At 65.5% G+C, this 57671-nt stretch carries 49 protein-coding genes and 1 pseudogene (2 of these 50 cut by a window edge); 34 read left to right on the forward strand and 16 right to left on the reverse strand.

The annotated features are described in order from the left end of the window. A protein-coding gene (locus ACODTA_RS06750) for a hypothetical protein (RefSeq protein ID WP_489065045.1) crosses the window boundary here: on the forward strand, positions 1 to 388 show its 3' portion. 107 nt of this gene lie to the left of the window's left edge; only the last 388 of its 495 coding nucleotides appear in the window; its start codon lies beyond the left edge, outside the window; the stop codon is at positions 386 to 388. A 457-nt stretch (positions 389 to 845) separates the two neighbouring features. Here the strand turns inward: ACODTA_RS06750 and ACODTA_RS06755 are convergent, their stop codons facing one another. The 3 genes from ACODTA_RS06755 to ACODTA_RS06765 form a co-directional block, all read right to left on the reverse strand. Then, positions 846 to 1523: an RES family NAD+ phosphorylase gene (locus tag ACODTA_RS06755; RefSeq protein ID WP_489065046.1), complete on the reverse strand. Its 678-nt coding sequence runs from the start codon at positions 1521 to 1523 to the stop codon at positions 846 to 848. A 47-nt stretch (positions 1524 to 1570) separates the two neighbouring features. Then, positions 1571 to 1984, reverse strand: a complete 414-nt coding sequence (locus tag ACODTA_RS06760; RefSeq protein ID WP_489065047.1) for an MbcA/ParS/Xre antitoxin family protein — start codon at positions 1982 to 1984, stop codon at positions 1571 to 1573. A gap of 62 nt (positions 1985 to 2046) precedes the next feature. Continuing rightward, positions 2047 to 2208, reverse strand: coding sequence for a hypothetical protein (locus tag ACODTA_RS06765; protein ID WP_489065048.1), 162 nt, complete (start codon positions 2206 to 2208; stop codon positions 2047 to 2049). 247 nt (positions 2209 to 2455) lie between these two features. Here ACODTA_RS06765 and ACODTA_RS06770 point away from each other — a divergent pair, with 247 nt between their 5' ends. Both ACODTA_RS06770 and ACODTA_RS06775 read left to right on the forward strand, forming a co-directional pair. Further along, complete coding sequence (locus tag ACODTA_RS06770; protein WP_489065049.1) at positions 2456 to 2686, forward strand: ribbon-helix-helix domain-containing protein; 231 nt, start codon at positions 2456 to 2458, stop codon at positions 2684 to 2686. Continuing rightward, positions 2683 to 3024 carry a type II toxin-antitoxin system RelE/ParE family toxin gene (locus tag ACODTA_RS06775; protein WP_489065050.1) on the forward strand — a complete coding sequence of 114 codons (342 nt, stop codon included), beginning with the start codon at positions 2683 to 2685 and terminating at the stop codon, positions 3022 to 3024. Before ACODTA_RS06770 ends, ACODTA_RS06775 begins: the two co-directional genes overlap by 4 nt. On the opposite strand, the gene ACODTA_RS06780 is transcribed toward ACODTA_RS06775, so the two are convergent. The 5 genes from ACODTA_RS06780 to ACODTA_RS06800 form a co-directional block, all read right to left on the reverse strand. After that, a complete protein-coding gene (locus ACODTA_RS06780) occupies positions 3021 to 3881 on the reverse strand; it encodes a dienelactone hydrolase family protein (RefSeq protein ID WP_489065051.1) in 861 nt (286 codons plus the stop codon). The genes ACODTA_RS06775 and ACODTA_RS06780 overlap by 4 nt on opposite strands. Before the next feature lie 193 nt (positions 3882 to 4074). Next, the gene (locus tag ACODTA_RS06785) at positions 4075 to 5877 is read right to left on the reverse strand and encodes a gamma-glutamyltransferase (protein ID WP_489065052.1); all 1803 of its coding nucleotides are present in this window, start codon (positions 5875 to 5877) and stop codon (positions 4075 to 4077) included. 25 nt (positions 5878 to 5902) lie between these two features. Continuing rightward, on the reverse strand, positions 5903 to 8359 hold the full coding sequence (locus ACODTA_RS06790) for a S9 family peptidase (RefSeq protein WP_489065053.1): 2457 nt from the start codon (positions 8357 to 8359) through the stop codon (positions 5903 to 5905). Further along, a complete protein-coding gene (locus tag ACODTA_RS06795; protein WP_489065054.1) occupies positions 8359 to 10128 on the reverse strand; it encodes a gamma-glutamyltransferase family protein in 1770 nt (589 codons plus the stop codon). The genes ACODTA_RS06790 and ACODTA_RS06795 overlap by 1 nt, the downstream gene beginning before the upstream one ends. Before the next feature lie 147 nt (positions 10129 to 10275). Further along, positions 10276 to 12528 (reverse strand): TonB-dependent receptor, encoded by a 2253-nt coding sequence (locus ACODTA_RS06800; protein ID WP_489065055.1) that lies wholly within the window; start codon positions 12526 to 12528, stop codon positions 10276 to 10278. A gap of 368 nt (positions 12529 to 12896) precedes the next feature. On the opposite strand from ACODTA_RS06800, the gene ACODTA_RS06805 reads away from it, so the two are divergent. The 8 genes from ACODTA_RS06805 (at position 12897) to ACODTA_RS06840 (ending at position 24742) form a co-directional block, all read left to right on the forward strand. After that, complete coding sequence (locus tag ACODTA_RS06805; RefSeq protein WP_489065056.1) at positions 12897 to 13592, forward strand: TetR/AcrR family transcriptional regulator; 696 nt, start codon at positions 12897 to 12899, stop codon at positions 13590 to 13592. Positions 13593 to 13826: 234 nt separating this feature from the next. Continuing rightward, a complete protein-coding gene (locus tag ACODTA_RS06810) occupies positions 13827 to 15065 on the forward strand; it encodes a serine hydrolase domain-containing protein (RefSeq protein ID WP_489065057.1) in 1239 nt (412 codons plus the stop codon). After that, positions 15062 to 16324: an exo-beta-N-acetylmuramidase NamZ family protein gene (locus ACODTA_RS06815; protein WP_489065058.1), complete on the forward strand. Its 1263-nt coding sequence runs from the start codon at positions 15062 to 15064 to the stop codon at positions 16322 to 16324. The genes ACODTA_RS06810 and ACODTA_RS06815 overlap by 4 nt, the downstream gene beginning before the upstream one ends. A 232-nt stretch (positions 16325 to 16556) precedes the next feature. Next, entirely contained in the window at positions 16557 to 18128 is a 1572-nt protein-coding gene (locus ACODTA_RS06820; protein ID WP_489065059.1) for a sodium:solute symporter family transporter, read from the forward strand. Positions 18129 to 18316: 188 nt separating this feature from the next. Then, positions 18317 to 19768, forward strand: a complete 1452-nt coding sequence (locus ACODTA_RS06825) for a class I SAM-dependent DNA methyltransferase (protein WP_489065060.1) — start codon at positions 18317 to 18319, stop codon at positions 19766 to 19768. After that, positions 19765 to 21684 (forward strand): restriction endonuclease subunit S, encoded by a 1920-nt coding sequence (locus tag ACODTA_RS06830; protein WP_489065061.1) that lies wholly within the window; start codon positions 19765 to 19767, stop codon positions 21682 to 21684. Before ACODTA_RS06825 ends, ACODTA_RS06830 begins: the two co-directional genes overlap by 4 nt. Continuing rightward, a complete protein-coding gene (gene hsdR / locus ACODTA_RS06835) occupies positions 21681 to 24020 on the forward strand; it encodes an EcoAI/FtnUII family type I restriction enzme subunit R (RefSeq protein WP_489065062.1) in 2340 nt (779 codons plus the stop codon). The genes ACODTA_RS06830 and hsdR overlap by 4 nt, the downstream gene beginning before the upstream one ends. Before the next feature lie 155 nt (positions 24021 to 24175). Beyond that, complete coding sequence (locus ACODTA_RS06840) at positions 24176 to 24742, forward strand: T4SS efffector SepA family protein (RefSeq protein ID WP_489065063.1); 567 nt, start codon at positions 24176 to 24178, stop codon at positions 24740 to 24742. A gap of 82 nt (positions 24743 to 24824) precedes the next feature. Here the strand turns inward: ACODTA_RS06840 and ACODTA_RS06845 are convergent, their stop codons facing one another. Beyond that, positions 24825 to 26054 (reverse strand): metal-dependent hydrolase family protein, encoded by a 1230-nt coding sequence (locus ACODTA_RS06845; RefSeq protein ID WP_489065064.1) that lies wholly within the window; start codon positions 26052 to 26054, stop codon positions 24825 to 24827. A gap of 355 nt (positions 26055 to 26409) precedes the next feature. Here ACODTA_RS06845 and ACODTA_RS06850 point away from each other — a divergent pair, with 355 nt between their 5' ends. The 8 genes from ACODTA_RS06850 (at position 26410) to ACODTA_RS06885 (ending at position 36746) form a co-directional block, all read left to right on the forward strand. Further along, positions 26410 to 27654, forward strand: coding sequence for a sarcosine oxidase subunit beta family protein (locus ACODTA_RS06850; RefSeq protein WP_489065065.1), 1245 nt, complete (start codon positions 26410 to 26412; stop codon positions 27652 to 27654). A 10-nt stretch (positions 27655 to 27664) separates the two neighbouring features. Then, positions 27665 to 27946, forward strand: a complete 282-nt coding sequence (locus tag ACODTA_RS06855) for a sarcosine oxidase subunit delta (protein WP_489065066.1) — start codon at positions 27665 to 27667, stop codon at positions 27944 to 27946. Next, entirely contained in the window at positions 27943 to 30864 is a 2922-nt protein-coding gene (locus ACODTA_RS06860) for a sarcosine oxidase subunit alpha family protein (RefSeq protein ID WP_489065067.1), read from the forward strand. The genes ACODTA_RS06855 and ACODTA_RS06860 overlap by 4 nt, the downstream gene beginning before the upstream one ends. Then, on the forward strand, positions 30857 to 31333 hold the full coding sequence (locus ACODTA_RS06865) for a sarcosine oxidase subunit gamma family protein (protein WP_489065068.1): 477 nt from the start codon (positions 30857 to 30859) through the stop codon (positions 31331 to 31333). Before ACODTA_RS06860 ends, ACODTA_RS06865 begins: the two co-directional genes overlap by 8 nt. A 406-nt stretch (positions 31334 to 31739) precedes the next feature. Beyond that, positions 31740 to 32600, forward strand: a complete 861-nt coding sequence (gene purU, locus ACODTA_RS06870; RefSeq protein WP_489065069.1) for a formyltetrahydrofolate deformylase — start codon at positions 31740 to 31742, stop codon at positions 32598 to 32600. A 23-nt stretch (positions 32601 to 32623) separates the two neighbouring features. After that, a complete protein-coding gene (gene folD, locus ACODTA_RS06875; protein ID WP_489065400.1) occupies positions 32624 to 33502 on the forward strand; it encodes a bifunctional methylenetetrahydrofolate dehydrogenase/methenyltetrahydrofolate cyclohydrolase FolD in 879 nt (292 codons plus the stop codon). 137 nt (positions 33503 to 33639) lie between these two features. Further along, positions 33640 to 34944, forward strand: coding sequence for a spinster family MFS transporter (locus tag ACODTA_RS06880; protein WP_489065071.1), 1305 nt, complete (start codon positions 33640 to 33642; stop codon positions 34942 to 34944). Positions 34945 to 34970: 26 nt separating this feature from the next. Further along, the gene (locus ACODTA_RS06885) at positions 34971 to 36746 is read left to right on the forward strand and encodes a DUF885 domain-containing protein (protein ID WP_489065072.1); all 1776 of its coding nucleotides are present in this window, start codon (positions 34971 to 34973) and stop codon (positions 36744 to 36746) included. Between the two features lie 148 nt (positions 36747 to 36894). Here the strand turns inward: ACODTA_RS06885 and ACODTA_RS06890 are convergent, their stop codons facing one another. Together ACODTA_RS06890 and ACODTA_RS06895 are read right to left on the reverse strand one after the other, a co-directional pair. Continuing rightward, on the reverse strand, positions 36895 to 37869 hold the full coding sequence (locus ACODTA_RS06890; RefSeq protein WP_489065073.1) for a hypothetical protein: 975 nt from the start codon (positions 37867 to 37869) through the stop codon (positions 36895 to 36897). Between the two features lie 239 nt (positions 37870 to 38108). Then, the gene (locus ACODTA_RS06895; protein WP_489065075.1) at positions 38109 to 40871 is read right to left on the reverse strand and encodes a TonB-dependent receptor domain-containing protein; all 2763 of its coding nucleotides are present in this window, start codon (positions 40869 to 40871) and stop codon (positions 38109 to 38111) included. A gap of 390 nt (positions 40872 to 41261) precedes the next feature. Here ACODTA_RS06895 and ACODTA_RS06900 point away from each other — a divergent pair, with 390 nt between their 5' ends. From ACODTA_RS06900 to ACODTA_RS06915, 4 genes are all read left to right on the forward strand, one after another. Further along, positions 41262 to 42077, forward strand: a complete 816-nt coding sequence (locus ACODTA_RS06900) for a hypothetical protein (protein ID WP_489065076.1) — start codon at positions 41262 to 41264, stop codon at positions 42075 to 42077. Between the two features lie 70 nt (positions 42078 to 42147). Beyond that, on the forward strand, positions 42148 to 42576 hold the full coding sequence (locus tag ACODTA_RS06905) for a hypothetical protein (protein WP_489065077.1): 429 nt from the start codon (positions 42148 to 42150) through the stop codon (positions 42574 to 42576). A 226-nt stretch (positions 42577 to 42802) separates the two neighbouring features. Continuing rightward, a complete protein-coding gene (locus ACODTA_RS06910; protein WP_489065079.1) occupies positions 42803 to 43240 on the forward strand; it encodes an FxLYD domain-containing protein in 438 nt (145 codons plus the stop codon). Positions 43241 to 43672: 432 nt separating this feature from the next. Beyond that, positions 43673 to 44224: an outer membrane protein gene (locus ACODTA_RS06915; RefSeq protein WP_489065081.1), complete on the forward strand. Its 552-nt coding sequence runs from the start codon at positions 43673 to 43675 to the stop codon at positions 44222 to 44224. A gap of 105 nt (positions 44225 to 44329) precedes the next feature. On the opposite strand, the gene ACODTA_RS06920 is transcribed toward ACODTA_RS06915, so the two are convergent. Continuing rightward, on the reverse strand, positions 44330 to 45274 hold the full coding sequence (locus tag ACODTA_RS06920; protein WP_489065084.1) for a hypothetical protein: 945 nt from the start codon (positions 45272 to 45274) through the stop codon (positions 44330 to 44332). A 7-nt stretch (positions 45275 to 45281) separates the two neighbouring features. On the opposite strand from ACODTA_RS06920, the gene ACODTA_RS06925 reads away from it, so the two are divergent. The 6 genes from ACODTA_RS06925 (at position 45282) to ACODTA_RS06950 (ending at position 49342) form a co-directional block, all read left to right on the forward strand. Continuing rightward, positions 45282 to 45779, forward strand: coding sequence for a hypothetical protein (locus ACODTA_RS06925; protein ID WP_489065086.1), 498 nt, complete (start codon positions 45282 to 45284; stop codon positions 45777 to 45779). Between the two features lie 76 nt (positions 45780 to 45855). Next, a complete protein-coding gene (locus tag ACODTA_RS06930; protein ID WP_489065088.1) occupies positions 45856 to 46350 on the forward strand; it encodes a hypothetical protein in 495 nt (164 codons plus the stop codon). A 120-nt stretch (positions 46351 to 46470) separates the two neighbouring features. Continuing rightward, entirely contained in the window at positions 46471 to 46998 is a 528-nt protein-coding gene (locus ACODTA_RS06935; protein WP_489065090.1) for a DapH/DapD/GlmU-related protein, read from the forward strand. 11 nt (positions 46999 to 47009) lie between these two features. After that, positions 47010 to 47615: a GNAT family N-acetyltransferase gene (locus ACODTA_RS06940; protein ID WP_489065092.1), complete on the forward strand. Its 606-nt coding sequence runs from the start codon at positions 47010 to 47012 to the stop codon at positions 47613 to 47615. Continuing rightward, on the forward strand, positions 47612 to 47980 hold the full coding sequence (locus tag ACODTA_RS06945) for a reverse transcriptase-like protein (RefSeq protein WP_489065094.1): 369 nt from the start codon (positions 47612 to 47614) through the stop codon (positions 47978 to 47980). Before ACODTA_RS06940 ends, ACODTA_RS06945 begins: the two co-directional genes overlap by 4 nt. 84 nt (positions 47981 to 48064) lie before the next feature. After that, positions 48065 to 49342, forward strand: a complete 1278-nt coding sequence (locus ACODTA_RS06950) for an MFS transporter (RefSeq protein ID WP_489065096.1) — start codon at positions 48065 to 48067, stop codon at positions 49340 to 49342. Here the strand turns inward: ACODTA_RS06950 and ACODTA_RS06955 are convergent. After that, positions 49339 to 49575, reverse strand: a complete 237-nt coding sequence (locus ACODTA_RS06955; RefSeq protein WP_489065098.1) for a hypothetical protein — start codon at positions 49573 to 49575, stop codon at positions 49339 to 49341. The two genes, ACODTA_RS06950 and ACODTA_RS06955, sit on opposite strands and share 4 nt — an antisense overlap. A 39-nt stretch (positions 49576 to 49614) precedes the next feature. Between ACODTA_RS06955 and ACODTA_RS06960 the strand changes: the two are divergent. Both ACODTA_RS06960 and ACODTA_RS06965 read left to right on the forward strand, forming a co-directional pair. Continuing rightward, a pseudogene (locus ACODTA_RS06960) lies at positions 49615 to 50016 on the forward strand (hypothetical protein); the annotation flags it as partial. Positions 50017 to 50083: 67 nt separating this feature from the next. Continuing rightward, on the forward strand, positions 50084 to 50503 hold the full coding sequence (locus tag ACODTA_RS06965) for an amidohydrolase family protein (RefSeq protein WP_489065100.1): 420 nt from the start codon (positions 50084 to 50086) through the stop codon (positions 50501 to 50503). A gap of 47 nt (positions 50504 to 50550) precedes the next feature. Here the strand turns inward: ACODTA_RS06965 and ACODTA_RS06970 are convergent, their stop codons facing one another. Continuing rightward, entirely contained in the window at positions 50551 to 53379 is a 2829-nt protein-coding gene (locus tag ACODTA_RS06970) for a PAS domain S-box protein (protein WP_489065102.1), read from the reverse strand. Positions 53380 to 53635: 256 nt separating this feature from the next. On the opposite strand from ACODTA_RS06970, the gene ACODTA_RS06975 reads away from it, so the two are divergent. Continuing rightward, the gene (locus ACODTA_RS06975; protein ID WP_489065104.1) at positions 53636 to 54598 is read left to right on the forward strand and encodes an SDR family NAD(P)-dependent oxidoreductase; all 963 of its coding nucleotides are present in this window, start codon (positions 53636 to 53638) and stop codon (positions 54596 to 54598) included. A 48-nt stretch (positions 54599 to 54646) separates the two neighbouring features. On the opposite strand, the gene ACODTA_RS06980 is transcribed toward ACODTA_RS06975, so the two are convergent. Continuing rightward, the gene (locus ACODTA_RS06980) at positions 54647 to 55777 is read right to left on the reverse strand and encodes an acyl-CoA dehydrogenase family protein (RefSeq protein ID WP_489065106.1); all 1131 of its coding nucleotides are present in this window, start codon (positions 55775 to 55777) and stop codon (positions 54647 to 54649) included. Positions 55778 to 55997: 220 nt separating this feature from the next. On the opposite strand from ACODTA_RS06980, the gene ACODTA_RS06985 reads away from it, so the two are divergent. Together ACODTA_RS06985 and ACODTA_RS06990 are read left to right on the forward strand one after the other, a co-directional pair. Next, positions 55998 to 56477 carry an Lrp/AsnC family transcriptional regulator gene (locus tag ACODTA_RS06985; protein ID WP_489065107.1) on the forward strand — a complete coding sequence of 160 codons (480 nt, stop codon included), beginning with the start codon at positions 55998 to 56000 and terminating at the stop codon, positions 56475 to 56477. A 51-nt stretch (positions 56478 to 56528) separates the two neighbouring features. Further along, positions 56529 to 57221 carry a hypothetical protein gene (locus ACODTA_RS06990; protein WP_489065109.1) on the forward strand — a complete coding sequence of 231 codons (693 nt, stop codon included), beginning with the start codon at positions 56529 to 56531 and terminating at the stop codon, positions 57219 to 57221. 23 nt (positions 57222 to 57244) lie between these two features. Here the strand turns inward: ACODTA_RS06990 and ACODTA_RS06995 are convergent, their stop codons facing one another. After that, a protein-coding gene (locus ACODTA_RS06995; RefSeq protein WP_489065110.1) for a TetR/AcrR family transcriptional regulator crosses the window boundary here: on the reverse strand, positions 57245 to 57671 show its 3' portion. The gene runs 194 nt beyond the window's last position; 427 of the gene's 621 nt are visible here — the last part of the coding sequence; its start codon lies beyond the right edge, outside the window — the gene reads right to left on this strand; the stop codon is at positions 57245 to 57247.

Raw genomic sequence — 57671 nt, forward strand, 5'->3', positions numbered from 1 at the left:
GTTCGACAAGGTGCTGGAAGGCGTCGAATCCGCGCAGGCGGCATCCGAGGCGGCCGAACGCAAGCTCGACACGCTGCGCAACCGCCCCGGCGCGAGCAGCGATGATATCCGCAAGGCCGAAAGCGAGCGCGACGCCGCCGCCGAAGCGCGCAACGAGGCCACCCGCCGCCGCATCGAGATGATGGACACCCGCCGCGCCCGCAACCGCGCCGGCCAGCGCCCGCAACAACAGCAGCAACAACAGCAGCAACAACAGGAAGAAGAGCAGGAGGACCGCGACCAGCGCGAAGACCGCCGCGACCGCGACCTCCTGCGCGATCCGTTCCGCCGGCTCGACAATGAGGAACGGCGGCGACCGCGCGGCGGAGTCGCCGATCACGGATGCTGATCGGGAAAGAGGTCATCCCATATCGTTCGAATACGGTGTCCACGCGATGTCATTCCTGCTTTCGCGCACTGGTGTCCGGGATTTTGGAGCGGGAGTCTGTTGCGGAGCAGATATTCCGAGGGATAAGCCTGCAATCATGCTGTCGAGACATGATTTGGGGTTGGCTGCCGGTTTGTTCCTGAGGCCCCCACCGAGCCGCTCATCCTGAGGAGCCGTTGAGCGAAGTCGAAACGGCATCTCGAAGGACCTGACCGCATCCAGCGTCCTTCGAGACAAGCCTTCGATACGCTGCTGCGCAGCTACTCAGTCTTTCCTCAGGATGAGCGGTTCAGGAGAGCCCCAAAATGTGCTGGAACTGTGCACCTGCCACTCAATCTCTCCTTTTTTGAAATCCCGGTCACCAGTGCGCGTGCAGGGGAATGACAAGTTAGATTCTACCTGCAATTCAGTGAGCTACCTACCCCACCCCGCCCTCGACAACCCTGAACACCGTCCCGCTGCCCGCGTCGCGGACCAGATCCACCGTGGCGCCGTTCCAGTGATAATCCAGGTGCCGCCCCTGGCGCGGCGCCGATGCGCAATCGGGATGAAACAGCGCGACGCATTCGCCGCCCGGATGGCGGACGCTCGGATAGACGATGCCGTCCGCGCCCGCGCCGCGCAGCGCGGCGGCCAGTTTTTGCGCGGGGGCATAGTCGTCGGGGTCGAGGATCGGGTCGCTCGCCGGGTCCGCGCCGCGCAGGTCGTGCAGGTCGGCGGAAATATCGAGCACGATTTCGCGGAATTGCGAGGTCCAGCCCGGCGCCTCCGCCGTGCGCGCCATGAAGCGGCCATGGTGATGGATCGTCTCGAACAGCGCGGTCTCGTAGCTTTCGGCGACATAGAGCGCACCATGGCTGCCGTCGGAAAAGCGGCTCGGCCGATCGGGGCTGACATGGGTGAAGGGCGCCATCAGATAGGATGCGCCCGGCCCGCCCACGCGCCGCCCGGCGGGCACCAGATCGAGATTGCCGATCGTTTCCATGATGCGCGGATTGGTCTTCTGCTCGGCCGACAGCAGCAGCGGCCAGTCGGCCGGATCGGCGATATCCTCGAACAGGTCGATCGGCGGGAACAGGCTGCGGATGATCCGCACCGCCCCGTTCCATTCAACCCTCGCGACCGGACTCCCCTCCGCCGCCGTCACCACCCGCCGCGCTCGGCGTCGAGATAGCGCCGCACCCGCATGATATCAGTCAGCTCGCCGCCCAGCATCACGTCGAGCGCGCTGGCGCCGGCAAAGCCCTGGTTGGCCGCGCGCACCCAGGCATAGCCGCGCTGCGCTTCGTTGAAGATCATCCGCAGCGCCTTGTGGATGCCCATCAGGTTGGACAGCCGCGCCCGCCCGTCGCGCGAGAGCCGCCCCGGCCCCTCCGCCTTCCAGCGCCGATAGGTGCGCACCGGCATGTCGAGCAGCGCCGCCGCCTGATCGTCGGTCACGCTCCATTTGCCGAACAGGTTGAGCACGGCGCGAAACATCGCCTCCCCCTCCTTCTGCGTGATGGGGTCCGCGCGAAACGCCTGGGGCGTGGTATCAACGGGCTTCAATGCCAGCATGGCCAATCTCCATATGGCAGCATATAGGATAGATCATGCCATATGGCAATGCGGGTGCGATGCTATCCGCTGCTGTCCTGTTCGTCGATCGGCAACCGGATGATGCCCGCCTCGTGCTGCCGGCGCGCGGCGCGGCGCCGCATGCGCCGGATCCGGCGGGGGACGAGCAAGACGGCGGCGATCGCGATCGCCGCAAGGAGCATGAGAATGGCGGCCTTGATCATGAAAGCCTCCCGTGACGGGGCAAGCATATCATTCGCCAGGAACGCACACTAATTGAATTGCTGCGTTGCAGCAGGTACTTTTCGAAGATCGCGATCCAAAACAGGACGGTTCCCGGGAGAGAGCCGTTCAGCAGCAAGCACCGCGAATTGCGCTCAACAATTCTCATATCAATTTGTTTTCACTGACTTAAGATATGATTCCTTGCCAAATTTTGCCAAACGGCGCAGAAAAACCACCATGTCGACCATGAACATATCCCTGCCCGAATCCCTGAAGGATTTCGTCGATCGCCAGGTTGCCGACAGGGGTTTCGGCACCGGCAGCGAATATGTGCGCGAACTGATCCGCAAGGATCTGGATCGGCAGGCACTCCGAAAGCTTCTGCTGGATGGCGCGGAGACGGAGCCGACCGAACCACTGGATGACGCCTATTTCGACGGATTGCGAAAACGGGTGCGCGGACGCACCGCGACGTGAACAAGCGCCCGATCCGTCCCCGCGCACAGGCGATCAGGGACGCGGAAGAAGCGGTCGATCATTATATCGTCGATGCCGGGGCCGATGTAGCGCTACGCTTTGTCGACGCGCTCGAAGCGGCCTATCGCGCCATATCCGCGCGCCCGGCAACCGGCTCGCCGCGCTACGCCCATGAACTCGATCTGCCGGGCCTCAGAACCCGCAAGCTCGCGCGCTTCCCCTATCTCGTCTTCTATATGGACAGGGGCGACCATGTGGACGTGTGGCGTGTCCTGCATGCCCGGCGAAACATCCCGGCGTGGATGCGGGAAGACGCGGGCAGCGGGCGCGACCGCTAAACCAGGCTGGTCTTGTACATCTTGAGCAACGCGCTCCATGCCTTTTCGGCGGCCGCCTGATCATAGACCTGACTGCCGGGCACGCACCAGCCGTGATCGGCGGGATAGACCTCCACCGTGGCCGGGCGCTTCGCGGCGGCGAAGGCTTTTTTGAGCTCGTCCTTGGCGGCGGGCTGGCGCGCATCGTCGTTCTTCGCGACCGCGACCAGATAGGCGGCATGCGTCTTCGGGATCAGCAGATGCGGGCTGGCGGGCGTGTCGGTGACGAGGCCGCCGCCATGGAAGCTGCCGACCGCGCCGATCCGGCCCGATACCGCCGCCGCGGTGCGGAAGGAAAGCGGGCCGCCCATGCAATAGCCCTGCACGCCCGCGCGCTTGCGCTTCGCGGTCTGCGGCTGCGCGTCGAGAAAGGCGAGATAGGCGATGGCGTCGCGATCGACCGCATCGTCGGTCATCGCCTGACGATAGCCGATCAGGATCTTGCGCGTCTCGGGATCGTTGAAATCGATCGCCCCCGCCATCACCGGCGCGCGCTTGTTGCGATAGAAGGGATTGGGAACGAGCACGACATAGCCGTCGGACGCCAGCCGCCGGCCCATCTCGCGAAACACCGGGCGCAGGCCCATGATATCGGGCCACATCAGCACCGCCGGCCAGGGCCCCTTGCCCGCCGGATGGAACAGCACCGCATCGGCCTGTCCATCGGGCGTCGTTACCGTCACGTCCTTTTCGGTGACCTTGGCGGCGGCGGCATGGGCGGCGGTCGAAAGCCCGGCGATCAGCCCCGTCGCCACGAAGCCCCGGCGCGAAAGCGTCCAGTCCTCGACCAGCCCCGGATGGATATCATTGTCGCACATGCCGCCTCTCCGCGATGGGTGTCACGGGCGCGGATGCTCCGCCTGTGCGGGGCGTCTGTCAACTGGGCGCAGGAGCCTTCCACACGCCGTTTGGACTGAGCCTGTCGAAGTCCTTGTCCTTCTTCGACGCGGAGCTAAGGAAGAACAGGACTTCGACAGGCTCAGTCCAAACGGCGATGGTATCGAGCGGCCCTCAATACGCCACCGCCGCGCTGTTGTTGCGGTTGTGCGATGCGGCGTGGAGCGCACCGGTCCTGGGATCGCGGCTGATCGCCACCCATTTGCCCTCGCCGCCCAGCCGCGCTTCCTCCAGCGGGACGACGCGCCAGGCAAGGCCGGTTCCGGCCAGCACCTTCTCGTCGAACCTTCCCTCGGGCACGGTCAGCGTGGTGTCGCCCGTCGCAGGGTCGACCGCGGGCAGATAGAAATCGGCGGTGTTGATCGCCTCCTCAACATCCATGCCGAAACAGGTATAGTTGAGCAGCCCCTGGAACGTGCGCTGGTGCAGGCCCGCGCCCATCGATGCGAAGCCCAGCACGGGAACGCCGTCCTTGAACAGCACGCCCGTCTCGGTCGGCGCCGGCAGGCGCTCGCCCGGCGTGACGCGCGCGATCATCGCCTGCTGGAAGGATGCGGGATCGCCGATCGAGATGCCGTCGACGAAGATGCCGGTCTTGCCCCAGTTCACGCAATTGATCGAATGGGTGATCGCGGCGATATTGCCCTCGCTGTCGATCGCGACGATGTCGTCCGAGTGCATCGGGGAATTGCGCTTCCACTTGGTGAAGGTCTTGCCCCCCTCGATCTGCTTCCACAGCGCCGCCGCATGATCCTTGGTCACCCGCGCGGCGTCGCTGAAGTCGATGCCCGGATAGATCGCCTCCTGCGCCTGCTTCGGGAACATCGAGATGCCGAAAAGCTGCGTGATCTCCGCCGCCTTGCGCAGCGCGTCGGACGATTTCGTCCAATGCTCGCCGCCGCACAGCCCCGCCGCATCGGCCAGGTTCTGCGCCTCGATCAGCGATACGCCGCCGAAATTGGGCACGGGCGACGTGCGCACGCTGAACCCGTTGCGGAGCGGCGCCTCCAGCGGATCGGCCCAGATCACCCGATAGGCCTTCAGATCCTCCAGTGTCATCTTGCCGCCATCGGCCTGGATCGCCTTGATCAGCCGCTCGCCCCAGGGCCCGCCATACATGTAATCGGCGCCGTCGCGCGCCACCGCGCGCAGCGTCTTCGCGAGCGCGGGCTGGCGGAAGCTGTCGCCCAGCGCATAGGCGCTGCCGTCGGACTTCACCAGCGTCGCGCGGGTTTCGGGCAGGCGGCGGATATCCTTGTCGCGGAACTTGAAGACGCTGTCGAGCATCGGGGTCACCGGCATCCCCTGTTCGGCGATATGGATGGCGGGATCGAACAGGCTGGCGAAGGGCAGCTTGCCGAAGCGGCGATGCGCCGCCTCCACGCCCTTCATGAAGCCGCCGACCAGCGCGGTGCGGCCGCTCGGCGCGCCCTTGCCCTGCAGCGCCTCGGTGCTGGAGAAATCGATCTGGCCGGGGATGGACATCGGATCAGTCTCGCCGCGCACCGTGTTCCATTCGGCGTTCATCGTATAGGTCTTGCCGGTCTTCGCCTCGTGATAGACCAGGGACATGATGCCGAAATAGCTGATCGGCGCGCCCATGGTGAGCGCCACCTGCGCCAGCGCGCCCGTCATCACCGCATCGATGGCGTTGCCACCCTGTTTCAGCGCCTCCAGCCCCGCGCGCGCCGCCAGCCCGTTATAGGCGACGGTCACCGCGCCATGCGTGCCCCTGGCCGCGCCCGCGCGGGTGCGATCGACGCCCTGCGCGGCCATGAAGCGATCATATTCGCCCTTCGGCCAGCGCGCGGGCGAAAGATCGACCTTGCTCGCGGCGGCGGCGAGATGCGGGGCAAGGCCGGTCGCGGCTCCGGTCGCGATCAGGCCCTTCATTGCGGTGCGGCGCGTCACTTTCATCACATCCTCGTCTGGAAACAGGGGTTCAATAACCGGCAGCCGGCGCCGCCGCGTTGAATTGCAGGCGGAAATCGGCGGGCGGCGTGGCGCCGAGCAGATGCTTGACGAAATAATTCCACATGCGCTGGGTATAATAGGGGCTGGTGCGGAAGAATCCGTGCCCCTCGTTGGGCAGGTACATCAGGTCATAGGGCTTGTTCGCCTTGATCAGCGCGTCGACGAACTGCAACGTCACGCTGGGCAGCGCATTCTCGTCATGCTCGCCATAGACGAGCATCAGCTTGCCCTTCAGATTGCCGGCGAGCGGCATCAGGTCCAGCTTCGCGTAATTGGCGGGCACCGCGCCCGCATCGGGCCGCGCCGTCCGGCCATTGCCGTAATCGGGCAAGGGGAAGATGCCCTCCACCGGATAGAAGCCCTGGAAATTGAGCGGCCCCGCCGACGACACCGCGACCTTGTAGAAATCGGGATAGGTCAGGATGCCGGCGGCCGAGGTATAGCCGCCGAAGCTGTGGCCATAGATGCCGACGCGATCGAGGTCGAAGCTGCCGAAGCGTTCGGCGAGCTGGCGGATGCCGGCGACATGATCGGCCAGTTCGGGCGCCGCGAAATCCTCATAGCTCTCATTGTTGAACGCCTTGGACCGGCCGGGCGTGCCGCGCCCGTCGATGGTGACGACGATGAAGCCCAGCTCGGCCAGGCTGGCGCGCGAACGCGGGTTCATCGTCACCACCGCCTCGCGATAATCGGCGGGCGCGTTGGTCACCTGCGGGCCGCCATAGATCGCGTCGATCACCGGATATCTGCGCCCCGGCTGCATGTCCGGCGGGAACCACACCGTGCCCCAGATCGGCGTCCTGCCGTCGGCGGACAGCGTGCGCACGCGCGTCGGCGCGCGCCAGCCCGCCGCCGCGACCTGCGACACATCGGCGGTTTCGAGCGTGGCGATCACCCGCCCGTCGATCGCCGAGCGCAGCACGCTCACCGGCGGTCGATCGAGCGCGGAATGGCTTTCGACGATCGTCGCGCCGTCGGGGGAGAGCGCGCCAGTCGCCGCCGGTGCCTTCGCCGCCGATCCCGGCGCCGTCATCCCCGGAAAGACCCAGCCCGCCATCGCATTGCCGACCGGCGCGCGCGCCGCGACATGCACGGCGCTTTCGGGGGTCAGCAGCACGGCCCGCCCGCCATCCAGCCCCACGGCATGGATGCGGACGAGATAGGGATCCTCGCCGTCATCGGCGCCGCCGGCGGTGAAGATCACGCGCCGCCGCACCTCGTCCACGCCGACGATGTCGCGCACCGTGCGCTTGCCCATGGTCAGCTGCCGCTTCAGCCGGCCGCTCCTGAGATCGTAGAGATACAGCTGCCCCCAGCCATCACGCTCGGAGAACCAGATCGCCTCGCCCGTCTTCTCCAGGATCCGGACATTGGGGGCGCTGTAGATGAAGGCGTTGAACCGGCCCCAGACCGGCGTGTCCTCCCGGACCACCAGCCGCGCGGCCCCCGTCGCCAGCTCGATCTCGACCAGCCCGATCGCCTTTTGCGCGCGCGTCGACGCCAGGCCATAGGCGCGGCGCCCGTCGGCGGACCAGTGGAAGACGCTGGGCGATGTGCGCCAGCCCTCCGGCAATTGCACGCGCCGGTGCGTGCGCGCGGCGATGTCGAAGACGGTCAGGTCGCCCTTGATCGCCTCGCTCTCGCCCAGCAGCGCGATGCGCGGCTGCCACAGTTTCGGCCGCAGGCTGCCGTCGAGCGGCACCGCCTCGACAAAGGGCATCGGCGCCACGGCGCGCTGGTCGACGCGGTCGCTCAGCAGATAACGGCCATCGGGCGACCAGGCGAGCCCGACGGGCGGGCGCGGCGCGGTGGAGCGCATCGTCGGGATCGCGAACAGCGACATGTCCGATGGGGCGCCATAGGCATTGTCGGCGACGCCGTCGGTGGTGAGCGCCACCGGATCGGCCCCGCCCTCGCCGCGCAGCCACAGATTATGGTCGCGCGCGAACACGCTCTGCCTGCCGTCGGGCGACCAGATCGCGTCCGCCGCGCGGGCGGGCAGCGCGATGCGGCCGCACTCCAGTCGCGGCAAACGACATGTGACGATCCCGTCCGCAAGGCCGATCGTCACGCTCTCGCGATCGATCGCGCTCACCGGCAGCACCGCCGGCAGCTTCGCCGTCCCGATCGCCGCCTGCGCCGCCGCACGCAGCGCCGCCGCGTCGAACGGCTTCGTCCGCGCGCCCGTGCGGGCATCGACGACTAGCCATTCCTGCCCCTCGCCGTTCCCGCTTGCCGCATCCCGGCGATACCAGAAGCTCTTGCCGTCGGCCGACCAGTGCGGCGTCACCTCCGCATTGCGGATCGCACCCGTCAGATTGGCGTCGAGCACCCGGGCGGCGCGCTGATACGCCTCCGCCATCGGTGCTTCAGCCTGGGCCAGGCCCGGCAGCGCCAGCGCCAGCAGGAACGCGAGCGGCCGCATCAGCGCAGCCCGTCCGCCACGCCCATGCGCCGCGGATCGGCGGAGGCGCCGAGTGCGCCCCTGGCGTCGCGATAGGCCATCTGGAACGATCCCATATGATAGTCATAGGCGGCGACCGCGCGCACCTTCACCCCCATCGCCGCCAGCCCCTTCAGCGCTTCGGGCGACAGGCGATCCTCGATCACCATCTCGCTGCTGTCGGTCAGCGGCAGCATGCGCGGCGCATCGGACGCGTCATAGGGCGACATGTTGAAATCGAGCGCATAGGTCAGCACCTGCGGCACCGTGCAATGGACATTGCCCGGCGATCCCAGCGACAGCACCGGCTTGCCGCCCTTCAGCACGATGGTGTTGCCCATCACCGTGCGCATCCGCGCATTGGGCGCGAGCAATTGCATCATCGACGTGCCGGGCTGGTCGAAGGTGCAATGGCTGCCCACCATCGGCACGCCGCCGACGACCACGCCGGGAATGCCGCCGGATTGCAGCGTGTTCATCATCTGCACCCAATTGCCCTGGGCATCGACGACGGCGAGCTCGCAGCTGCCGCTCGGCTGCTTCTCCAGCCGGTTGCCCGCCCCCGTCGCCTCGCCGCCCAGCGGGCTCGCGCCCCCCGTCATGCGCACATGGGCGGACAGGTCCACCTTCGGCATGATGCCGCGGATCAGCCGCGCCGAATGCGCGAAGAAATCCTCGTCGAGCAGGGCGGCGGTGTCGTAATCGGCCACCGCCACCGGATCGCCGCTGAAGCCGGCATGATAGATGGCGTGGCGCAGCGCATGCGCCATGTAGAACAGATGCTCGGCGGAGCCCGGCCGCACCTTGCGGATGCCCAGATGGCGCAGGATGCCCAGCGTGATCGCGATGCGCAGCCCCTGGTTCTGCGGCGGGGCGAGGCTGGCGATCTCATATTCATTGTGCGCGAAGCGCAGCGGATCGATCCAGCGCGGCGGCGTCGCCGTCATGTGGCGCTTCTCGATCTTCCAGCCCATCGCATTGCCGCGCGCGATGAAGGCATCGGCCCATTCGCCCGTGATCATGTGATCGGGCCCTTCCTGCGCCACCTTGCGCAAGGTCTGGGCGAGCGGCTTGTTCACGAACAGGTCGCCCACCTTCACCAGGAAGCCGCCGGGGGCGAAGAAGCGCCGGCCATCGGCGAAGTGATTGTAGAAATTGGCGCCGAATTCGTTGACCTGCACTTCGAAGGTGGAAACGGGGTGCCCCTCCTCCGCCCAGCGGATCGCATCCTCGCACAGCGACGCCCAGGGCCTGCTGGCGAAGCGCGCATGCATTTCCTTCAGCCCCGGCATGAAGCCCGGGATCACCGCGGACGGCGGATAGGCGGCATAGCCCGATCCGGGCATCGGCGGCACCGGGCGGAAGGGCGGCAGATCCGCCGGGAAGGTGCCGGTGCTGTCGAGCTGGTAGAGCTTGCCGCTCTTCGCCTCGTAATAGAGGAAGGTGACGGTGCCGGTATGATTGGTCATGAACGGCTCGACCGTCGCCTGCACCATGCAGCCCGCGATCGCGGCGTCGACGGCGTTGCCGCCTTCGCGCATCACCTTCAGGATCGTTTCGGTGACGATCGCATTGTCGGTGCTGCACGCGGCCTTCACTTTGGAAACCGGCATCTTCGGCCCCGGATCGCGCACATATTTGCGCATCTGGTCGGGCGTCGCGCGCGGCAGGTTCTCGGCGGCGGCGCGCGACGCCGCCAGCAGCGCCCCCGCGCCGACGGCGGAGCCTGCGATGAATTGGCGTCGGTCCATTCTACTCTCCTGAAGCTCCGGGACGCATATGTTCAGCATTTCCCACCCGTCACCCCAGCGAAAGCTGGGGTCCATGCGATCTCCGGTCACGCGCCGGCACCGCATAGATTCCAGCTTTCGCTGGAATGACGGCAGTTTAACGGCGGATCAGAACTTCACCCCCAGCCCCAGCGACACGGTGCGCGGGCGGATGACCACCGCGCCGCCGGCCGCGTCAATATTGGTGAAACCCAAAGTATCGAACGCGTTGTCGACGCGAAGCTGCGCGGTGTAGCGCTCGTCGAAGGTGACGCTGGCGCGCAGGTCGAGCGTGGTGATATCCGGCAGCTTCTGCGTGCGGCCGGGATCGAGCGCGGGATAGGTGGACGGCATGTCCGACTGGAAGCGCAGGGTGGCGCCAACATTGCCGATCGCGCTGTCGGAGAAGGGCAGGCTGTGATCGGCGATCAGCGCGACGGTGTAGCGCGGGGTCAGCGGCAGCCGGTCCCCCGCCCGCGCGCCCAGCACGGCGGCGGCGGTTGCGGTGATCGATTTCAGCTTGGCGTCGGTATAGCCCATATTGGCGCCGACGGTGAGCCGCGAATTGGGCCGCGCCTGCAACTGCATCTCCAGCCCGTCCACCGTGGCGCTCGCCGCATTGCCGCCCAGCACGAAGCCGTTGACCAGCGTGTTGAGCTGGATGTCGTCCCAGTCGATATGATAGGCGGCGACGTCGAAGCTGAAGGCGCCGTTGAGCGCCGATCCCTTCATGCCGACTTCGTAGTTCCACACGCCGTCGGGCCGGACCAGCGTCTGCGCGCCGGGCGGCGGCGCCGAATTGGTCTGCGGGCCGCCGGGGCGATAGCCGCTCGCCGCGCGCGCATAGAAGCTGAGGTTGCGCATCGGCCGCCAGCGCGCGGTCGCCAGCCAGGTCGTGGCATTGTCCTCGAACTTGAAGGTGGAGGCGGCGCGCGGCAGGAAGAAGCTGATCGCCCCCGGCCCGCCGGTGCCCGCCACCTGTTCGTTATGCGCGTAACGCACGCCGCCGGTGACGTCGAGCGTGTCGGTCAGGTAGAAGGTCAGGTTCCCGAAACCCGCGATTTCCTTGTACTTCGACGTGGTCGTCGCCAGGATCAGCGTCTGGAACGGCGCGGGCAGCGGCGCGCCCGCCGCGTTCAGCGCGGACACGCGCGTGATATAAATGCTGTCCTCATCGGTGTAGAACAGCCCGGCCAGGAACTCGATCGGCCCCAGCCGCTTCGATGCGAAGCGCAGTTCGGCCGAATATTTCTCCGCCGCCGGATTGATCAGCGCCAGCGCGCGCGATCTGGCGGGCAGGATCGTATCGATCGGCGCACCGAACACCAGGCTGGAGATCGGCCCCAGCGTGTTGCGCGCCAGCGGGATATAGGCGGCGGTGTAGTCCGCGCGCGTCGCGACATTGTATTTGGCGTAGCTGGCCGATGCGGTGATGTTGCCGATGCCCGTCGCATAATCGATCGATCCGTTGATCAGGCGATATTTCACCTTGCCGGGCAGATCGAAGAAGGGATCGTAGCTATAGCCGCCGAATTCGGGGGTGAAGCTGCCGGGGATGGTGCTGATCCCGCTCGATCCCACCAGGTCGATATCCTGCAACTGGGCGGCGAGGTTGATCTTGAGATCGGCCACCGGCTCGACGAACAGCGCCAGGCGGCCGCCCTTGATCGTCGACCGGTTGGCGTCGCGCTTGCCCGTCGCGACATTGTCGACGAAGCCCGGCAGGCGGCGATAATAGCCGGTGGCGGTGATCGCGGCGACATCCTTGATGATCGGGATATTGACGGTGCCGCGCGCCAGGAAGCCTTCCTCGCCATGCGACACATGGCTCACCTCGGCGCGCGCGCTCATCGAGAAGCGCGTGGGATCGGGCTTCTTGGTGACGACGCGGATCAGGCCGCCCAGGCTGCCGGCGCCGTACAATGTGCCCTGCGGCCCCTTCAGCACCTCGATCCGCTCGATCTCCGCCAGTTCGGGCTCGGGCGTCATCAGCGCGCTCACCGCCAGATAGCCGCTGGAGCTGAACGGCGCGTCGTCGATATAATAGCCGGCGGTGTTGGTCGTCTGCTGCGCGCCCGAATTCAGGCCGCGCATGATGATCGTGCCCACGCCGGGCTGGCCGCTGTCGCGCTGCGACAGGCCGGGCACCAGGCTGGCATAGTCGCGGAAGCTGGAGATGCCGAGCGTCTCGATCGTCTCCGCGCCCAGCGCGGTGACCGATGCGGGCACGTCCTGCAACCGCTCCTCGCGCTTGCTGGCGGTGACGACGATCTCGTTGGCGTCGAGCGCCTCCGCGCCCTGCCCGGCATCCTGCGCCAGCGCCGCCCCCTGCGCCCCCGCGATCGCCCCGATCGCGCACGCCACCAACAAAGTCCGCTTCATCTGCATGTTCCAATCCCCAGCCTGAACCCGCCGCGACGCCTGAACGGCCCGTCAGCGATCATCTTTTCCATGCACTACTGTCATATAAAATCGGCACTTTTGCAACGGGGTTTGTCATATACGGTTTCAGGCATATGACTCCCCAACCAAACTATTGAAAAACCGCATTTTATTATGATCTTCCATACAGAAGCCATAGGTTGAACACACAGAAAAAAATACAGAAGTGTTTGGACATGATCCACCAACAACAAACGTCACTGCATGGAAAATCGCAGGCGATCACGCGGCGATTCGGCGCATGGCGCGCGGCCGGCGCCACTGGATGCTGGACATTCGGGCACTTTGCGCGCAACGCTGCCGGCCTGATGACCGACGCCGCAAAAGCCGACAAAACGGCAAAGCCCGCCAAGCCCGCCCGCCGCCTGGGCCGAGAGGACTGGATCGCCGCCGCGCGCAAGATCCTGGTCGATCGCGGCATAGACGATGTGAAGGTGGATCGGCTCGCCCGCCAGATGCGCGTGACGCGCGGCAGCTTCTACTGGCATTTCCAGGACCGGCGCGAATTGCTGGATGCGCTGCTCACCGATTGGGAAGCACGCAATTATTTCGAGATCGCGCAGGTGCGCGCGCGTTCGGCGCGCGCGACCGACGGCATGGTGGAAGTGTTCGGCATCTGGCTGGGCGAGGATGCCAGCGTGCTGCTGTTCGATATCGCGGTGCGATCCTGGGCGCGGCGATCGGCCGAGGTCGCGGCATCGGTGGCGCGCGTCGACAAGGCGTGGATCGAACTGATCCAGGAATTCCTCGAGCGCGACGGCTATTCGGGCGACGAGGCGCTGGTGCGTGCGCGCGTCACCTATTTCCACCAGATCGGCTATTGGGCGCTCAATATCGACGACGAACCGCTGGAACGCCTCCGCCTCGTCCCCGTCTATTACCAGGTGCTCACCGGCCGCGAGCCCAGCGCCGAACTGATGCGCGTGCTGAAACAACAGGCCACGCGCATGAAAGCGCCCAAGACGCCGAAGCCCCGCGCGAAACGGGCAAAGGCCACGGCGTGACCAGTTCCCGTTCGGGCTGAGCCTGTCGGGACAAAGTCGGCCGCAGGCCAACCCCTTGTTCTTGTTCTTCCGCATCGAGGCTCAAGAAGGACCGGGGTCTCCCGAACAGATTGCGCCTTGTCCATCGGGAGAGGCCGGCCTCCGCCGGCATGACGGACCGGATGGGGATGATCGTTCGCGCGGGCACCGCGCGACATTGGCCACTGGATTGCTTCGTCGCTACGCTCCGTCGCAATGACGATTCGATTCCGCCAGCACGCCGCCACCCCCCGCCCCCATTGGCTCGCCGCCACCGCCGCGCTGCTGCTGTTCGCCCATCCCGCCCAGGCCGAAGCCCCGGCGCGCAAAGCCCCCGGCGCTGCACTCGTCACCGCCACCGCCACCCAGGAAACCCGCTTCGCCCGCGCCTTTGCGGAGGCGGACCGGTTCGTCGCCGAACATGCCTTTCCCGGCGCGGTGCTGGCGGTGGGGCAGCATGGCCGGCTGGTCGCGCTGAAGGCGTTCGGGCGGATCGACAGTTCGCCCGGCGCGCCGCCGATGCCGGCCAACGCGATCTTCGATCTCGCATCGCTCACCAAGGTGGCGGGCACGACGATGGCCGCCGCCTTGCTCTACGATCGCGGCCGGCTGGACCTGGACGCACCCGTCATCCGCTACCTGCCCGAATTCGCGGGCACCGCCGGGCATGATGCGATCACCGTCCGCCACCTGCTCACCCATAGTTCGGGCCTGAAATCGGGCGATCCCTTCTGGTGGAAAGCCAGGGACAAGCCCGCCATCCTTGCGGCGATCCACGCGCTGCCCGTCGCCAGCCCGCCCGGCACCACCTATCTGTACCAGGATTTCAACCTGATCCTGATGGGCGAGATCGTCGAGCGCATCAGCGGCCGCCCGCTCGACCGCTTCCTGCAGGCGGAGGTCTTCGGCCCGCTGGGCATGAAGGATACCGGATTCCGCCCGCCGCGCGGCAAATTGCACCGCATCCCGCCCACCGAGCAGGACGACACACTGCGCCACGCCATGGTGCACGGCGTCGTCCATGACGAGAATGCCTATCTGATGGGGGGCGTCGCCGGCCATGCCGGGCTGTTCTCCACCGCCGCCGATCTCGCCCGGCTCGCGCAGCTCTGGCTCGACGGCGGGCAATCGGGCGGCAAGCGCTTGCTGAAACAAGGCACCGTCGACCTGTTCCGCCGCGCCCAGCACCTGCCGCCGGACAGCAGGCGCGCATTGGGGTGGGACATGCCTGGCACGGGCGGCGGCTTTGCCGGGCCGCTCGCTTCCCCGAACGCGATCATGCACACCGGCTTCACCGGCACGACCATCTATATCGATCCGGCGCGCGACGCCTTCGTCATCCTGCTCACCAACCGCGTGAACCCGACGCGCGAGAACAGCCTGATCGGCCAGGCCCGCCCCGCCATCCATGGCGCGGTGCTCGCCGCGCTCGATGCGCCGGAACCGCGACCATGAAATCATCCCCCGCCGCGCTGCTGGCCGCGATCCTCGCGGCGCTGCTCGCCTTGGTCGCCACCCCCGCCGCCGCGCGCGTGCGCACGGGCATAGACGTGCTGCAGGATCAGCGCTTTGCGCAATTGAAACAGGTGGCGGCGCGCCATGGCGGGCGGCTGCGGCTGGGCATATTGGCGAACCCGATCAGCGTGGACGGGCGCGGCCGGCGGACGATCGACGTGCTGCGCCAGGATGCCGAGGCGGCGGTGCCGGGGCTGAAGGTGGTGAAGCTGTTCAGCGGCGAACATGGCATCGATGCCGCGCTGGATGTCGAGCATATCGATGATGGGGTGGACAAGGCCAGCGGCCTGCCGATCCTAAGCCTGTACGGCAGCAACCAGGCCGATCGCCGCCCCGGCGCGCGCCAGCTGGCCGGCGTGGACGCGGTGGTGATCGACCTGCAGGACGTGGGCGTGCGTTACTGGACCTTCCAGACGCTCACCAAATATTTCCTCCAGGCATCGGCGGCGCATGGCGTGGAGCTGATCCTGCTCGACCGGCCGAACCCGATCAACGGCGTCGCGGTGCAGGGCCCCGTCACGCTGCCCGGCCAGGAGAATTACGTGACCCCGCATGCGGAGCCGATGCGCCCCGGCATGACGCTGGGCGAGCTGGCGACGATGTTCAATGCGGAGGACCGGATCGGCGCGAAGCTGACGGTGATCCGCATGACCGGCTGGAAACGCACCGACTGGTACGACCAGACCGGGCTGTTGTGGATCAACCCATCCCCCAACCTGCGCAGCCCCGCCCAGGCGACCGCCTATGCCGGCACCGCGCTGCTGGAAGGGACCAATGTGAATGTGAAGGGGCCGACCGAGCCCTCCTTCCTCCGTTTCGGCGCGCCCTGGATCGACGGTGTCGCGCTGGCCGATTATCTCAACCGCCGCGCCATTGCCGGCGTGCATTTCATGCCCATCGTCTATGTGCCCGCGGGCGACGCGCATTTCCCGCATGTCGGCCAGCGCGTGGAGGGCGTGGAGGTGATCGTGGACGACCGCGACCGGCTGGACGCGCCGCTGCTGGGCGTGGAGGCGGTCTCCGCGCTCTGGAAGCTTTACGGCCCCAAGTTCGAGATCGACCGCGTGGACCGCCTGCTGCGCGACCGCGCGATGCTGGATCGGATCAAGGCCGGCGAAGACCCCCGCAGGATCGCCGCCGCCTGGCAACCCGCCCTCAACCGCTTCAAGGCCCGCCGTGCGCGCTATCTGCTGTATTGAAGGGCATAAGGGCGGGAGGATGCAAGAGACGAGAGCTTCCCCTACCCCCCTCCCGTCATTCCAGCGCAGGCTGGAGCCGCAGTCGACCGCAGGTCAATCCATACGATGCCGGTGCAAGACACCAGCCCCGCATGGACCCCAGCCTGCGCTGGGGTGACGCGGAAGAAGAACCAGCAGAACAGAATATCCGGAACCCACTCAGCCCCGAACGACCCGCCGACAGGAGCCCACAATGTCCCTCCCCTTCAGCCCGACAGACTGGGCCGTCATCCTCGGCTATTTCGCGTTCCTGGCGGCGGGGGCCTGGGTGTTCATGCCGCGCCATACGGATACGGCACATGATTATTTCCTGGCCGGCGGCACCGTGCCCGCCTGGCTCGCCGCCGTCTCCGTCCTCTCCGCCACGCAATCGGCGGCGACGTTCCTGGGCGGGCCGGATTTCGGCTATCATGGCGATTTCACCTATCTCGGCACCAATCTGGGCGGGCTGATCGGCGCGATCTTCGTCGCGCAGGTGCTGATCCCGCGCTTCTACGCGGCGCGCGTCACCACCGTCTACGAACTGCTGAGCGTGCGTTTCGGCACGCTGGCGACACGCTGGACGGGGGGCATGTTCCTGTTCGGCCGCGTGCTGGCGGGCGGCGCGCGCGTCTATCTGGCGGCGATCGCGGTGGCGATGGTGATGACGGGCACGGTCACCGCGGGCGGCATATTCGTGGCGGCGGCGGTGCTGGTGGTCGCCAGCTTCCTCTCCACCTTCGTCGGCGGGCTGCGATCGGTGCTGTGGATCGATCTGTTCCAGTTCGTGATCATGGTGGGATCGGCGATCGCGGTGCTGATATTCCTGCGCAACGCGATCCCGGCAAGCGATGCGGAGATCCTGCAGGGCCTGATGCATGCGCCGGGCGGCGTCGACAAATTGCGCCTGTTCGATTTCTCGACCGACCTGTCCCGCCCCTTCTCCCTGCTGGCGATCGTGACGGGCATCGCGCTGCTTTATATCGCATCCTCGGGGCTGGACCAGGATACGACGCAGCGGCTGCTCGCCTGCAAGGATGCGAAGACGGGCGCGCGCAGCCTGTACCTCTCCGTCTTCGCGACGGTGCCGGTGGTGGCGATCTTCATCACGATCGGGCTGCTGCTCCATATCTTCTACGACCGGCCGGAACTGATGGGCGGCGCCACCAACAGCGCGGGCCAGGCGTTCGCGGGGGAGAAGATCAGCATCTTCATGCACTATATCCTGACGGGGCTGCCGCCCGGCCTGCGCGGGCTGGTGACGGCGGGCATCATGGCGGCGGCGGTGGCCACCACCAATTCGGCGCTCAACGCCATGTCATCCGTGCTGATCCAGGATTTCTACCGCCCCTGGCGCGAACGCCGCGCGGCGGCCTCCAGCAACGACGGCGCCGCCGTGCCCGAACATCATTACGTCCAGGCCGGCCGCGCGGGCATGGGCGTGATCGGCCTGGCGATGCTGATCGTGGCCGTCCTCTCATTCTACTGGCAGCATTATGCCAAGCTGGGCCTGCTGGAATTCGCGCTGCAGGTGATGGTGTTCGCCTATGCCGGCCTGCTCGGCGTCTATTTCGCCGCCATCTTCACCCGCCGCGGCACCACCGGATCGGTGATCGCATCGCTGATCGCGGGCTTCATCACCGTGCTCCTCCTCCAACCCGCCATCGCGGCGGCGCTGGGTCTGCCGGAGATGCTGCAAGGACTGGCATTCCCGTTCCAGCTTTGCGTGGGAACGGCGGTGGCGTTTCTGGTGGCGGTGGGGCGTGGGGGACGGGAGGCAACATAATGTTCAATAAACAGCCCACACGAAAATCCTAATGGCCCTCCCAAGAGGTTCGCCGCCCTTTTCGTTCACGATCGACAGCCCTTTTCTGTGCGGTATATCCAGCCTTTTCGAAGGCTTTGGCGAACACCCACAGATAAAGCCCGATCTTCGCTTGTAGCCATTCCCAAACCGCTGCTACCCCTCGCTCCATGTTCGAACAGACCTTCAAGAACCTCGATGACATTCTGCGCAAGGAGGCCGGCTGCGCCTCCGAGTTGGACTACACCGAACAAACCAGTTGGTTGCTGTTCTTAAAATACCTCGACGATCTGGAAACCAGCCGCGCGACCGAAGCCGAACTGCGCGGGCAGGCCTATACGCCGATCATCAACGCCGCGCATCGCTGGGGCCTGTGGGCCGCCCCGAAGGATGCCGCCGGCGAGCTCGATCACAATCGCGCCAAGACCGGGCCGGACCTGATCGGCTATGTGAACCGCGAGTTGTTCCCCTATCTGGAGGGGTTCAAGGGCCGGGCTACCAGCGCCGACACCATCGAATACAAGATCGGCGAGATTTTCGGCGAGATCCGCAACAAGTTCCAGTCCGGCTACTCGCTGCGCGACGCGATCGACGCGATCGACGAATTGTCCTTCGGTAGCCAGATCCAGAAGCACGAGCTTTCGGAGCTGTACGAAGCCAAGATCAAGAACATGGGCAATGCCGGGCGCAACGGCGGGGAATATTACACCCCGCGCCCGCTGATCCGCGCGATGATCAAGGTGGTGAAGCCGACGCTGAACGATACAGTATATGACGGCGCGGCCGGTTCCTGCGGCTTCCTCTGCGAAGCCTATGACTATCTCCGGCCGCTGGCGAAGACTGCCGGCGACCTCGAGCGGCTCCAGAAGCACACCTTCTTCGCCAAGGAAAAGAAGAGCCTCGCCTACGTCATCGGCACGATGAACATGATCCTGCACGGGATCGAAGCGCCCAATATCGTCCACACCAACACGCTGGCCGAGCAGGTGCTGGATATTCAGGAGAAGGACCGCTTCGACGTCATCCTCGCGAACCCGCCCTTCGGCGGCAAGGAGCGGCCGGAAATACAGCAGAACTTCCCGATCAAGACCGGGGAGACCGCCTATCTGTTCCTCCAGCACTTCATCAAGTCGCTGCGCGCGGGCGGATCGGCGGCGGTGGTGATCAAGAACACCTTCCTGTCCAACACTGACAATGCCAGCGTGGCGCTGCGCCGCGAGCTGCTGGAAAGCTGCAACCTGCACACCGTGCTCGACATGCCCGGCGGCACCTTTCAAGGTGCGGGCGTCAAGACCGTGGTGCTGTTCTTCGACAAGGGCGAGCCGACCCGCAGCATCTGGTATTACCGGCTAGATCCCGGCCGCAACATGGGCAAGACCAACCCCCTGAACGATGCCGACATGGCGGATTTCCTCGAGCGGCAGGAGAGTTTTGCTGAGGGGCTGAATGCGTGGAGTGTGGCGGCGGACACGCTTGACCCCGCGACCTTCGACCTGACCGTGCGCAATCCCAATGCGCCAGAAGCCGCGGCGCTGCGCAGCCCGCAGGAGATACTCGATGAGATCGCCGCGCTGGATGCCCAGAGTGCGGAGATACTAGCGCGGGTGAGGGAACTGCTGTGACGAAAACGGGGGGGCGCAGCGCTACCGTTCGCCACATTGCGGGAGAAGCTGCCATTTCGGTAGGGATGCCGAACGCCGCAGCGCCAACTGGCTGGCGCTGGGTGCCACTTACCAGTGTGGCACGATTAGAGTCGGGCCATACTCCCAGCCGTCGGCACCCTGAATATTGGGGTGGCGATATTCCTTGGCTGAGCATTCGTGATGCGAAGGCCAATCACGGCAAAGTGGTTAGCGAAACGATCGAAACCACCAACGAAGCCGGTATCGAGAACTCGTCCGCGCGCGTGCTGCCGAAAGGCACGGTTTGCCTCTCCAGAACCGCATCGGTCGGCTATGTGACCATCATGGGTCGCGCGATGGCCACCAGTCAGGATTTTGTAAACTGGGTGTGTTCGGACAAGCTAGACCCGCGCTTCCTCCAGTATCTATTGATTTGCGAAAAGCCGAGCCTAGCCCGCTTTTCGAGCGGTGCCGTGCATCAGACGATCTACTTTCCTGAAGTCAAGGCGTTCCACGTCTGCATTCCTGCGATTGAGGAGCAGCAACGGATTGTGGCTGTACTGGATGAGGTCTTCGCTGCCATCACGACCGCAACCTCCAACGCAGAAAAGAATCTGTCCAGTGCGCAGGAGTTATTCGAGTCTATCCTTCGGCTTTCGTTCGAAGGTGTAGATGCGCCACTGCGCAGCCTATCAGATGCCTGCGAACGCGTTACAGTCGGTCACGTCGGTATCACTTCCCCTCACTATAGAACCACAGGCATACCTTTCTTAAGGACGCAAAATATAACGAAGGCTGGCGTGCGCTTGGATGACTTGGTTTACATTACCCCTGAATTTCATCGTAACCTTAGGAAGTCCGCCCTCAAGGCCGGAGACGTTTTGATCGCTCGGGTCATAACTGATCGGATGAATGTCGGCGTCGTCCCCGCCACATTGGGCGAAGCTAACTGCGCAAATGTGATTTGTGTGAGGCCCGGAACGGGCATGAATCCTCAGTACCTCTGGTATCTTATTCGATCAGATCAATCTCAACGTGAACTTCTTGGTCAGCGCAAGGGTTCAGCCCAGCAGGTAGTTAATACCTCCGTCCTAAAAAGCTGGCGCGTGCCAATACCGACACCGGGCCAGCAAGCCGAGATGGTCAGACATCTCGATGTGGTGAGGCACGAGATTGATGACTTGATCGAACGCTGCGACAGTAAGCTAGCGAGTCTTGCCAACCTCAAGCAGTCCCTCCTCCACCGCGCCTTCACCGGGGGACTGACGGCCAGCAAGCCCGTGATCATCGTTCCGGCGAACGATGATTGGCACTCGCCTGAAGCTTCCGCCCAAATTCTCGTGTTCGCTCATTTTCGCCACGTTTCCCTAAATCGCGTTGCGAACTTTGGGCACGTGAAAGCCCAAAAGTCGTTGCAAGCGGTCGAGGCTTGGGGGGGGCTCGATTTGGGACGCCGGCCGATTAAAGATAGAGCCGGGCCAAACGACTTTCCTCACATGCAAAGAGTGGAAGAATGGGCAAAGCAAAATGGCGCTTTCGAGTTTGTCCAGCGCCCGACCGGCGGTTACGATTTTCGACCGCTCCAGAATTACGGCAAGTTGTTGGATGAGGCCCGGCGACGGCTGGATGAGGTGGACACGTTGCCGAAGCGTGCGATCGAACTCCTGGTTGATATGGATTCCGACTGGGCGGAGATCATTGTGACGACCCACGCCGCCTGGAACAATCTGGTGCTAGATAAAGTGGCAGCAACGAACGATATGATCGTTTATGCCTCTCGCGATGGCTGGCATCAATCAAAGCTTCGTCATGACAAATCGCGCTTTCATGACGCCATCCGTTTTCTCCGTAGCAATGGCCTAGTACCCGATGGCTCAGCGAAGCGAGTCAGTGGACAGGAGGCCTTGCTCTTTTGAACGAAGCCGAGACCCGCGCCGAACTGATCGACCCCGCATTGCGCGAGGCCGGCTGGGGTGTGGTCGATGGCAGCCGCACCCGGCGGGAGGTGATCGCGCCCGGCCGGATCATGGGCAAGGGCAAGCGCGCACGCGCGCTGTCCTGCGATTATGTGCTGGTCTATCGCAATACCAAGCTGGCGACGTTGGAAGCCAAGGCCGCGACCAAAAGCTACACCGAGGGTGTCGAGCAGGCGAAGGACTATGCCGCCCGCCTGCAATGCCGCTTCGCCTATGCCAGCAACGGCAAGCAGATTTATCGCATGGACATGGCGACCGGCGCGGAAAGGCTGGTCGATGCTTACCCGACACCGCAGGAATTGTGGGATGCCACCTTTGCCGAGGCGAACCGCTGGCGCGACCGCTTCGCAGCCGTCTCTTATGAGACTAGCGGCGGGCGGTTCGAGCCGCGCTATTACCAGCACAACGCTATAGAGCGCGTGCTGGAGGGGATCAGCGAGAACCGCGACCGCGTGCTGCTGACGCTTGCCACCGGCACCGGCAAGACCGCCATCGCTTTCCAGATCGCCTGGAAGCTGTTCCATGCCCGCTGGAACCTGTCAGCCTGGAAGGCGGCTGACGAGCCGACGCGCCATCCGCGCATCCTGTTCCTGGCCGATCGCAACATCCTCGCCGATCAGGCCTACAACAGCTTTGCCGCCTTCGACGACGGCGCGCTGGCGCGGATCACGCCGGGCGACATCAAGAAAAAGGGCTCGGTGCCCAAGAACGCCAGCATCTTTTTCACCATCTTCCAGACCTTCACCAGCGGCGCCGACGCAAATGGCGATCCCGCGCCCTATTTCGGCGATTACCCGCCCGACTTCTTTGATTGCATCATCATCGACGAGTGCCATCGCGGCGGTGCGAAGGATGAGAGCGAATGGCGCGCGATCCTCGACTATTTCGCGCCCGCCGTGCAGATCGGCCTTACGGCCACGCCAAAGCGGAAAAACAACGCTGACACCTATGCCTATTTCGGCCAGCCGGTTTACACCTACTCGCTGAAAGAGGGGATCAACGACGGCTATCTGACGCCGTTCAAGGTCCGCCAGATCGGCACGACGATCGACGAATATGTCTACACGCCCGATGATGCCGTGGTCGAAGGCGAAGTGGAGGACGGCAAGCGCTACGCCGAAGGCGACTTCAATCGTACCATCGAAATCCGCGAGCGTGAGGCCTATCGCGTCCGTACCTTCATGGACATGATCGACCAGCGCGAAAAGACGATCGTTTTCTGTGCGACGCAGGAACACGCCGGCATCGTCCGCGACCTCATCAATCAGGTGAAGACCAGCACCAACCCCAACTATTGCGTCCGCGTGACCGCTTCGGACGGCGCGATCGGCGACCAGTGGCTGCGTACCTTTCAGGACAACGACAAGACCATTCCGACGATCCTGACGACCTCACAGAAACTATCCACCGGCGTCGATGCGCGCAACGTCCGCAACATCGTGCTGATGCGGACGGTCAATTCGATGATCGAGTTCAAGCAGATCATCGGGCGCGGCACTCGCCTGTTCGACGGCAAAGACTATTTTACGATCCTCGATTTCGTGAAAGCCTATGAGCACTTCAACGATCCCGAATGGGATGGCGAGCCGCTTGCCCCGGAGCCGCCGAAGGGGCCGCGCGACGGGAAGCCGGAAGGCGATCCACCGGAGCCGCCCGAACGTGGGCCGGACCCCGAGCCGCCCAAAGCCAAGCTGGTGATTCGGCTGGCGGACGGGAAGGAACGCGCGTTCCAACATATCAGCGCCACGACCTTCTGGAGCGTGGACGGCAAGCCCGTTTCGGCGCAGCAATTCATCGAAGACCTATTCGGCCAGTTGCCCGACCTATTCCGCGATGAAGACGAACTGCGCGCGATCTGGAGCCAGCCGGATACACGGCGCAAGCTGGTGGAAGGCCTCGCCGAACGTGGTTTCACTGGCGAGGCGTTGGATAGCATTCGCCGGGCGACCGATTCTCAAGAAAGCGACCTGTTCGACGTGCTGGCCTATATCGCCTGGGCGCGCCCACTGTTGAAGCGGATAGAACGGGCTCAAACCCGCCGCGAAGCGATCCTCTCACGATACGGCAACAAGCAGCACGAGTTCCTCGATTTCATCCTGTCGCAATATGCAGCGGTTGGTGAGAGCGAGTTGGACGACGGCAAGCTACCTGCGCTGCTGGAACTGAAGTATGGCACGCCCATGGACGCAGTTCGCGAGCTTGGATCAGTCGCAGAAATCCGTTCAACCTTTTTAGGCTTTCAGCGCAACCTGTATGAGGGCGAAAGCAAAAGCTGATTACGTGTGGACCGCATTCTACTGGCATGTCGTAGCAGCGCGCAGCAAAGCGGCGTTTGAATGGCCGCTGCTCAATAGCATACAATATGTAACATATCCTCTTGACGTGGCCCAGTGATATGTAACATATTTCGTGCCACATTGAGGAGCCTTCTATGATGCCCGTTGTAAGAGTGAACGATGCTACCTTCGCCAGCCTGAGCACGTTGAAGACCTGGTTCGGAACCAAGACCCCCAGCGACACGATCGACAAGATTGTTCGTGAAGCGATGGAACAGCTTGGAATCGAACAAGACGGTGAGCCGGAAGACGCAGCAATCGTGACCGGCGATGGCGCAATGGAGTTCCAAACCGCTCCCGGGCTTTCATTCACAAAACCGCTGTCAGCTTCGATTAATGGAAAGGCCGTGCCAAGCCCCCGCTGGTCGTCAATGCTCCTCACCATGATCGCCCAATTGAAAGCGAAGGGCTTCGAAGGAGAAAAGCTGGTCCGCCTGCTGCAAGTACCCGCAAAGGGAGAGCGATATGAAGAAGAGGGCTTCAAATATCATCCCGAACTGGGAATCTCCGTCCAGGGCCAGTCGGCTTCGGATGCTTGGAAAGAGATCGACCGGATTGCCAAGAAATGGGCCATTCCCGTCGTGATCGAGTTTTGGTGGCGACACAATGACAAGGCACAATTCCCCGGCAAAACCGGCCGCATTCGCTCCGGCAACACCTGACAAAGTGCATATTGTGGGCATCACTCTCGCATAGGCGCTAACCTTCGCAGGCGGCCACGACCGCCTGCCACCTCACACCCCCTTACCCCTTCACCACCTCCCCGCCGCGCATGATCATCGGCAGCACCTCGCCGCCCTTTGCCAGCAGGGTGATGTCCTTCAGCGGGTCGCCGTCCACGGCGATCAGGTCGGCATAGGCGCCGGGTTTCACGCAGCCGAGTTCGTCCTGCTGCTGCAGGATCTCCGCGCCGATCGACGTGGCCTGGCGGAGGATCTCGATTGGCTGGAAGATATCGGCGCGCAGCGCGAATTCCCTGGATTGCTGGGTGTATGAATCGCCCAGCAGATCGGTGCCCAGGCCGATCTTCACGCCGGCATTGCGCATCCTTTCCATGCCGGTCAGCGCTTCCCTGTACACACCCTCCAGCTTTTCCAGGCTGACGGGCGGCAGGCCGAGCGAGGGGCCGAGTTCGCGCAGCGCGAAGATCGTCGCCATGGTGGGCACGATATAGGCGCCGCGCTCGGCGACGAAGGCGGCGGTCTCGTCATCGATCAAGGTGCCGTGTTCGATGCAGCGCACGCCGAATTCCACGCAGCGCCGGATCGCGCTGGGCGGATGGCAATGCGCCGCCGCATAGCTGCGCCGTTCGGTGCATTCGTTCACGATCGCGCGGATCTCGTCCTCGCGATACTGGTTCATCCAGATCGGATCGGTGGGCGATGCGACGCCGCCCGATCCCATGATCTTGATGCAATGCGCGCCGCGCCGGTATTGCTCGCGCACCGCCGTCACGCACTGTTCCACCCCGTCCGCCACCACGCACAGGCTGTTCATCGCGCCGCCGCACGAGCAATAGCCATGGGTGTGCGCCGCCTCGTTCGCGGCGCGGAAATCGCCATGGCCGCCGGTCATGGACAAGATCTTGCCCGCATAGAAATAGCGCGGGCCACGGATCAGCCCGTCGCGCAGCGCCTGCGCCAGGCTCCAGTCGCCGCCGCCGATATCGCGCACCGTGGTGAAGCCGCTGTCCAGCGCATGACCCAGCATGCGCACGGCATGCGCGGTGCGATAGGGTTCGCCCGCCCCGTCCACCCGCTTCACGTCCATGCCCGATGCATAGGCATGGACATGCAGGTCGATCAGCCCCGGCATCAGCGTGCGACCCTTCAGGTCGATCCGGCGCGCGCCGCCCCAGGCGATCGGCGCTTCGGAAACCTCGCGGATGCGATCGCCCTCGATCGCCACCGAAACGCCCTCCGCACAATCGGGACTCACGCCGTCGAACAGGCGCGCATTCTCCAGAACAATCATCGGTCCATTCCTCTTCCCAGGCGGCGAATCGCCATGCGCCGCATGGTGACCCAAGGTCGATTTCCATGCAATGATGCACTTTATTGCTACGGCCGATGCAGCGATGGATCGGCGACGCGCCCATACAGGAAGCTTGCCCGATCCGGCGGAGAATCTGCGATACAATCCATTCAAAAACAATATATTGACTGGATTTCCCGCGCTCATCGCCCCGCCCATGTATCGCGCCGCGCCGCTGCGAATGTCGCCGATATGCGGCGTCGATCGCGGCGCATTTGCCGCTTGCAACCAAACAGAACTGTATCTAACGTTGGCGCATGTTCAGGAGAGAGATCATCAGGATCGGATGCGGGCGATGACGCGCTACTCGGCATGGTCATTGCTGCGCGCCGGCCTATCGGGCCAGAAAAACTGGGCGCCCGCCTGGCGCGACGCCGGCCCGAAACCGGGTTACGACGCCGTCGTGATCGGCGGCGGCGGCCATGGGCTGGCTACCGCCTACTACCTGGCGCGCGTGCATGGTCTGCGCAACGTGGCGCTGCTGGAACGCGGCTGGATCGGCGGCGGCAATACCGGGCGCAACACCACGGTGATCCGATCCAACTATTTCTTCCCCGAAAGCACGCGCTTCTACGATTTCGCGCTGGACCTGTACGAAGGCCTGTCCAGCGAACTGAACTACAACATCATGTTCTCGCGCCGGGGCATGTGGATGCTCGCGCATGATCGCCACGGCGTGGAGATGCTGCGCCGTTCGGCCAACGCCATGCTGCGCAACGGCGCGGAGGTCGAGATGCACGACGGTGAGGAGGTTCGCCGCCGCATTCCGGGGCTGAACCCCGATCCGCGCTTTCCCATCATCGCCGGGCTGCTGCAGCCGCGCGGCGGCACCGCGCGGCACGATGCCGTCGCCTGGGGCTATGCGCGCGGCGCGGACGCGCTGGGCGTGGACATCATCCAGAATTGCGAGGTGCTGGGCTTCGATATCGCGGGCGGCCGCGTGCGCGGGGTGAAGACCAGCCGGGGCGACATCGCCTGCGATCGCATCGGCATGGCGGTGGCCGGGCACAGCAGCGTGATGGCGCAACTGGCGGGGTTCCGCCTGCCCATCACATCCTATGCGCTGCAGGCGTTCGTTTCCGAACCGATGAAGCCGGTGCTCGATACCATCGTGCTCGCCCCCGCGACGGGCGTCTATGTCAGCCAGTCGGACAAGGGGGAGCTGGTGTTCGGCGGCGCGCTGGATCTGTTCCCGTCCTATGCGCAGCGCGGCAGCCTGCCCGCGCTGGAACAGGCGGTGGCCGGGCTGATCGACATGTTCCCCCAATTCTCCCGCGTGCGCATGCTGCGCCAATGGGCGGGCATCGTCGATGTCGTCCATGATTCCACGCCGATCCTGGGCGAAAGCCCGGTCGACGGCCTGTATCTCAACTGCGGCTGGGGCACCGGGGGGTTCAAGGCGATCCCGGCGGGCGGATATTGCCTGGCGCACCAGATCGCCACCGGCACGCCCCATCCGCTCGCCACCGCATTCTCGCTCGATCGCTTCCGCACCGGCGCGCTGATCGACGAGGCCGCGGCCTCCGGCATCGCGCATTGAGGATCCCGCCATGCTGCTGATCGATTGTCCCTGGTGCGGCCCCCGTTCGGAACATGAATTCCGCTGCGGCGGCGAAAGCCACATCGCCCGCCCCGGCCCGCCCGAAACCGTCGCCGACGGCGAATGGGCCGATTATCTTTTCTATCGCACCAATCCCAAGGGGGAGCATCTGGAACGCTGGCTGCATCGCTTCGGCTGCGGCCGCTGGTTCAACATGGCGCGCAACACCGTCGATCACCGCATCACCGCCATCTATGGCATGACCGATCCGAAGCCGGAGCCGCAGGCATGAGCGGCGCGCGCTGCGATGGCGGCCATGCGATCGATCGCAGCAGCCCGGTCAATTTCCGCTGGGCGGGCCGCGACTATGCGGGCTTCGCGGGCGATACGCTGGCCTCCGCCTTGCTGGCGAACGGCGTGCGGCTGTTCGGCCGCAGCTTCAAATATCACCGGCCGCGCGGGCTGCTCGCCGCCGGGCTGGATGAACCCAACGCCATCGTCCAGCTGGAAACGGGGGCGAACACCATCCCCAATCTGAAGGCCCCCTATGTGGAGCTGTATGACGGGCTGAGCGCCGCACCGGTCAATGCCTGGCCCAGCCTGGAATTCGATCTGATGGCGGTGAACGGGCTGTTCAAGCGCTTCATCCCCGCCGCATTCTATTACAAGACCTTCATGTGGCCGAACTGGCTGCTGTTCGAACCCGCGATCCGCAAGGCGGCGGGGCTCGGCCGCGCGCCCGATCGTGCCGATCCCGATATCTATGCCCAGGCATCGGCGCAGTGCGACGTGCTGGTGGTGGGCGGCGGGATCGCCGGCATCGCCGCCGCGCTGGAACATGGCCGCGCCGGGCAGACGGTGCTGATCGTCACCGGCGGCGCGCATTGGGGCGGGCGGCTGGCGGGCGGCGCGGATCCGATAGAAGGCGGGAATGCGGATGCGTGGATCGCGCGCGCGCTCGCCGAACTGGCGGCGCTGCCCAACGTGACCCTGCGCAACCGCACGCTCGCCACCGGCAGCTACGATCACGGGCTGGTTTCGCTGTGCGAGCGGCTGACCGATCACCTGCCGATCGCCGCGCGGCGCGGGCCGCGCCAGAAGCTGTGGCGCGTGCGCGCCGGCCAGATCGTGCTGGCGACGGGGGCGTTCGAACGGCCGCTCGTCTTCAGCAACAACGATCTGCCCGGCGTGATGCTGGCGGGCGCGGCGCTCGCCTATCGCCGCCGCCATGGCGTGCTCGCCGCGCAAAACCCGGTGATCGCCACCAATAACGACAGCGCCTGGACGGCGGCGTTCGAACTCGCCGATGCCGGCGCGACGATCGCCGCGATCGCCGATGCCCGCCCCGCCCCGCCCGCGCATCTGGTGGCGGAAGCGAACCGGCGCGGCATCGCGACATTCGCGGGCAGCGCGCCCGAAAAGGCGTTCGGCGGCAAGGGCGTGCATGCCGTCACCATCGCCGCGCTCGACGGCGCGGGCCGGCTGACCGGCACCGCACAACGCATCGCGTGCGACGGCGTGCTGATGTCCGGCGGGTGGAGCCCGGCGGTGCATCTCCATTCGCAATCGGGCGGCAGGCTGGCGCTCGATCCCGCCTTGCAGAGCTTCGTGCCGCAGAGCCTTTCCGGTGCGCCAAGTCTCGGCGCGGCGGCGGGGGATTTCTCGATCGCCAACACGCTCGACAGCGCGCGCGGCGGCGGGGCCAGGATCGCCAACGATCCCGTGCGCCCGCTCTGGTCGATCTCGCGGGGGGAGGATCCCAATGCCGATGCCTGGGTGGACCTGCAGAACGACGTGACCGCGGGCGACGTGGCGCTGGCCGCGCGCGAGAATTTCCGGTCGGTCGAGCATCTGAAACGCTACACCACGCTCGGCATGGCGTCGGACCAGGGCAAGACATCGAACGTCAACGGCATCGGCATCCTCTCCGATCTGCTCGGCCGGCCGATCCCCGAAATCGGCACCACGCGTTTCCGCCCGCCTTATGATCCCGTAACCCTGGGCGTCTTCGCCGGGCACCGGATCGGCGACGGGCTGCACGCGCGCCGCCGGCTGGCGCTGCACGCCGCGCATCTGGCGGCGGGCGCGAAGATGGAGGAATATGGCGGCTGGATGCGCCCCGTCGCCTATCTCCGGCCGGGCGAAGAGGAGCATGCGGCGATCGCGCGCGAAGTGCTGGCGGTGCGGAATGCCGTCGGCCTGTTCGAAGCCTCCCCGCTCGGCAAGATCGAGGTGAAGGGCCCCGATGCCGCGCGGCTGCTCGATCGCATCTATGTCAACACCGTCAGCACGCTGAAGCCCGGCCGCTGCCGCTATGGCCTGATGCTCGACGAGAACGGCACGATCTTCGACGACGGCATCGTGACGCGGCTGGCGGAGGATCATTTCCTGGTCGGCACCACCAGCGGCCATGCCGTCACCGTGGCCGAACGGCTGGAGGAATGGCTCCAGTGCGAATGGACCGATCTGGAGGTGGTGACGCAGGATGTGACGGGCTGCTGGGCGGTGCTCAACATCGCCGGCCCGCTGGCGCGCACGGTGCTGGAGGGGATCGAGGGCGATATCGACTTCGGCCGCGAAGCCTTTCCGCACATGACGCATCGCGAAGGCCGGCTGGCCGGGCTGGAGGCGCGGATCGCACGCGTCAGCTTCTCCGGTGAGCTTTCCTACGAGATCGCGGTGCCGTGGCACAATGCGGCGCGGCTGGCGGAGGCGCTGGTGCAGGCGGGCACGCCGCACGGCGTGGCCTGGTTCGGGATCGAGGCGCTGATGACGCTGCGGATCGAAAAGGGCTTTCTCCACGTGGGTTCCGAAACCGACGGCGCCACCCAGCCCCAGGATGTCGGCTTTGCCGGCGCGCTGGCGGCCAAGAAATCGGACCATGTCGGCCGCCGATCGACCAGCCGGCCGGATTCGGTGCGCGGCGATCGCCGCCAGCTTGTCGGCATCGCGATGGCCGATGGCCGGCCGGTCGAACCCGGCGCGCATATCGTGCGGCCCGGCGCGGAGGGGGAGATCGGCAGCGATGGCTGGATCACCTCCGCCGCATGGTCCCCCACACTGTCCGCCCCCGTCGCGCTGGCGATGATCGATCGGGGGTTCGCGCGGATGGGCGAAGAGGTGCGCGTGTTGAATCTGGGCCATTGGCGGGAGGCGCGCGTGGTCGAGCCCTGCCGCTACGATCCGCACGGAGCGCGGTTGAATGTCTGAACTCATGCCCCTGCAGGATGCGATCCTGGCCCGCGATCCCGGCGTGATCATCGTCCGCGCGCGGCGCGGCGATCTCGATGCCGGTATCCGCGCCGCGCTGAACGGCGGCGCCTGCCACCGCACCGGCCCGAACGAATGGATCGTGATCTGCGATCCCGCAGGCACCGCCGCCAATCTCGCCGCGATCCGCGCGGCCTGTGGCGACGGCGCGGTGCTGGCGATCGACATCAGCCATGGCGTGACCGCGCTGGAACTGGCCGGCGCGCGCGGCGCGGAACGGCTGGCCGCCTATTGCGACCTCGATCTCGGCAGCGAGCGTCTCGCGACGGAAGGCGCGGTCCGCACCCGCTTCGGCGAGATCGGCGTGGTGCTGGCGCGGCTCGACGATCGCCCTGCGTACCTGCTGATCGCCGACCAGAGCTATGCCGATTATCTGGCCCTGCTGATGCGCCATGGCGTGGCGGCGTGAACGCGGATGCCCCCACCCTCTCCTCCCCATCGCGGATGGGGAGGGGGACCGCGCGACACAGTCGCGTGGTGGAGGGGAAATGCGATGCCGATACTGCCACAGAAGCGTGCCTAATTCCCGTCCTGCAAGCACAGCATGGAATGACGCACTGTATTTCCCCTCCACCACGCCGCTTCGCGTCGCGGTCCCCCTCCCCACGCTACGCGCAGGGAGGAGAGGGTTGCTGCGCACGCAAACGAGTCCGGAGAGAGATTGGAAGGCATGACTGTCCCACCGCCGCCAACCTACCCGTCATTCCAGCGAAAGCTGGAATCCATACGATGCCAGTGCCTCTGCCGAACTCCGTATGGACCCCAGCTTTCGCTGGGGTGACGCGTGAAGATGAGTCCCGAGAGAGATTGAAAACATGATTGCCCCCACCGCCGCCTCGTGCGTCCTGCGTTTCCGCTGCCCCGATCGCCCGGGCATTCTCGCGCTCGTCACCCCCGTGCTCGCGGAAAGCGGTTGGGATATCCGCGAGGCATCCGTTCATGGCGACGAGGACAGCGTCACCTTTTTCGTCCGCGTCCATCTGGCGAGCGAGACCGCGTCGATCGCGGCGCTGGAGGAACGCATGGTCGGGCTGGCCGAACAACTCCAGCTCGATTGGGAGATCCACGATCTCCGCCGGCCGGTGCCGGTGCTGATCGCGGTCTCCAAATTCCATCACTGCCTGGTCGACCTGATCCACAAGACCGAGATCGGCGCGCTGCCGATCCGCATCGTCGGCGTCGTCTCCAACCACGAGACCGCGCGATCGCTGGTCGAATGGCATGGCCTGCCCTTCCACCACCTGCCCGTCGACAGGGCGGACAAGGGTGCGCAGGAAGCGCGCTTCCTGGCGGTGATCCGCGAAAGCGGCGCGGAGCTGACGGTGCTCGCCCGCTACATGCAGATCCTGTCCGACGAATTCGCCGCCGCGCTGGCCGGGCGCTGCATCAACATCCATCACAGCTTCCTGCCCAGCTTCAAGGGCGCCAAGCCCTATCACCAGGCCAAGGCGCGCGGCGTGAAGCTGATCGGGGCCACCGCCCATTATGTGACCGCCGATCTCGACGAAGGCCCGATCATCGAACAGGATGTGCGCCGCGTCAGCCACGCCACTTCCGCCGACGAGATGGTCGCGATCGGGCGCGAGGTGGAGGCATCGGTGCTCTCGCGCGCGGTGCGCTGGCATGCCGAACACCGCATCCTGCCCAATGGCAACCAGACGGTGGTGCTGGCGTGAACCCGTCCCCGCTTCCCCGCCCCGTGCCCGCGCGCGTGATCGACGGGAAAGCCGTCGCGGCCGCGCGCACCCAGGCCCTGGCGCACCGCGTTTCCGGGTTCCGCGAACGGACGGGCGTGGTGCCGGGGCTGGCGGTGGTGCTGGTGGGCGACGATGCCGCCAGCGCGATCTATGTCCGCCGCAAGGCCCGCCAGTGCGAGGCGGTGGGCATGCGCTCGGCGCAGCATGTGCTGCCCGAGGCGACGACGCAGGGCGATCTGCTCGCGCTGGTCGAACGGCTTAACCGCGATCCCGATGTGCACGGCATCCTGGTGCAGTTGCCGCTGCCGCGCCATCTGGACGAAGCCGCGATCCTGGCGGCGGTGGATCCCGACAAGGATGTCGACGGCTTCCACACCGTCAATGCCGGGCGGCTGGCGCTGGGCCGGCCCGCGCTTGTCCCCTGCACCCCGCTCGGCTGCGTGCTGCTGCTCCGCGAACTGGGCGTCACCCTGCGCGGCAAGCGCGCGCTGGTGATCGGGCGATCGGTGATCGTCGGCCGGCCGATGGCGCAATTGCTGCTGATCGAGGATTGCACGGTCACGATCGCGCACCGCCATTCGCAGGATCTGCCCGCGCTCTGCCGCGAAGCCGATATCCTGGTCGTCGCGGTCGGCATAGCCGGCCTGATCCGGGGCGACTGGATCCGCCCCGGCGCGGTGGTGATCGATGTCGGCATCAACCGCGTCGGCGACGGCGCGGGCGGCAGCCGGATCGTCGGCGACGTCGCCTATGACGAAGCGGCCCATGTCGCGGGCGCGATCACCCCCGTCCCCGGCGGCGTCGGCCCGATGACGATCGCCTGCCTGCTGGAGAATACGCTGGCGGCGGCGATGGCGATCGAGGGCGGTGCGGCGGCGTGAGCGGCGGGGCCGCCCCGGATTACCCCCTTCCGCTCAGCCCGAACGGAATGCGGGGTCATGCGGCCCTGTAATGAAAACACGAACCGCCCCTATAACCGGCGCAACGCCGGACGCTTCGGCAGGATGAGGAGACACGCATGACGATCGGCACGACCGACCAGACCGGCCCCAACGGTGTGGCGCGCAATTCGCGCTATTGGGTGCTGTTCGTCATGACGATGGTCTATGCGCTCAACATCGCGGACCGGTTCGTGCTTTCCACGCTGATCGAGCCGATCAAGGCCGAATTCGCGCTGTCGGACAGTGCGGTGGGGTTTCTCACCGGCGTCGCGCTCGCCCTGTTCTACACCACCGCCGGGCTGCCGCTGGGGGCGCTTGCCGATCGCGTCAATCGCCGCAACATGATCGCCTGGGCGCTCGCCATCTGGTCGATGTTCACCGCGTTCTGCGGCATGGCGGGCAATTTCTGGCAATTGCTGCTCGCGCGGATCGGCGTCGGCATCGGCGAGGCGGGCGGCACGCCACCCTCGCATTCGATCCTGGCCGATTATTTCCGCCCGTCCGAACGCGGCGTCGCCATGTCGATCTATGCGATCGGCGTGTCGATCGGATCGGCGATGGGCGGCATCGGCGGCGGGCTGCTCGCCGAACATTATGGCTGGCGCGTCGGGCTGGTCGCCTTCGCCGCCGCCAGCCTGCCCGTGCTGATCCTGCTGTGGACGGTGCGCGAGCCCAGGCGCGGCGCCAGCGATGCCCATGCCGAAGCGGAAGAGGCGCGGCCGTCTTTCCGGGAATCGCTCGCCTTCATCCGATCGCAGAAATCGCTCGTGCATGTGCTGGCGGGCGCGACGATCGCGACCTTTTCGGGCGGCGGGCTGGTCTGGTGGACGCCCGCCTTTCTCGGCCGCTCGCACGGCATGTCGGTGGGCGAGGCCGGGCTGGACGTGGGGCTGATGAACGGCGTGGGCGGCGGCATCGCGATGGTGCTGGCGGTGTTCGTCATGCTCCGCCTCGCGCGGATGGAGGCGAAATGGCATTGCCGGTTCGTCGCCTGGCTGACGCTGCTGATCTCGATTCCCGGTGTCGCCGCGCATATGGTGAGCGATCGCGCCACCGCGATCCTGCTGTTGTGGCTGTTCGTCCCCTTCATCAACGTGATGATCGGGCCGTCGCTGGCGCTGATCCAGAATCTGACGCGGCCGGGCATGCGCGGCTTCACCGTCGCGGTGCTGCTGTTCACCGCCAATATCGCCAATCTCGCGCTCGCGCCGCAACTGATCGGCTTCGCATCGGACCTGCTGGCGCCGCGCATCGAGGATCCGGCGCAGTCGCTGCGCTATGCGCTCGCCTTTGCCGGGCTCACCGGCCTGTGGGCGGCGTATCATTTCTGGGCGGCGATCCGCACGCTGCCGCAGGACCTTGCCCGCGCGGGCAGCGCCTGACCACTCAATCTCCGGAGGGGATTTCCATGAAGACGAAACTCGGCCTGATCCTGTCGACGGCGCTGCTCGCCATGACGTTGCCCGCCAATGCCCAGCCCCCCGCCGCGTCCGCCCAGACACAGGGCGAGAACGCCAAAGTGTCGGCGCTGGCCGATGCGATCGAGCAGGATTCGCTCGCCAGCAATTTCAGCGCGCAGTTCCGCGAGGGCAAGCGCATCAGCGGCTTCGTCGATTATTCGCTAGACGATCTCGCCAGGGACGCCGCCAAGCGCGAACGCTGGAAAGCGCTGCTCGCCGCGATCCGCGCCGATGCGCTGGGGGAGGTGGAGCGCGAGACCTATGACATTCTCCGCTTCACGCTGATCGAAACGCCGATGGACGAAAACGAATATTGGCTGACCTTCGATCTGACGCCCTATCAGGCGCCGATGGCGATCGGCTTCGTCCAGCAGGTGCTCGCCGCGCATCCGCTCGCCACCGCCGCCGACGCGGCGGATTATGTGCGGCTGGCGGGCGCCTATGCGACGATGCTCGAGACGCTGGCTGCCAAGGTGGCGGCGCAGACGGCGCGCGGCATCTATCTGCCCAGGGCAGCGCTGCCGCCGATCCGGGCGACCTGGACGACGCTGGCGGCGAGCGCGGACGCGCTCCAGCCCGCACCCGCGCGGCTCTCCGCGCTCGATACCCCATCGCGCGCATCGCTCGAAACGGGCGTGCGCGCTGCCGCGGATGGCCGGGTGAAGCCCGCCTTCGCCCGTATCCAGGCGCTGCTCGGCCCCGCTTATGAAGCCAAGGCGCCGGAAGCGGTTGGGCTTGCCCAATATCCCGGCGGCAAGGATCTCTATCACAAGCTCATCCACCGCTACACCACGCTGAAGCTGACGCCGGAGGAGATCCAGAAGCGCGGGCTGGAACGGGTCGCCGATGTCGCCGGGCGCATGCAGGCGATCCGCGCGCAACTGGGCTTCACCGGCACTTCGCGCGCCTTCTACGACAGGATCAGCACCGATCCGCGCTTCCTGGCGAAGACGCCCGCCGATGTCGAAGCCACCTGTATGCGCTATATCCGCGCGATCGAGCCCAAGGTCTCGAGCTATTTCCGCACCCAGCCCAGGGCGCCCTATGGCGTGAAGCGGCTGCCGCCCGCGGCGGAACCGGGCCAGACCTTCGGCTATTACAGCCCGCCCAACGCCACCGAACCGCGCGGCTATTATAATTACAACGGCTCGAACCTCGACAAAAGGTCGCTGATCAACGCCGGCACGCTGATCTATCACGAACTGATCCCCGGCCATCATTTCCAGATCGCGGGGCAGAGCGAGAATGAAGCGCTCTCACCCTTCCGCAAGAATTACATGGCCGCCGCCTTCACCGAGGGCTGGGGCGAATATGCCGCCAGCCTGGGGATCGAGCTGGGCCTGTACGACACGCCGGAGGCGCTTTACGGCCGCTATATCAACGAGATGTTCCTGACGGTGCGGCTGGTGGTCGATTCCGGCATGAACTATCACGGCTGGTCGCTGGAAAAGGCGCGCGCCTATATGCGCGAGGTGACCTCGCTCTCCGATCTCGAGATCGATTCCGAATCGCTGCGCTATTCGGTCAGCCTGCCCGGCCAGGCGCTCGCCTATCGCACCGGCTACGACGCGCTGTGGGATCTGCGCCACCGCGCGGAAAAGGCGCTGGGGAAGCGCTTCGACATCCGCGATTTCCACGCCGCCGTGCTGGAATCGGGCGCCCGCCCGCTGCCGCTGGTGGAGGCGAGCGTGGACAGGATGATCGCGGCGAAGACGGGGAATTGATCCTTCAGCGACAATTCCACAACCGTTCGGGCTGAGCCTGTCGAAGCCCCTGTCCTTTCCTTTGCAGTGAGGAAGAAGAGCAGGGCTTCGACACGCTCAGCCCGAACGGCGTCTTGAAGACAACGATACGGGCAAATTTTCGACGGCCCTACCCCGCCGCTTTCGCCAGCAGCGCCTCGCCGAGCAACGGCTGCTCCGCGAACGCGTCGCGCTGCCAGCCGGGCACCAGCCGGTCGATCGTCAGGAACAACGCCAGCCCTTCATCCTGAGACCAGAAATTGCGCTTGCGCCGGACGGCCTCGATCGCGGCCGGCGCGGGCACGCCGGATTTCACATACCAGGCATAAGCCAGCCATTGGCCGAGCCCCTCCATGGTCAGGAACAGATCGTCGAGCGGCAGCCATTTCGCGTTGGCGCCCGTGAAATAGCCGGCCCGCCGCGCGCGCATCTTCGCCAGCGCCTGGCCCGCCAGCACCCGCGCCTCGCCATCGGTGGCGGCCGTCGCCGCCGCATAGAGCAGGTCGCGTTCGGCCTCGTACGCGGCGACATAGCCGGCATCCGCCGTGAACGCGTCCTGCAATGAATCGTCGCCGATATCGTCCGGCAGTCCGTATTCGCGGGTGAGCGCCGCCAGCCTGGGATTGGCGAAATAGAATTGGCGCGTGTGCATCAGCTCGTGGAGCAGCACGCCGTCCATCAGCCGCTCGAGCCCCAGTTCGCCGGTCACCCCGGCCTTGCGCCACACCGATGGCAGGCTCATCGCGAAATAGCCGGTGCCGGCGGCGCCATTGTCGGGGGATGCGAACGAGATCGGGCCGATCGGCGCGGTATTGCCGCCCGGCAGCGCGACGGGATCGCCATGCGGCGCGGCCGTCCATCGCAGGCGCCCCCGCCGATCGGCCCTGCCCGTATAGGTGCAGGCCGCATCGATCGCGATGATCGTCGGCAGCGGAGCGGGCGCAAGCTTCAGGATATCACGCTCGCTCGCGCGCCAGTTCGCGATCGCGCCATCGAGCCAGGCCCTGTCCTCCCGCGACATCATGCAGGCCGGTTCGGCCGCAGGAAGCGGCGCCGCGACCAGCGACGCCCCGATCATCAACAGCCATGCACCGGGTCGCCGCATATCGCCTCCATCGTCCGGAGCGCTGCGCGAACAGGTGGGTACCCGCTATTCGCAAAAAGCAGCGCGACCAAGGATCCATGGCATCGGCTTCGCATCTGCGCCGATCATCCGCAACTCGGCGCATGATCGATCCGCCCCGTTATTCCGTCAGCGCCGAAACGACGAAGCAATCCAGAGGTCCATACCCCTGGATTGCCTCGTTTCGCGTGCAATGGCGAGGGAGCCGAGGCTCCCCCGGATCAAAACTTCACGTTCGCGCCGACAGTGAAGTAGCGGCCCAGCGTGTCGTAATGCGGGCTGCCCGTGGTCGAGAAGGGCAGCTTGCGGTCCAACACATTGTTGACCTTGGTGTAGAAGGTGAAGTTATCCGTCACCTTGTACTGGGCACCAAGGTCCAGATAGACGCGCGCGCTGATGTCGTTGTTGGCGAGCAGCGGCCCATCCACGCCGTTGAGCAGATGATTGAACTTGCCGCCGCCGACATAGCGGACGCGGGCATCGAAGCCGAGCACATCGTCCTGATAACTGGCGCTGAACGTGCCGCGCCATTTCGGCAGGCCCAGCGACACGCCGTCGCCGACATCGCCCGCCGCGTCGTTGCGCGTCAGGCCGTTGTCATAGACGAGCTTCTTCACATAGGTCGCAAGCGCACGGAAGCGCAGTGTCGCCGGGCCGGCGCCCGCGATCTGCTTCATCGGCAGCACATAGGATGCCTCGAAATCGAAGCCGCTCGTCGCGAACTGCGCGATATTCTGCGCGTTCGAATAGACGGTCCTCAGCGTCTGCGTCACCGGATCGCGGATGATCTGGTTGCACGCGGCCTGGCTGCCGAGCGCGCACGCGGAGGTAAGGTCGGATGCGCTCAGGGTCGCGATCGCGCCGTCGATCTTGACGTCGTAATAATCGACCGAGAATTGCAGCCCGCGCGCGAACGACGGCGAATAGGATCCGCCGATGGTAAGCGTGCTGCCGATTTCCGGCTTCAGATTGACGTTGCCGCCCGAGAAGGTGGTGACCTGCGACGGGGTCGAGGTGTAGCCCGGGATGCCCGTGCGGCCCGCGCTGTCCTGATCGACCTGCGGCCCGATATTGATGCTCGTCTCGTTATAGAGATCGGCGATATTGGGCGAGCGGATGTCGCGCGAGCGCGTGGCGCGCAGCAGCAGATCGTTGAACAGGCGAACGGTGCCGCCCACCTTCCACGACCAGATGCCGCCGCTGGTGCTGTAATCGGAATAACGCGCGGCGCCGTTGAGATCGGCCTTGAACGCGTCCGCATCGAACAGCGGCACGACGATTTCGGCAAAGGCTTCCTTGACGTTGAAGCCACCCGAAAGCGGCGCGACATAGACAGGCAGGCCGAAGCCGCCGGCCGTCGCCCCGGCATCGAGCCGCGACTTCATCTTCTCCCAGCGCGCCTCGACGCCCACCGCCGCCGTCACCGGCCCGGCCCAGAGCGAGAACAGGTCTCCCTGCAGCTTGGCACCCAGCGAATCGAGCGTGCCTTTGCTGTATCCGCCCTGCGTGCCCGTCACATAATTGACCGCGTCGGCGGAGGCATTGCCCTCGCCGAAGATATTGAGCGGCCGGCAGGCGGCATCGTTGTTGCTGGGATCGGCATCGGCATTGATCGCGCAGACGATCTGGCCGCCGCTCAGCACCGCATCCAGCGCATTGTTGAAATTGACGGCAAGCCGGCTGTTGAGCAGCGCCGAATATTCGTCGAGTTCGCCATGGCTGTAATGCGCGCTATATTGCCATTTCCCGCCGCCGAAGCTGCCCTTGATGCCGATCGCGCCTTCCTTCAGCTCGCGATCCGATGCGAAGCGGAAATTCAGGACGTCGCGATAGGCACGGCTCAGCAGGAAGCTGGTCTCGCCCGCCGCGGCAAGCTGGTTGCGGACGGTCTGCGACAGATAGGGATTGGTCGCCGAAACCGTCAGCAGCCCGCCGCCGACATCGCCCGGTGCGGTGAAATCGGGGAAGAAATTATAGTTGGACTTGGTCTTGCCGTAGGTGGCGTCCGCCCAGATCGTCGCGCCGCCGATATCGTAGCTGAGCCGGGCATAGGCGTTCAGGCGCTTGAACGGCGCCGCCAGATAGATGTCGTCATACAGGTTCGATGCGTCCGCGCCGCCGATGCCGTTCGCATCGGGGCCGCGATAGGCGCGCAACGTCCCGTCATTGTTGAAGGTCTGCCCGGCAAGCACGCCGCTCAGGATCAGGCCGGTATGGCTGCGGATCGGGATATTGACATCATCGGCCAGCATCACGTTGCCGTTGATCACCGTGATGTCCGCGCCGCGCACGCCGTGGCGATCGAGGCGGCTGCCGGGCGGCAGGCCCTTATCCTCCACATATTCGGCGCCGATCATGAAATGGCCCCGGCCATCGGCGAATTTGGTGCCCCAGGAACCTTCGAACTGATAGCGCTGGCCGTCGCCGCGATCGGAAATGCCGGATTCCGCGCCGAGCGAGAAGCCCGTCAGATCGGTGTTCATGATGATGTTGACGACGCCCGCGACCGCGCCCGATCCCCAGGCCGCGGATGCGCCGCCGGTGACGACTTCCAGCCGCTTCACCATGCTGGTCGGCACGAAGTTGAGGTTGTTCTGGCCGACGAAGCGACGGCCGTCGATCAGTGTCAGCGTGCGATCGATGCCCAGGCCGCGCAAATCGACCGGCGCGGTGCCGCTGCCCGTGTTGCCGACCGTGGTCGCGCCGATCACCGTCGCGCGCACCTGCGGCTGATCGTTCAGCACCTGCTGCAGGTTCGATGCGCTGCTCTGGCGCAATTCGGTATCGCCGATCACCGCCGTCGGCGTCGGCTGGTCGAAACCGGCGCGATCGATGCGCGAGCCGGTGACGACGATTTCGTTTTCAGGAGTCTGCGCGGCGTCATCGCCTTGCGCGGGTTGGGCGAAAGCGGGCGCGCCCGCAAAGAGAATCACCCCCACGGAGGCGATCAAGGTAGCACGATACGACTTGACGTTACGGTTCACGGTCATTCTCCCCAGAATATCGACCATTTCGGATGTCCGAGCCTTGAGGAGCGGGTGACGAAAACCACAAACCCAAACAGGCTTCTCTTGTTCTTGTCAGGATCATTATTGCAGATTTGGGTCAGATGATAGACGATTTGAATAGGTGTTGAAATTCTTCGAATAGTGTTGCGCAACGACAACAACGCGCATGCGAATTTCAATATTATTGTTTATTTTCATAGTGATATGGAACGATCGCTCCACAGCATCGGCTCTCGTTCCCTCAGATCCTTCATTGACGGTCGGTCCTGTCCTGTCCCGATGGTTTTCGGGTGGACGATACGGACAGCCATGGATTACCGCCCTCACGGCTTTCATCGGGCCAAGCCACAATGGGTTACGCGGGCGATGCATTTCGATCTCATCCAGACCATCAGCCTTTCCGGAAAATCCGGTGTTCCCAATGACGATCGTATCGGCAGCGGCGAACGCCATGCCTGGGTGATCGACGGCGCCACCGATCTCGGTGAACCGGGCCTGCTTGGCGACCGTGGCGGCGCGGCATGGCTGTCGACCGTTGCGAACGCCGCCTTCACCCGGGCATCGGGATCGGTCTCGACGATATGCGATGCCGTTTTCGACGAGGTTGCCGCGCGCTACGCGCAAGAAAGGCGGCGCGAACCGCTTGGCGACTGGGAATTGCCGATTGCCGCCTTTGCGGCGGTGGCGGTTGAGGGCGACGGGCTTTCTTGCGCCTTCGCCGGCGACTGTGCCGTCATCCACCGAAGCGCCGGCGGCGTGTCCTTCCTCACCCCAATTCCAGATGCCGCTCCCGAACGCGCGCGCGCCGTGGCGCTGGGTCCGCTGACCGGCGCCGATGGCGCCCGCGTACCCGACGTTGTCGCTGGCCTCCGCGCATCGCGCCAGGGGCCGAAACGAGTGCTCGGCACCGATCCGCTGCATAGCCGCTCAGTCACCGAATTCAGCCGCGCGTCCGTAAAAAAGGACGACGATCTGCTGTTGATGACCGACGGCTTCGGCGCATTGATCGACGATTACGGCGTCTATGACGCGGCCGGGCTGTTCGCGCGCATTATGGAAGCCGGCCTTGCCGAACTCGCGGTGGAATTGCGCCACATCGAGAATCAGGACGCCGAATGCCGACGCTTCCCGCGCTTCAAGATCAGCGACGATGCTTCGGCGATCTGGTTGCGCGTGGCCTGATCCTGGGGCGCGATTGCCTTCACCGCTAAGGGGGCGCACACTCATCGCCTTCCGACGATGGAGAAGAGCCATGGTCACCGCGTCATCCGCTTCCCTTCCCCGCTGGTTCCGGCCGGCCGCGCTGCTTGCCGTGCTCTGGAACGCCTTTGGCGTCGTCATGTATCTCAGTTCCGTCGGCGTCTTCGGCGACCCCACCACCGGCCTGAGCGAAGCGGACCGCGCTGCGGCCACCTCGATCCCAGCCTGGATCATGGGCGCCTTCGCGATCGGGACCTTTACTGGGTTGATCGGCAGTTTGGGTCTGTTGCTTCGGCAACGCTGGTCAGTGCCCATGCTGATCATCTCGCTCGTCGCGCTGCTGATATTGGAGGGCTGGATCATCTTCCTGAGCGGCGCGCTGGCGTCCTTCGGCCTTGCCGTGCCGGTGATGGTGAGCGCGGGCGCGGTGCTGCTCGCCTGGCTGGCGATCCACGCACGGCGGAGCGGCTGGCTGGCCTGACGCACGCCCCGCAATTTCATTGCAATGTCATGGAAACATGATGGCGCCTCGCGCGTAGATACAATGCCCCCTTTGACTGACGTGGCGCTCGTGCTCCCATGAGCGCCCCGGCCCCGGCCCAACCACTCGGGCCGGGGTTTCTTTTGCCTGCATCGTTTCTCCTTGCCGGCGGCATCAAGGCTGCAACCCGTCATCGTATCGCTCGCACCAGGCGGAGGAGAGCGGCATGATATCCAGGCTGATGCGTCACAAGCCGCATGCGGCGTCGATCGGCGGCGCGGTGATCGCGGCGGCCGCCATTGCGGCATTGCTCGCCCTGACTGCCGGACCGGGCCGGGCCGGCGATCGCATCGCGCTCACCCGCAACCGCCTCGCCTTCGGCCCCGACGGCGCGCCGCTCTGGATCGGCGCCTTCACCAACCGTGCGGGCAGGCTCTATCGCGACGTCGCGGTCGCGGTGCGGTTCCTCGATCGCGACGGACATATTCTGGGTCGCGCCAGCGCCCATGCCAACCAGCTCGCCCCCGGGGAGAGTTTCAGCCTGACGGTGCCGCTGCCCATGGGCGCGCAGGCGGTGCAGCTCGTCGCGCTGCATTGGCGCCATCGCGCCGCGCGCGCCAGCCTTGGCCCCTGGCCGCTGCAACAGCTCGGTGCCCTCGCATGATGCGAATTGCGCCCGCGCGATAAGTCGCAGATCGTATCGTTCAAGCGCAAGATCGAAAAAAATCCGCCGATCGAATATCGGACAATCGGCAAATAGGGATTCAGGAAAGCAAACAAGCGTGCCCGATCGCCATTTGGCTCATATGCCGTCAGAACTTGCATAAGCACTCCGGCGCCCGCCCTGCCCTGACGGCACACTTCAAGACTGTTGCACAATTGCAATAGTTGGCGGCGATGCGCCGGATTTTTGTTACAAATCCATGGCAAGCCGAATGCGCCACGCCTACATGGCTCGCGTCAGGTGACTGGGACGGCTGACCCCATAGAGAGCATTTTCAGGTTGATCGCATAGGGTCAACGGCTCGGAAAATGCAGCCACGAAAGCAGAGCGCCACCGTTCAGCGTGGAACGCTCGAACCACGAAGGAAAACCAATGAAATCTGTACTGTTCGCAACCGCCGCTCTGGCGGCCGTCGTCGTCGCGCCCGCCGCTCGCGCGGAAGGCCTGCGCGCCGAGGTCCATGGCGGTTACGACAATGTCAGCATCGCGGGCGAGTCCGGCGACGGCGTCGCCTATGGCGTGGCCATCGGATACGACAAGAATGTCGCTTCGAACATGTCCCTCGGTGTCGAGGCGAGCTTTGATGACTCGACCACCAAGGAATGCGTGACCGCGGGCAGCGATCGCGCCTGTGTGAGCGCCGGACGCGACCTGAGCGCGGTCTTCCGCGTGGGCTATAATCTGAGCGAAACCAGCAAGCTTTACCTGCTGGGCGGATACACCAACGCGCGTGCCACCGCGACCTTGCGCAGCGGTACGCTCAAGACGCGTGACAGCACCAACCTGGACGGCTTCCGCGCCGGTGCCGGATATCAGTTCGGCATCTCGGACAAGCTCTACGGCAAGGTCGAGTATCGCTACTCCAACTATGAAGCCGATGTCAGCCGCCACCAGGGACTGGTGGGTGTGGGCGTCAGCTTCTGATCACGGGCCGGCTCCGGCCGGCCCGACACTCAAGCGCTGGCGGGTTTTCCGCCGGCGCTTTTTTTCTTCACCACGCGCCCGGTTCTGCGGTGGCGCACTCACCCTTTATCGGTTCAGCTCAGCCCGTATCCCGCCGACGGTGATCCGGTGCCAGCGATCCCCCTTCACGACATGGATGGTGCCGCCCCGCCCCTGGACCAGCGCGGCATCGTCGAGACTGTCGAAATCGAGCGCGCCGATGGTCTGCGCGGTGCCACCGGACAGTTTCGCGCTGGACAATCTCACAAGCGTCAAGCGACTCTGTTCGCGCCCATATCCGCCGGCAAGCAGAACATGGTCGCCATCCATTGCGAGCGCACGAACACCGCTCGCCGATCCGTGCCACAGGCTCTCCTTGCCATCGGCGATGCGTACAATCGGAAAATCGGTGTAGAAGCAGGCCCAGAGCGCATCGCCGTCCAGCGTCAGCGCATAGCAATCGGCGATCGACGCGGTCGCGCCCCGGCTTTCATCGTTATACGACCAGAGCGGCTTGCCCCGCGCATCGAAACGGACCAGTCCGCCCTGCGCAAGCGTATCGCCGAATATGCCTTCGTCGAAATAGCCGATCCAGATCGTTCCGTCCGGCGCGCACCGGATATGTTCGATCCCGTCACCCGCCGCGAAACCGTGCAGCATCTGCCCGTCGGGGGCCAGGATCCGGGCGTTGACGTCGCGCGCGCCGGCACGCGCCGAGACCACGACCCAGCGCCCGTCGCCAAATCGATCGATCTCGGGATAGGCGAATTCGGGCAGGTCGATCGCGACGGGATTTTTTTCCCAGCTGCCGTCGCGCGCCAGCACGAACAGCTTCGCCGCCGCACCGATCGAGGGATCGCGATACGGGCCGGCATCCTCGCCCGATTGGGTCCGCCGCCACCATGCCGCATGCGCGGCCCGGATATCGCGATCCGTGCGCAGCACCGCCAGCGCACCGTCCGACAACAGGAACCAGTCATGGTCGAACCAGCCGGCCGGTGCGGCGGGAATGATCGTGGATGCGGGGTTCATGCCGACGATGGAAGCAGCGGGCGGGTCGCAACGCAAGCCGCCTTGGGTGCATCGGATCACGGCGCCCTGTTCCCCTCCCTCAAACGGGGCTACAAATCTACGCATGGAGAAGCCCTTCGAACACGTCTTTGCCTGGGATTTCTACGATGGTCCGGAAAGCGGGCTCGCGGTCAGGAACGAACGAGAGGTTCTTGCCTTCAAGGTTCTCGCCGAATCCGATGACGGCATAAATCGCGCCTATTCCTTTCGCCCCGTCGTCGATTGTGCACTTATCCGGAGCATCGTTCGGACCGCTTGCGCGGAAAACACCGGCTTCTTGCCGACCGAGACCGAAGACGCGATCCTGCCTTATCTGCAACCCGTCACCATGATCTCGGTCGGGAATTCGTGGCTGACCGATGCCGAATTCGCGCCCGCGACCCAGTCGGATGTCGAGGCCATGCAAGAAGCGAGTTCCTGCGAACGGGCATACGCGTTCGTCGCGCGGCAAAACGGCGCGGGCTGAACGACGCGACCGGGTCAGCATCCCGGCGATATCGCCCCTTATCGCTCTGGAAAGAAATCATCGGCAGAATGACCGCATGCTGGTGCAGGAAAAGGATGCGATCATCTATCGCGAGCGGCCGCTGAACCTGCCGCTCAGGCTGTTCATCCTCGTGCTGGCGGCGGGACTGACGATCGTCGTGCCGGCGCCCTTCCTGATCCATGCCGACTGGGCCAGCTTCTCCCCCACATTGCTGCTGGCGGCCGCATGCATCGCCTTCGCGGTTTCGGTCGGCCTGTTCTTCCTGGTCGTCGCCTTCGCCAGCGCGACCGAGCTGCGGCTGGACGGCCGCACCGGCCAGGCGGTGCGCATCCTGCGCGGCCCGATCGTCAATCGCCGCGATTGCTATCCGCTCGCGCAACTGGGCGCACCGGATGTCCGCATGCGCGAAAGCTCGGAAGATGGTCCCTATCCCATCCTCACCCTGAAGCTGCCCACCGGCGGGGCGCTGACCATGGCCTGCTTCGCCGACCGTGCCGAGGCGGAACTGTGGCGGGACAGGATCGCCGCGCTGCTCTTGGTTCGCCCATAGACAATCGTTGAATGCAGGCACCGGCAGCTTTGCCGATTGCCGGACCATCGCCCGCTACCATCCCGCCAGAGCGCAACTGCGGCTGGCGGAGTCTCGATGCAATTGGTCATTGCCGCAGGCATGAGCGGACAGCATGCCAAGGTCGTCTACGAAGCCGCCCGGCTTTCGGGCATGGCGATCGCCGGTTTCGTCACTGTCGAACCGTCGCCACCGCCGTCAGTGCTCGATTGTCCATATCTGGGTGGGCCGGACGCACTGGCGAGGCTGGCAGTGGACGGTTACGGCCTTGTCGTCGCCTGCGGATCGAACGCGTTGCGCCGGTCGACAGCCGATCGCCTGGAAGCGCTGGGCGCGAGGCTGCTCACCGTGGTCCATCCGGCGGCGATCATCTCCCCCAGCGCCACGATCGGCGCGGGGGCGATGCTGCTCGCTGGATCGATCGTCGGTCCGTCGGCGCGGATCGGCGGCACGGTGCTGATCGGCGACGATGTCCTTGTCGGGCTGAACGCCGCCATATTGCCCGGGCTGCGGGTCGGCGATGGCGCGATCGTTGGCGCAGGCGCCATCGTCACCGCCGATGTCGCACCGGGTACGACAGTCGCAGGCATCCCTGCCAGACGGTTGCACCAAACAGGTGCAGCCGGATGAGGACGGAGCCGATGATTGCCATCCAGCCCGCAAATCTGGCGCGCCGCGACGAACTGGACGCGATTTTCGGCGCACGCGGCGAAGCATATAAATGCCAGTGCCAGCGCTACAAGTTGGCACCCGGAGAGTCCTTTGGCGCGGTGCCGGTTGCCGAACGCGCCGAGCGACTCAGCCGGCAAACCCGTTGCGGACAGACGCACGCACGCGAGACCAGCGGTCTTGTCGCCTGGCTGGATGGCGAGCCGGCCGGCTGGTGCGCGGTCGAGCCCCGCCCCGCCTATGCCGGGCTGCTGCGCGTCTATCGCGTGCCCTGGATCGACCGCGACGAGGATCGGAGCGATGCCGGCATCTGGGCGATCACCTGTTTTCACATCCGGGCCGGCTATCGACGGCGCGGAATCAGTCGCGCCCTAGTTCGCGCGGCGATCGATTTCGCGCGCGATCGCGGCGCGCATGCGATCGAAGGCTATCCGATGATCACCGAACCCGGCCGAGACATTCCTTGGGGCGAGCTTCATGTCGGCAGCCATAGCATTTTCGCCGCCGCCGGTTTCATCCAGGTGAGCCGGCCGACACCGCGCCGCGCGGTGATGCGGATCGATCTCCGGGGCGCATGAAGATCTTCTTCGACGGCGGCTGCCGCCCCAATCCGGGTACGATGGAGATCGCGATCGTCGCAGGCGGGCGCGCACTCGTGCAGCGCGATCTGGGCCACGGCACCCGTGCCGATGCCGAATGGCTGGCGCTGATCGAGGCGTTGCGCGTCGCCCGTTCGCTTGCCCTTGACGACATCCTGCTGCTCGGCGATGCCGCCGACATCATTGACCAGGCCAGTGGCAAGACCCGCTGCCGTGGCGCCGGGCTGGCGCATCTGCACGCCTTCCGGGCACTGGTGCCCGATGCCGGCCGGCTGCGCATCCGTCATGCGAAGCGGACACAGAATCTCGCCGGGATCGCGCTCGCGCGGCTGCATCCAAGATAGCGCTATTTCAGCCATCGACGGGGATGCGCGCCGCCCGATTCATGATAACAGGCGCGCGGGGCCAATCTCTCACGACAGGGCATGATGACCGACATTGCCGCCGATCCCGACGCGACGCCGCCTGCTTATCATCCCGGCGCAGGCTGGAAGCTGCGCTATTTCTCGATCTTCGGTGGACAGTCGCTGTCGCTGATCGGATCGGCGCTCACCCAGTTCGTGCTGATCTGGTGGATCACCGATACCACGGGCAGCGTCGCGGCGCTCGCCATGGCGGGGGTGGCGGCGCTGGCGCCACAGGCACTGCTCGCGCCGATCGGCGGCACGCTGGCCGATCGCTACAGCCGCCGGATGTTGATGATCGTCGCCGATCTCGTCACCGCGCTCTGCATGGCGGTGCTGATCTGGCTGTTCGCAAGCGACAGGATAGAGCTCTGGCATGTCTATGCCGCGATGTTCGTGCGCAGCGCGGCGCAGGCGTTCCAGATGCCCGCCGCCGCCGCCAGCGTGGCGATGCTGGTGCCGGGCGGCTTCCTGCTCCGTGCATCGGGGCTCAGCCAGATGATGATGGGTGTGGTGACGATCGCCGCCGCCCCGCTCGGCGCGCTGGCCATCAGCGTGATGCCGATCGGCTGGGCACTGGGCATCGACGTGATCACCGCCGTGCTCGGCATCGTGCCGCTGCTGATCTTCGCGGTGCCCCAGCAATTCACCTCCGCCGGGGAACGCGCCAGCCTGTGGCGCGAATTCACCGAGGGCGTGGTGCTGGTGTGGCACGACACGGGCCTGCGCAACCTCTACGGGCTCGTCGCCGCCGTCGTGCTGTTGCTGATGCCGGCCTCCACATTGGTGCCACTGCTGATCAAGGCGCATTTCGGCGGCGGCGCGCCGCAGGTGGCGATACTGGAAAGCGTGGCGGGCATCGGCATGATCCTGGGCGGCGTGGCCGCGGCGGTGCTTGTGCCGCGCCGCGCGATGCGCCGCGCCATCGGTGCGCTGATCGCGGCGAACCTGGCGCTGATGGCGACAGGGCTGGTGCCTGGCCATCTTTTCTGGATCGGCGTCGTCTTCTGGGCTGCCGCCTGTGTCGCGATGGTCGTCGGCAACGCGCCGATGGCGGCCGTCCTCCAGGCGATCGTGCCCAATCAGTTCCAGGGCCGCGTGTTCGCATTGCTCAACATGCTGATGGGCCTGGGAGCGCCTATCGGCCTCGCCATCGCGACACCGGTAGGTGAGGCGCTCGGTGTCCGCTGGCTGTTCGTGGGCTCGGGCCTGCTCGGCGCGTTGCTTTGCGTCGCCAGCCTGTTCTCGCGCCCGCTGATGCGGCTGGACGAACGCATGCCGAAGACGGGTGACGCGCCCTAGCGCGATCCGGCCGCCCCTTCATCCATGGCAGGGATGACATAGTCTGGGATCAGTGTCTTCATCCACTGAGCCGCACTCCATGCCCGGTTGCGAACATCGCGGAGGGGTGTCAGGCTGCGCTCGGGGGTGCGGGGGTGGCGATGCACCGATGGCTTGTCATTTGCTTGCTGCTCACTGCCGCTCCGGCCAGGGCGCAGCGCGCCGGAGAGCCGATAATCGACATGCATCTCCATGCTCGTGCGGCTCATTATGCGGGAGACGCGCCCCCGCCGATGTGCGCCCCGTTCGAACTCATGCCGAGATCCGATCCAAAGGACGGCGTCTGCAAAGGGATAGCCTTCGACGTGCCACCATGCGAGCATCCCATTCCGGCGGCCACCACCGACGCATTGGTGATGAGCGACACGATCGCGGCCATGAACCACTTCAACATCCACGGCGTGGTCAGCGGCGAACCCACAATGGTCGCCCGATGGCACACTGCCGAGCCGAAACGCATCATGCCGGCGGTCGATTACCGGTTGCCCGGCACCCCCGGCCAACTTCATGTCGGTGCCCGTGCCACGGACGACCTTCGCCGCCTTCACGCACAGGGGCGGCTGACGATGATCGGCGAGATCATGGCGCAATATGAGGGCGTCCGCCCGGACGATCCCCGCATGGAACCACTATGGGCGCTCGCGGAGGAACTGGATGTGCCGGTCGCCATCCATATGGGGCCGGGCGAACCCGGCCAGCCCTATGCGGAGGGCGGCTATCGGGTGGAACTTGGGGGACCCCTTGCTGCTGGAGCCCGTATTGCTCCGCCATCCGAAGCTTCGGATCTCGGTGATGCACGCCGGCTATCCGATGGCCGAGCGGATGCGCGCGCTGATGTTCAGCTATCCACAGGTCTATGTCGATATCGGCTCGATCGTCTATACCGAGCCGCGCCCCGCCTTTTACGCTTATCTGCGCGAACTGGTGGATGCGGGCTATGGCGACCGCATCATGTTCGGATCGGACCAGATGATCTGGCCGGGCGTGATCGGGCCGGCGGTCCGGACGATCGAGGATGCGCCGTTCCTGAGCGCGCGGCAGAAACGCAATATATTCTACGACAATGCCGCGCGTTTCCTGCGGCTGACGAAGGAGCAGATTGCGGAGCATCATCGGCGCTAGAGCATCGTGCGGAAAGGCGGAAACAGGTTTTCCGCGGCGAAGCCCGTCTATGACAGGGGCGCCGCGGCCTCGCTTTCCATGACCTCCGCGATGGCCTTCGCCAGACGGACCTGGTTGAAGGGCTTGCTGAGGCGGACGACTTCGCGGCCGGGCATTTCGACGCCTTCGCCATAGCCGCTGGCGATGATCGTCGGCGTATCCGGCCTGATATCGTCGAGGGCGGCGATCAGGTCCACGCCCGTCATGCCCGGCATCGCCTGATCGGTGACGACCAGGTCGATATCCTCCCGCGAACGAAACACATCCAACGCAATCACGGCGGACTCGGCTTCGATCACCTCATGCCCCAGGTCCTCCAGCAGCGCGGCGGTGTTGATGAGCACGAGCGCGTCGTCGTCGACCGCAAGGATCGTCAGGCGCCGCACCTCGGGCCGGCTCTCCTCAATTTCAGGGACCGCCGCTACGGGCTCTTCATGCTCGACGGGCAGCCAGATTATGGCGCCGGTGCCCTCCCCCGCCCTGCTCTGCAGTTCGAATGTCCCGCCGATCTGCTGCGCCATGCCATGCACCATGGGCAGGCCCAGCCCGGTTCCCTTGCCGACGCCCTTCGTCGTGAAGAACGGCTCGGTCGCGCGCCGCAGCGTCTCGGCGTCCATGCCGCTGCCCTGATCCTTGACCACCAGGCGCACATAGCTGCCCGCCGCAAGCCTGGCGATGGCGCCTTCCGCCAGATCCTCACGGGTCGCCGAGATCAGGATGGGGCCGCCCGCCGGCATGGCGTCGCGCGCGTTCACGATCAGGTTGAGCAGCGCCATCTCAAGCTGGTTGGCATCGGCCCGCACCGGGGGAAGCCTGAGTGGAAAGCCCGTCGATATCGGCCATTCCGGGCCGATCGATCGCTGCACCAGATCGTTCATCCCGGCAAGCAGCTGCGGAAGGTCGATGCGATCGACCTTGAGGTCCTGCCGACGCGCGAAGGCAAGCATGCGCTGGGTCAGCGTCGCGCCGCGCTGTGCGCCTTCCACGGCATTGTCGAGCAGGCGTTGCGACAGGGGATCGTCGGGCAGGCGTTTGCGCAACAGTTCGAGGCTGCTGAGCACCGCCATGAGCAGATTGTTGAAATCATGCGCGACCCCGCCGGTCAGTTGCCCGATCGCGTCCATCTTCTGCGATTGGAACAGCGCCTCGCGCGCGGTCTCCAGCTCGCGTTGCGTCCGTTCCCGCTCGGTGATGTCGCGGGTGATCTTGGCGAACCCGATCGGGCGCCCCTCATCGTCGCGAATGGCATCGATCACGACGCTGGCGCGGAACCGCTCGCCGGTCTTCCTCATCCGCCAGCCTTCGGCAAGGAACCGCCCTTCCTGTCGCGCCGTTTCCAGGGCTCTGGCCGGCTCACCGGCCGCCCGATCCTCCGCGGTGTAGAAATACGAGAAATGCTTGCCGATGATCTCGTCGGGCTCATAGCCCTTGATGCGGCGCGCGCCTTCATTCCAGCTCGAGACATGGCCTTCGAGGTCGATCATGTAGATCGCATAGTCAGTCACGCCCTGAACGAGATGGCGGAATTGCTCCTCACTCTCGCTCAGCGCCTCTTCGACCTGGCGCCTCTCGGTGATGTCGCGCCCATAGGCGTAGACCAGACCGTCCTCCAACGAGGTATGCCATTCGATCCGATGATAATCGCCGCCGATCGATCGAAGCCGGTTCTCGTAGCTGGTGAGTTCCTGGTCGCCGAGCGCACTGGAGAGCGCACCCTCGCTTGCCGCGATATCGTCGGGATGCATGAACGCGGCGAAATGACGGCCGACGACCTGATCGACCGGATGCCCGAGGATACGGGTCCATGAGGGGCTGACCGAGCGGAAGACGCCCTCTTCGTCGATGACGATCATCAGGTCGCGCGACACGCTCCACATGCGGTCCGCCCGGCGGCGCTCGGCCTGAAGCGCCGCGATATTGGCGAGCGCGCCGCCGATCTGGGCCGCAATCAGGCGCGCAATGGCGAGAATATCCTGGTCGTCGCCTCGATAGGGATTGAGCGCGAGCACGAGCGCGTTCGCCTCCGCCTTGTCGCCAGGCCCGGGTATCGCGATCGCGATCGCGTCCCCCGGCGGGCGATCCCAGTCGCCGCCCGGCCATTCCCGCCCGGACGGCAGCGCGACGATCCCTCCACCTTCGTTGAACCGGCCGGGCAGGCAGGAGGCCAGTTGCCGGAAGACGGACGCATCCTCATCGGCCACATCCTCTCCGGCGATCCGCAGCGCGACGAACGGAAAGTCGCGGCGGTTCGCCGAGAATGTCGAGTGGACGGCGGCGCAAACGCTCGCCCGATCCACGCCTCCGGCGAGCGAGACGCCAAGATGGCGCAGCGTTTCGAGCCGCCGTTCGCTGATGATGCGCGCGGTCTCCTCGCTCACCACGCAAAGCAGCCCGCCGACCGCTCCATCGGCATCGTAAAGCGGGCTGTAGGAAAAGCTGTGATAGGTTTCCTCGGGCCGGCCGCTGCGCTCCAGCAACAGCAGCAGCGCCGTGTTCCAGGTCGCCTCGCCGGCGCGCACGCGCGCGACCTGGTCGGCCACCTCGTCATAGACCTCGGACCAGACTTCGCGAAACGGCCGGCCGAGCATCGCCGGATGCTTGATCCCCAGCGTCGGGATATAGGCGTCATTGTAGAAGAAATGGAGGTCGGGGCCCCAGCCCAGCCACATCTCGAAGCGCGAGGTGAGCAGCATCCGCAGCGGGATCTTCAGCTCATCCGGCCAGTGGCTGGGATCGCCGAGCGGGGTGGCGGACCAGTCATGCGCCCGCATGATCCGCGCCATCTCGCCCGAGCCGGGGAAAATATGGGCAAGTTCGTCTTCAAGAGCGCGATGCATCTCTCTCCCCCTCATTTGCGCTCTAAACGCCCTCCGGCCCAATTGGATGCGCAGAATTCGAGACGGGCGGCGGCTCATGTCGCGATCGACCGAACGCCGGCCGCCTCCCCGGATTTCTACAATCAAGCGCCCCATGCGCCCAATCGGAAAATTCCTGTCGACGCCCCTGCCATACCGTATTAGAACAGCAGCACTCGGCAGCGACCGAAACGCCTTTGGCCGCGCCGACGACACCAGAACATTGGAGGGGCGCCATATGCAACGGTTGAAACTTCTTCTGGCCGCGCTCGCCGCGCTGGCGATTTCATATCCGGCGATGGCGCAGGATGCGGCCAAACGCCGCGCCGTGCTCGTCACCGGCGCCAATTCGGGCATCGGCCTGGCGATCACGCAATATCTCACCGCACGCGGCTTCCATGTCTATGGCAGTGCCCGCAAGGATGAGGATTTGAAGACGCTGAACGCCATGCCCAATGTGACGGCCGTGCGGATCGACGTGACCAGGCAGGCCGATATCGACGCGGCGGTGAAGTTCGTCGAGGCGCAGGGACGCGGCCTTTATGGCGTGATCAACAATGCCGGCGTCGCCGCCGTCGGCGAACTCACCGCCGTCTCGGACCAGGACGTGCTGTGGCAGCATGATGTGAACGTGATGGGGCCGCTGCGCGTCAACCGCGCCTTCGTGCCGCTGCTGAAACAGAGCAAGGGCCGCACCGCCATCATCGGATCGCTCTCGGGCTTCGTCGTCGGCCCGTCGGGCGGCGCCTACAGCATGACCAAGTTCGCGACCGAGGCCTATACCGACACGCTGGCGCAGGAACTGGCGGCATCGGGCGTCACCGTCGGCATCATCGATCCGGGCTCCTTCAAGTCGCGCGGGCGCGAAAAGGTCGTCATGAAAATGCTGACGGGGAAGTATGAACTGAACCAGCAACTCACCGACGAGCAGAAGAAGGTCCTGACCGGCGTGCAGGAGGCGGAAGCCAAGCGCAAGGATCCGACCGAGGTCGCCGAACAGGTCCATCACTTCCTGAGCAGCGACGCGCCGCGCCTGCGCTACATGGCGTCGCCCGGCAAGGAGACGGTCGTGGCGGTGATGCGCGCCACATTGGGCCGCACCGCGCAGCTTAACGCCAGCCAGCCCGCCTACGCGCTCAGCCGCGACGAACTGGTGAAGATGCTCGACGAGGCGCTGGCGGAAGCATCGGCGAAGAAGTGACCGGGCTGGCGAGGCGGCGGGGCATACCGCCCCCGCCTCGCCCTTTCCTCACAGGCTCCGCGCGATCACCATGCGCTGGATGTCCGACGTGCCTTCGTAGATCTGGCAGACACGCACGTCGCGATAGATCTTGGCCACGCCATATTCCTCCAGATAGCCATAGCCGCCCAGCGTCTGGAGCGCGCCCGACACGACGATCTCGGCGGTTTCGGACGCGAACAGCTTCGCCATCGACGCTTCGGTCAGGCAGGGCAGGCCCTGGTCCTTGACGCGCGCGGCGTGGAGAACCAGCTGGCGCGCCGCTTCCAGCCGGGCGGCAAGGTCCGCCAGGCGGAAACCCACCGCCTGGTGCTCGATGATCGCCTTGCCGAAGCTCTTGCGATCCTTGGCATAGGCGACCGCGATCTCGAGCGCCGCCTGCGCCATGCCGACGCATTGCGCGGCGATGCCGATCCGCCCGGTCTCCAGATTGGCGAGCGCGATGCGATAGCCCTGGCCCGGCGCGCCGATCAGCAGGTCGTCCTCGACAAACATGTCGTCGAAGCGCAACGCGCAGGTGTCCGATGCGCCCTGCCCCATCTTGTGCTCGACCTTGTCAACCGTATAGCCGGGCCGATCAGTCGGCACGATGAAGGCCGAAAGCCCCTTCTTGCCCGCCTCCGGATCGGTCACCGCGATGATCATGACGAGGCCGGCGATCCTGCCGGAGGTGATGAACTGCTTGGCGCCGGTGATGCGCCAGCCGCCCTCCACCTTCACCGCGCGCGTGCGCACGGCCGAGGCGTCGGATCCGGCATCCGCCTCGGTCAGCGCGAAGGCGCCGATCGTCCGCCCGCCGATCAGATCGGGCAGGAAGCGCGCCTTCTGCGCATCACTGCCATCCTTGAGCAGGCCGGAGACGAGGATCGAATTCTGGATCGAGACGATGGTGGAAAGCGCCCCGTCCGCCGCCGCGATCTCCATCAGCGCCAGCGCATAGGAGACCGCATCGGCCTCCGCCCCGCCGAACGCCTCGGGCGCGGTCATGCCCCACAGGCCGAGCCCCGCCATCTCCTCGAACAGGGTCGGCGGATAGCCGCCCTCCGCCTCGAAACGCGCGCTGTGCGGGCGGATCGTTTCCTGCGCGAAGGCGCGCACCGTGTCGCGGATCGCCGTCTGGAGCTCGCTCAATCCCTTCATCGCTTCCGTCCCTCTTCACATTGTCACGCCGGCGGCCGGCAGAGTCGTTCGCGCATATAGGCGAGATGGCCTGGCAAAAGCCGCCAAAACCGAAGCGGCGGTGGCTGAGGATAAGCGACATTTTTTACAAAAATCAATAATTGTGGTAATATCTGCCTTTATATACAGCCAACTCAGCGCACATCTCCACCTTTCGCCCCATTTTCAGAGGAACCGACCATTGACGGCAACGCCAGCGCTCGACGCCTATGACCTCAAGATCCTCAGAACGCTTTCGGCTGACGGGCGCATCACCTGGAGCGACCTGGCCGAAGCGATCGGCCTGTCGCTGACGCCGACGATCCGGCGCGTCCGCCAATTGGAGGAGGCCGGCTATATCAGCGGCTATTTCGCGCAGCTCGACGAGAAGAGGCTGGCGGGCGGCATGATCGCCTTTGTTTCGGTGACGCTCGAAAAACAGGTGCGCGAAACGCTCGACGCGTTCGAGGCGGGCGTGATCGACCTGCCCGAGGTGATGAGCGGATTCCTGATGTCGGGCGGCGCCGATTATCTTCTGCGATCGGTGGTGCGCGACCTCGATCATTATCGCGATTTCCTCGAGAGGCTCACCCGGCTGCCGGGCGTCGCCCATATCCAGAGCAGCTTCGCGCTCAACGCCTTCGTCAACCGCCCTTCCCCGCTGATCACCGCTATGAAGTGATCGGCGCGCAGCGGCTTGACGCCCTGCACCGCAAATGATGGAACACACGCCGTGAGCGACGATCCCATTCAATCCGACCCAACATCTCCGCCCGAAGCGGAGACGCCCCCCAAGGCCGCCGAAAAGGCGGAGGCGCGCGCCGCCGAAGCCGCGGCGATCCGGCGGCGCTGGATCACGCTGGGCGAAATGCTGGCGGTGATCGCGGTCGTCATCTCCGGGCTGACACTGTGGAACAGTTGGAGCGAGCGCCGCGACAGCGCGGCGACGAAGACCGTCGATGCGCAAAAGGCCTCCGCCCGCGCCACGACATTACTGCTGATCGCCTCCAATGCCGGGGATGGCACGCTGGCGCTGAAACCCGCCGACGCCGCGCAATCGGTGCAGAGCCAGACGATCCTCTTTCCCACCGCGCTGGATGCGGCGCCCGCCGAAACCACGGGCGAACCCCGGATCGAGGCCGACTGGTTCGATAGCGCGCTCAAGAAGGCGCGCGACGCGGCGAAGCTTCCCGACAACAGCCGGGGCGACGAGCGGCTGCCCGTCGCCATCACCACGCGCTACCTGGTCGACGGCGAACCGCACGAAGATATCGCGATCTACGATATCGGCTACACCATCTCCGGCCGGTTGCTCAGCGGTCACAGCGTCACCTTGCGCGGGCTTTCGCTGGTCACGCGCGTGAAGCGCGGCAATACGCAGGCGACACTCGACGGGCGCTGGCGGGACCTGTTGCCGGTGAAATAGCGTCGGGTTTCAGACGCAGCGCCCTACTCCGGTCCGAAGATCGTCGCCAGCATCTGCGCGCGCCAGATCCGCTTGGTGCGTTCGATCGCCGCTGCGTCCGGGTTGCGGATATATTCAACGATCAGGCCGCAGGTGACGGCGTTGCTGAGCATCTGCATGCTCCCCGTCGCCTCTTCATCATCGATGCCGGCGGCGCGCAGGATGCAGCGGCTCCAGCGGAACATGCGCCGGTCGAAACGCCGCGCGATGGGCTCCACCTCCATCTCCAGTTCCGGATCGTTCCGCCGCGCGAGATGGACCTCCAGTGCGGCTGCGGCGTACGGAGAGCCGACCAGATCGAGATTGGCATCAATCAGATTCTCCAGCTTTTCCCTGGGGCTTGCGCCCCGCCGGATCGCCGCCATGTAGATATGGCTCTGCTGGATGGAGAACGCCTCCACCACCGCCGCC

The organism is Sphingomonas sp. FG14, from assembly GCF_057809675.1.

Bases quoted from the DNA above. Each gene is read 5' to 3' on its own strand.
- ACODTA_RS06760 (WP_489065047.1), bottom strand. From the start codon at position 1,984: ATGCTGGCATTGAAGCCCGTTGATACCACGCCCCAGGCGTTTCGCGCG.
- ACODTA_RS06765 (WP_489065048.1), bottom strand. From the start codon at position 2,208: ATGATCAAGGCCGCCATTCTCATGCTCCTTGCGGCGATCGCGATCGCC.
- ACODTA_RS06770 (WP_489065049.1), top strand. From the start codon at position 2,456: ATGAACATATCCCTGCCCGAATCCCTGAAGGATTTCGTCGATCGCCAG.
- ACODTA_RS06780 (WP_489065051.1), bottom strand. From the start codon at position 3,881: ATGTGCGACAATGATATCCATCCGGGGCTGGTCGAGGACTGGACGCTT.
- ACODTA_RS06785 (WP_489065052.1), bottom strand. From the start codon at position 5,877: ATGAAAGTGACGCGCCGCACCGCAATGAAGGGCCTGATCGCGACCGGA.
- ACODTA_RS06790 (WP_489065053.1), bottom strand. From the start codon at position 8,359: ATGCGGCCGCTCGCGTTCCTGCTGGCGCTGGCGCTGCCGGGCCTGGCC.
- ACODTA_RS06795 (WP_489065054.1), bottom strand. From the start codon at position 10,128: ATGGACCGACGCCAATTCATCGCAGGCTCCGCCGTCGGCGCGGGGGCG.
- ACODTA_RS06800 (WP_489065055.1), bottom strand. From the start codon at position 12,528: ATGAAGCGGACTTTGTTGGTGGCGTGCGCGATCGGGGCGATCGCGGGG.
- ACODTA_RS06805 (WP_489065056.1), top strand. From the start codon at position 12,897: ATGACCGACGCCGCAAAAGCCGACAAAACGGCAAAGCCCGCCAAGCCC.
- ACODTA_RS06810 (WP_489065057.1), top strand. From the start codon at position 13,827: ATGACGATTCGATTCCGCCAGCACGCCGCCACCCCCCGCCCCCATTGG.
- ACODTA_RS06815 (WP_489065058.1), top strand. From the start codon at position 15,062: ATGAAATCATCCCCCGCCGCGCTGCTGGCCGCGATCCTCGCGGCGCTG.
- ACODTA_RS06820 (WP_489065059.1), top strand. From the start codon at position 16,557: ATGTCCCTCCCCTTCAGCCCGACAGACTGGGCCGTCATCCTCGGCTAT.
- ACODTA_RS06825 (WP_489065060.1), top strand. From the start codon at position 18,317: ATGTTCGAACAGACCTTCAAGAACCTCGATGACATTCTGCGCAAGGAG.
- ACODTA_RS06840 (WP_489065063.1), top strand. From the start codon at position 24,176: ATGATGCCCGTTGTAAGAGTGAACGATGCTACCTTCGCCAGCCTGAGC.
- ACODTA_RS06845 (WP_489065064.1), bottom strand. From the start codon at position 26,054: ATGATTGTTCTGGAGAATGCGCGCCTGTTCGACGGCGTGAGTCCCGAT.
- ACODTA_RS06850 (WP_489065065.1), top strand. From the start codon at position 26,410: ATGACGCGCTACTCGGCATGGTCATTGCTGCGCGCCGGCCTATCGGGC.
- ACODTA_RS06855 (WP_489065066.1), top strand. From the start codon at position 27,665: ATGCTGCTGATCGATTGTCCCTGGTGCGGCCCCCGTTCGGAACATGAA.
- ACODTA_RS06860 (WP_489065067.1), top strand. From the start codon at position 27,943: ATGAGCGGCGCGCGCTGCGATGGCGGCCATGCGATCGATCGCAGCAGC.
- ACODTA_RS06865 (WP_489065068.1), top strand. From the start codon at position 30,857: ATGTCTGAACTCATGCCCCTGCAGGATGCGATCCTGGCCCGCGATCCC.
- purU (WP_489065069.1), top strand. From the start codon at position 31,740: ATGATTGCCCCCACCGCCGCCTCGTGCGTCCTGCGTTTCCGCTGCCCC.
- ACODTA_RS06880 (WP_489065071.1), top strand. From the start codon at position 33,640: ATGACGATCGGCACGACCGACCAGACCGGCCCCAACGGTGTGGCGCGC.
- ACODTA_RS06885 (WP_489065072.1), top strand. From the start codon at position 34,971: ATGAAGACGAAACTCGGCCTGATCCTGTCGACGGCGCTGCTCGCCATG.
- ACODTA_RS06890 (WP_489065073.1), bottom strand. From the start codon at position 37,869: ATGCGGCGACCCGGTGCATGGCTGTTGATGATCGGGGCGTCGCTGGTC.
- ACODTA_RS06900 (WP_489065076.1), top strand. From the start codon at position 41,262: ATGCATTTCGATCTCATCCAGACCATCAGCCTTTCCGGAAAATCCGGT.
- ACODTA_RS06905 (WP_489065077.1), top strand. From the start codon at position 42,148: ATGGTCACCGCGTCATCCGCTTCCCTTCCCCGCTGGTTCCGGCCGGCC.
- ACODTA_RS06910 (WP_489065079.1), top strand. From the start codon at position 42,803: ATGATATCCAGGCTGATGCGTCACAAGCCGCATGCGGCGTCGATCGGC.
- ACODTA_RS06915 (WP_489065081.1), top strand. From the start codon at position 43,673: ATGAAATCTGTACTGTTCGCAACCGCCGCTCTGGCGGCCGTCGTCGTC.
- ACODTA_RS06920 (WP_489065084.1), bottom strand. From the start codon at position 45,274: ATGAACCCCGCATCCACGATCATTCCCGCCGCACCGGCCGGCTGGTTC.
- ACODTA_RS06925 (WP_489065086.1), top strand. From the start codon at position 45,282: ATGGAAGCAGCGGGCGGGTCGCAACGCAAGCCGCCTTGGGTGCATCGG.
- ACODTA_RS06930 (WP_489065088.1), top strand. From the start codon at position 45,856: ATGCTGGTGCAGGAAAAGGATGCGATCATCTATCGCGAGCGGCCGCTG.
- ACODTA_RS06935 (WP_489065090.1), top strand. From the start codon at position 46,471: ATGAGCGGACAGCATGCCAAGGTCGTCTACGAAGCCGCCCGGCTTTCG.
- ACODTA_RS06940 (WP_489065092.1), top strand. From the start codon at position 47,010: ATGATTGCCATCCAGCCCGCAAATCTGGCGCGCCGCGACGAACTGGAC.
- ACODTA_RS06945 (WP_489065094.1), top strand. From the start codon at position 47,612: ATGAAGATCTTCTTCGACGGCGGCTGCCGCCCCAATCCGGGTACGATG.
- ACODTA_RS06950 (WP_489065096.1), top strand. From the start codon at position 48,065: ATGACCGACATTGCCGCCGATCCCGACGCGACGCCGCCTGCTTATCAT.
- ACODTA_RS06955 (WP_489065098.1), bottom strand. From the start codon at position 49,575: ATGGAGATGCATGTCGATTATCGGCTCTCCGGCGCGCTGCGCCCTGGC.
- ACODTA_RS06965 (WP_489065100.1), top strand. From the start codon at position 50,084: ATGCGGAGGGCGGCTATCGGGTGGAACTTGGGGGACCCCTTGCTGCTG.
- ACODTA_RS06970 (WP_489065102.1), bottom strand. From the start codon at position 53,379: ATGCATCGCGCTCTTGAAGACGAACTTGCCCATATTTTCCCCGGCTCG.
- ACODTA_RS06975 (WP_489065104.1), top strand. From the start codon at position 53,636: ATGCAACGGTTGAAACTTCTTCTGGCCGCGCTCGCCGCGCTGGCGATT.
- ACODTA_RS06980 (WP_489065106.1), bottom strand. From the start codon at position 55,777: ATGAAGGGATTGAGCGAGCTCCAGACGGCGATCCGCGACACGGTGCGC.